Here is a 49,194-nt window from a genome sequence, read left to right as displayed (position 1 = left end):
CGCCAGTTGCTGGCCCAGACCGGCCTCGACGGGGCCCAGGTCGACGAGGTCATCCTCGGCCAGGTGCTCACCGCAGGCTCCGGCCAGAACCCCGCCCGCCAGGCCGCCATCCTCGCCGGGCTGCCCCACGCGGTGCCGGCCCTGACCCTGAACAAGGTCTGCGGCTCCGGCCTCAAGGCCCTGCACCTCGCGGCCCAGGCCATTCGCTGCGGCGATGCCGAGGTGGTGATCGCCGGCGGCCAGGAGAACATGAGCCTCGCCCCCTACGTGATGCCCGGAGCCCGCACCGGCCTGCGCATGGGCCACGCCAAGCTGGTGGACACCATGATCCAGGACGGCCTGTGGGACGCCTTYAACGACTACCACATGGGTATCACCGCCGAGAACCTGGTGGAGAAGTACGGCATCAGCCGCGAAGCCCAGGACGCCTTCGCCGCCGCCTCCCAGCAGAAGGCCTGCGCGGCCATCGAAGGTGGGCGCTTCAAGGACGAGATCACCCCCATCCTGATCCCGCAGAAGAAGGGCGAGCCCATCGCCTTCGCCACCGACGAGCAGCCCCGCGCCGGCACCACCRCCGARTCCCTGGCCAAGCTCAAGCCGGCCTTCARGAAGGACGGCAGCGTCACCGCCGGCAACGCCTCCAGCCTCAACGACGGCGCCGCCGCCGTGCTGCTGATGAGCGCCGACAAGGCCAAGGCCCTCGGCCTGCCAGTGCTGGCGCGCATCGCCAGCTACGCCAGCGCCGGTGTCGACCCGGCGATCATGGGTATCGGCCCGGTCTCCGCAACCCGCCGCTGCCTGGAGAAAGCCGGCTGGAACCTGGCCGAGCTGGACCTCATCGAAGCCAACGAAGCCTTCGCCGCCCAGGCCCTGTCCGTGGGCCAGGAGCTGGGCTGGGACGCCGCCAAGGTCAACGTCAACGGCGGCGCCATTGCCCTCGGCCACCCCATCGGCGCTTCCGGCTGCCGCGTGCTGGTGACCCTGCTGCACGAGATGATCAAGCGCGATGCGAAGAAGGGCCTGGCAACCCTGTGCATCGGCGGCGGGCAGGGCGTGGCCCTGGCTATCGAGCGCTGATCCCCTGTCGGGCCGACGCCCCGGTCGGCCTGGCTACACGCTTGTTCACGCAACGCTCCGCGCACCTGCGCGGGGCGGGACGTACCACGCCCTGGCGTGGTGTCGTCGTTTCAGACCCACAGGGGGCGCAGACCCCCGAGCCGTTCCACCCCTATCCAGTGCCGGTGCCCACCATGCCTGGCCGACAAGAACAACAGTGAGGTAGACCGATGGTCACGCAACTCCAAGAAAGCCGCTCCGCCCGTTTTGCCATGCGGTGCTCCGCCTGGGCCGAGCGCTGGTTCCCCGATTCCTGGGTCTTCGCCGCCGCGGCCGTGATGCTGGTGACCCTGGCCGTGCTGGCCATGGGCGCGCCTGCCAGCCAGGCGGCCAAGGCCTTCGGTGACGGGTTCTGGAGCCTGATTCCCTTCACCATGCAGATGGCCTTCGTGGTCATCGGCGGCTATGTGGTCGCCAGCTCCGGGCCGGCGTCGAAACTCATCGACCGCCTGGCGCGGGTGCCGAAGAACGGCCGCTCGGCAGTGGCCTGGGTGGCGCTGGTGTCCATGCTCGCGTCGCTGCTCAACTGGGGCCTGTCCCTGGTGTTCGGCGGCCTGCTGGTGCGGGCCCTGGCACGCCGGGAGGAGCTGAAGATGGACTACCGCGCCGCCGGTGCGGCGGCCTACCTGGGCCTGGGCGCCGTGTGGGCGCTGGGCCTGTCGTCGTCGGCGGCGCAGTTGCAGGCCAACCCGGCCAGCCTGCCGCCGTCGATCCTGGCGATCACCGGGGTGATTCCGTTCACCGAGACGATCTTCCTCTGGCAATCCGGGGTCATGCTGCTGGCGCTCATCGTGGTGTCCCTGGTGGTGGCCTACATGACCGCGCCGAGTGCCGCCAATGCCCGTGACGCCAAGGCCTGCGGGGTGGACCCGAGCTTCACCGCGCCGCGCCAGGCCAAGCCGACCCGTCCGGGGGAGTGGCTGGAACACAGCCCGCTGCTGATCATCCTGCTGGTGGCCCTGGCCGGCGGCTGGCTGGCCCAGGAGTTCGCCAGCAAGCCGGCGATCACCGCCATCTCCGGCCTCAACACCTACAACCTGCTGTTCATCATGGCCGGCGCGCTGCTGCACTGGCGCCCGCGCAGCTTCCTCGACGCCGTGGCCCGTGCGGTGCCGACCACCACCGGGGTGTTGATCCAGTTCCCGCTGTACGGCTCCATCGCCGCGCTGATGACCACCGTGAACGGCAGCGACGGCCAGACCCTGGCGCACCACATCTCCACCTTCTTCGTGCAGATCGCCAGCCACGACACCTACGCGCTGCTGATGGGCGTGTACTCGGCGGTGCTGGGCTTCTTCATCCCCTCCGGCGGCGGCAAGTGGATCATCGAGGCGCCCTACGTGATGCAGGTGGCCAACGACCTGCAGTACCACCTGGGCTGGGCGGTGCAGATCTACAACGCCGCCGAGGCGCTGCCGAACCTGATCAACCCCTTCTACATGCTGCCGCTGCTGGGCGTGCTGGGGCTGAAGGCGCGGGACCTGATCGGCTTCTCCTTCGTGCAGCTGCTGGTGCATGCGCCCCTGGTGCTGGTGATGCTCTGGGCGCTGGGGCGGACCCTGGCCTACATCCCGCCGGTGATGCCCTGAGGGCGGGCGGCGGCGCGGGCATCACGGCCCGTGCCGTCGCCGTCTGGTGCTGGGGAGGAGGGCGGTCGGCAAGCTGTCATCAGTCGGTCATGAACGTGTCATAGCCTGCCGCCATCCCAACCAAGGAGCGCGACATGAAAGCAACCCGACTGAGTGCACTGATCGCCCTCGGCCTGGCGTCCGGAGCGGCCTGGGCCGATGTCCGGGTGGACGGGCCGGTGGAATACGGCGTGTTCGAGAGCCGCTACCAGGACTTCAAGCCCGGCGAGCGCGTGCTGACCAGCAGCGACCAGAGCATCCAGCAGACCGAGGTGGTGCCCGCCCGGCTCGGCACCAAGTTCGGCCTGCGCTACACCCTGGTCGGCAAGCGCGAGAACGACACGCCGCTGACCCTGCTGTACCTCACCCCGGGCGTGACCACCCCCGACGGCCAGCGCCACGACAAGTTCGAGGTGATCCAGAAGATGGCCCCGGGTGCTCCCCAGGACGTGATGGCCTATGAGTTCACCGAGACCCACGAAGTGGTGCCCGGTGCCTGGCACTTCATGGTGTTCCAGGGTGACCGGCTGCTTGCCGAGAAGCGTTTCGAGGTCCGCTGACCGCCTTTGCCGCCCGGTTCCGCCGGGCGGTCCCTCCCCACGGGCCAGGCCCGTCGCGCCCCAGGCGCCTGTGATTTCCCTCCCCGAATGACGACTGCCCGGCTGTTGGTTGGGCGGATGACTGGCGTATTGGCAGGTTCGGACATACTTTGTTACCGTACTTGCACTTTCGTACCAGATTCGCGCCCCGCTCCAACAACAAGAACAGCGTGACCGTCGCCGGCGTGCACCCCCGCGACGAGGATGGACACCTGCGAGAGCGATGCCGAGGCCTGCCCGTGTGCCCGGACGCCGTTCCGCAGCCGAGAGAAGAACAACAACAGGACCGGACGCAGAGCCGGCCCGAAATCTTGGCCGTCAAGGGAGGTACGTCGCTATGAAGAGGTTCATCCGCAATCCTGTCGCACCCCATCGATCAGGGCCTGCTGGCATCGCCTGGGGGCTGCTGCCCCTGCTGGTGGCGGGCTCGGCCCAGGCGGTGGAGTTCAGCCTGCTGGACAACCAGCTCACCGGCTCCATCGACACCACGCTGTCCTACGGCGCCATGTGGCGGGTGCAGGGACGGGACAAGGACAACATCAGCGACATCAACGCCGACGACGGCAACCGCAATTTCGATACCGGGCTGGTCTCCGAGGTGTACAAGGCCACGTCCGACCTCTCGCTGAAGTACGACAACTACGGCGCCTTCGTGCGCGGCACGGCGTACTACGACAGCCAGATCATGGACAAGCGCAACGACTACTACGGCACCACCGGTGGCGTGGAGCGACCCAGCCAGTCCTTCCCCGATGACGACCGCTTCACCCAAGGCACCCGCCACGTGGCCGGGCGCAAGGCCGAGGTGCTGGACGCCTACGTGTTCGGCAGCTGGGATGTCGGCGACATGCCCCTGGGCGCCAAGGTGGGACGCCAGGTCATCAACTGGGGCGAGGGGGTGTTCTACCGGGGCGGGGTGAACACCGTGAACCCGGTGGATGCGGCGCGCTTCCACCTGCCGGGCTCGGAGCTGAAGGAAGTGCTGGTGCCGATGGAGGCGCTGAGCTTCAACCTGGGGCTGACCGACAACCTGTCCATGGAGGCCTTCTACCAGTGGAAGTGGAAGGAAACCCGGCTGGACCCGGTGGGCACCTACTTCTCCGACACCGACCTGTTCGCCGATGGCGGGCATACGGCGTACACCACCACGGCCAACCCCGATCTGCTGGCGATCATGGGCCTGCACCCCCTGGCGGTAGCGGCGGGTGCCATCGGCAATGGCGCCTACGGGCCCAATGCCTACGTCAACGCGGAGAACGGGACCTTCAAGGTCGCCAATATCGGCAAGGACCTGCAGGCGGACGACAGCGGCCAGTTCGGCGTGGCCTTCCGCTACATGGCGGAGGAGCTGAACTCCACCGAGTTCGGTTTCTATTTCGTCAACTACCACGCCAAGGAGCCGCAGATCGCCATCGACCTGACCGGCTACAACGGTGTGGACATGGCTGGCCTGGCAGGCTTCGGGCCGGCCGGCCCAGGGTTGGCAACGCTGGATATGGCCAGCAATGCCCAGGCCCGGCGGCGCTATGTCGAAGACATCCGCATGTACGGTTTCAGCTTCAACACCACGGTGGGGGATGCCTCGGTGTCCGGCGAGATCGCTTATCGCCCCAACGCGCCGATCGCCATCGCCGCCACTGACGACCTCCTCAGCGACCTGCTGGGGCAGGGTGTCAACGGGTTGACCAACATCTACGACGCCAGCGTTGCAGGCAATGCCGCCTGCGCCCAGGTATCCGGCAAGCAGCTCTGCCGCAGTTCGATCTTCGACAACTACGAGCGTGCCGAGACCTACAACACCTCCCTGTCCACCCTCTACAACTTCGGCCCGGCGCTGAGCTTCGACTCGGTGATCGGCGTGGCCGAGCTGGCCTCCCAGCACATCCGTGGCAGCAGCCTGAAGTACACCGCCTTCGACGGCTCGGTGCGCAGGTTCACCAGCGCCACCGACAAGGCTTACGAGGACGAGCGCACCACCGACAGCGACCAGATCAGTCGCGACAGCTACGGCTACACGCTGCTGCTGTCCGGTAGCTGGAACGACGTCTATGCCGGGGTGAAGCTCTCGCCCTACGTGGTGTTCCAGCACGACTTCAAGGGCAACTCGGACCGCACCGGCAACTTCATCGAAGGGCGCAAGGCACACACCATCGGCGTGGACGCCAGCTACCTGAACAGCTTCGAAGTGGGCCTGCAGTACACCGAGTACTACGGCGCCGGGCGCAACAACAGCACCCGCGACCGCGACAACGTCTCGCTCACCGCCAAGTACTCGTTCTGACCACGCGCCCGGCCGTGGCCGGGCTGTCACCTGACAGGGAGACCCCCATGCTGAGCAAACCTTCGCTGCTGCTGGCCGCCTGCGTGCTGGCAACCATCACCTCCGAGGCCGGCGCCGCCGTGACGGCCGACCAGGCCGCCGCGCTCGACAGCCGGCTGACCCCCTTCGGCGCCGAGAAGGCCGGCAACGCTGCCGGCACCATTCCTGCCTGGACCGGCGGGCTGACCCAGGCCCCAGCCGGCTACAAGGGGCCCGGCCAGCACCATGTTGACCCCTTTGCCGGCGATACCCCGCAGTTCACCATCACCAAGGCCAACCTGGAGCAGTACAGGGCGCACCTGACGCCGGGCCAGGTGGCGCTGTTCAACGCCTACCCGGAGAGCTTCCAGATGCCGGTCTACGCCACCCGGCGTTCCGGCTCGGCGCCGCAGTGGGTCTACGACAACATCCGCCGCAACGCCACCAGCGCCAAGCTGCTCAACGGTGGCAACGGCTTTGCCGACGCCTACGGCGGCGTGCCGTTCCCGATCCCGCAGAACGGCCTGGAGGCGGTGTGGAACCACATCACCCGTTATCGCGGCACCTACATCGTGCGGCGCTCGGCGGAGGCGGGCGTGCAGCGCAATGGCGCCTACTCCCTGGTCACCTCCGAGGACGAGGCGCTGTTCCGCTTCTACGACCCCAAGGGCAGCTACGCGGGCCTGCAGAACACCCTGTTCTACTACCTCAGCTTCACCACCGCCCCGGCGCGCCTGGCCGGCAACGGCGCGCTGGTGCAGGAGATGCTCGACCAGGTCAAGGAGCCACGCCAGGCCTGGGGCTACAACCCCGGACAGCGCCGTGTGCGGCGGGCGCCGACCCTGGCCTACGACACGCCCATCGAGTCCACCGACGGCCTGCGCACCGCCGATGACACTGACATGTACAACGGCGCGCCGGATCGCTACGACTGGACCCTGGTGGGCAAGCAGGAGATTTACATCCCCTACAACAACTACAAGGTCACCAGCCCCGAGGTGAAGTACAAGGACCTGCTGCAGCCCGGCCACATCAACCCCAAGTACACCCGCTACGAGCTGCACCGGGTGTGGGTGGTGGATGGCAAGCTCAAGCCCGGCGCCCGGCACATCTACTCGCGGCGCACGCTGTTCCTCGACGAGGACAGCTGGGGCGCTGCGGTGGTTGACCAGTACGACGGCCGGGGCGACCTCTGGCGGGTGTCGATGGCCTACCTGAAAAACTTCTACGAAGTGCCCACGGTGTGGACCGCGCTGGACACCTTCCACGACCTCCAGGCCCGCCGCTACGGCGTGCAGTGGCTGGACAACGAAGAGCCCGGCACCGTCGACTTCAGCCAGTCGTCCCCCGGTGACGCGGCCTTCACCCCGGCCGCCCTGAGGCGCAAGGCCTCGCGCTGACCAGAGTCCCGCCCCACGGCGGGACTGCTCGTCGACCCGGCGCCGCGTTATAGTCGCGCGATTCCAACCGAAGGGATGAGCGAGGACCATGGTGGCGCCGGTGAGGATTCTGGTGGTGGACGACGATGCCGAGGTGCGCGAGCTGCTGCAGGACTACCTGGGCGGCCACGCCTACCAGGTGGAGACGGCCTGTGACAGCGGCAGCATGCGCGCGGCCCTGGCAGTCGGCTTGCCGGACCTGGTGCTGCTGGACGTCGGCCTGCCCGGCGAGGACGGCCTGAGCCTCGCCCGCTACCTGCGCGAGCACCACGACCTGCCGGTGATCATGGTCTCCGGCGCCGGCAGCGCCGTGGACCGCACCATCGGCCTGGAAGTGGGTGCCGACGACTACGTGGCCAAGCCCTTCGACCCCCGCGAACTGCTGGCCCGGATCAAGACCGTGCTGCGCCGCTACCAGCGCGCCCCGGCGTCCGCTGCCGTGGCGGAGGCCGCTGCCCCCGTCGAATCCGATACCCGCCTGCAACTGGGCGCCTGCCGCCTGGACCTGGAGCGCCGCCAGCTGTTCGACGCCTCGGGCGCGGAAATTCCCCTCACGGCCATGGAGTTCGACCTGCTCCAGGCCTTCGCCCAGCGGCCCAACCGGCCGTTGTCCCGCGACCAGTTGCTCAACCTCACCCAGAACCGCGACTGGAACCCCTTCGACCGCTCCATCGACATCCGCATCGCCCGCCTGCGCCGCAAGCTCGAGACCGACCCCGACAAACCCCAGGTGATCCGCACCCTGCGCGGGGTGGGGTACATGTTCGTGCCGGGCTGACCCCGCGCCTGGTGCTTCTGCTCGGCGCCAGGCCGCCGTTTGTTTCAATTGTTTCAACCGCGTTGTACCCCCTGAAATCCCTCGGGGCGGCTCTCTATACTCCGTTCACCCAAGAGGCTCCTGGAGGCCTTCCGATGAGCCAGACGGCCCACCGCCCGCTGTTCGACGGCGCCGCCGAACACCAGTTGCGCCAGATCGTCGACAACAGCAGCGCGGTCATCTACGTGAAGGACCTGGAAGGGCGCCTGCGCCTGGTGAACCGGGCGTTCGAGCAGGTGTTCAAGGTCACTGCCGAGCAGGTCATCGGTCATGTCGACCATGAGTTCTTCCCGGCCGAGCTGGCCGATGTGCTGCGGGCCAACGACCAGAAGGTGGTGGAGCTGGGGCGCGAGCAGGAGTTCGAGGAGCGCCTGCCGTTCAACGGTGTGGTGCGCACCTACCTGTCGAGCAAGTTCCCTTTGTTCGACGCGGAGGGGCGGGTCACGGCGGTGTGCGGCATCTCCACCGACATCAGTTCGCGCAAGAGCGTCGAGGAGGTGCTGCGCTACGTGGCCCTGGGGATTTCGGCGGCCACCGGCAACGAGGTGTTCGAGGCGATCGCCCGCTACATGGTGCGCTCGCTCCGGGCCGACTTTGCCTTCGTCAGCCGCATCAGCGACGAGGGGCCGCACAAGCTCACCACCCTGGCGATGTATTACAACGGCTCGCTGCAGGCCAACTCGACCTACCCCTTGAGCGGTTCACCCTGCGGCGACGTACAGGGACGGGCCTTTCATTTCGTCGGCACCGGGTTGCAGGCGCTGTATCCGAATGACGCCGTATTCCGTGCCTATGGGGTCGACAGCTACGCCGGCTACCCGCTGTTCGCCACCGATGGCCGGCCGCTGGGACTGATCGCTGCTGGCCGCCTGGGCCCGATGAAAGAGCGCGAGCGCGCCGAGTCGGTGCTGCGCATCTTCTCGGTGCGGGCGGCGGCGGAGATCGAGCGCCTGGAGGCGGAGGCCAGCTACCGGGCGATCTTCGCCGGCTCCGAGGACGCCATCCTGGTGCTGGATGTGGAGACCGGGGCGCTGGTGGATGCCAACCCGCGTGCTTGCGCGACGGTCGGCTACAGCTACGAGGAAATGATCGGGCTGGACATCGATGCCTTCAGCGCCGGCTACGAACCCTACACCGGGCGCCAGGCCGCGGGCTTCCTGGCCCGCGCGGCGGCGGGCGAGCCGCAGCGGTTCGAGTGGCACCGGCGCAACCGCGACGGCAGCCTGCATTGGGACGATGTGACCCTGAAGCGGGTGACCCTCTCGGGGGTGGACCGCATCCTGGTGTTCTGCCGCGAGATCACCCAGCGCAAGGAGGCGGAGCAGGCGCTGCGCGCCAGCGAGCTGCAGCACCGCACCATCACCGACACGGCGCTGGATTGCTTCATCAGCATGGACGGCGCCGGGCGCATCCTGGCCTTCAACCCGGCCGCCGAGCGCTGCTTCGGCATCGCCCGGGACCAGGCGCTGGGGCGAGGGTTGCTGAAGCTGATCATCCCCGAGCGGTTCCACGTGATGTACGAACAGGACCTGGAGCGCTACGCGCAGACCGGCAACGGCAGCTTTCTCGGCAAGCGCCTGGAAGTGGTGGCGCGCCGTGCCTCCGGAGAGGAGTTTCCGGCGGAACTGGCCCTGACCCATGTGAATGGCGACGAAGGCCCCCGTTACATCTGCTACCTGCGCGACATCACCGAGCGGCGCCAGGCCGAGGAGGAGAAGACCCGTCTGGAGCAGCAGTTGCGCCAGGCCCAGCGCATGGAAGCCATCGGGCATCTGACCGGGGGCATTGCCCACGACTTCAACAACCTGCTGACCAGCATGCTGGGCTACACGGTAATGGCGCAGGAGCATGCCGAGTCCCTGCGCGACGAGCGCCTGGGCAAGTACCTGACCCGGGTGCAGCGGTCGGCGGAGAAGGCCCGCGACCTGATCCAGCAGATGCTGACCTTCAGCCGTGGCAGCCGGGGTACGCCCCAAGTGACGGCGCTGGACCGGTTGCTGGGCAGCTTCATCCGCCTGCTGGAATCCACCCTGCCGGCCACCGTCGAGCTGGAGACCCACCTGGCAGCCGATCTGCCGCCGGTGCTGGCGGACCCGGTGCAGCTGGAGCAGGTGCTGATGAACCTGTGTATCAACGCCCGGGACGCCATGGGCGGTGTCGGGCGCTTGCGCATCGAGCTGCAGCGGCAGCACCTGGGCGATGGCGTGTGCGCGTCCTGCCAGCAGCGGGTGGCGGGGCCCTTCGTCAGCCTGACGGTGAGCGATAGCGGCCCGGGCATCGATGCGGGCCTGCGTTCGCAGGTGTTCGAGCCGTTCTTCTCCACCAAGGCCAGCGGCCAGGGCAGTGGCATGGGCTTGTCCATGGTCCACGGCATCGTCCATGAGTACGGCGGGCACATCCTGCTGGAGGGTGGCGCGGGGCAGGGGGCGGTGTTCCGCGTTCTGCTGCCGGCCCACGAGGACGGGCAGCTTCCGGAGGGGATGGCCTGCTGCCCGGCGGAGCATGTTCCGGTTCGCGCGACCTTGCAGGGGCGGGTGGCGGTGGTGGACGACGACCCGCTGGTGGGCGAATTCATGAGTGACCTGCTGGCCACCTGGGGGCTGGAGGTGCAGCTGTTCAGCGACCCGGAGCAGGCCAGCCTGCACCTGGGGGCCGACCCTTACGCGCGGGACCTGGTGATTCTCGACCAGAGCATGCCGAGGTTGACCGGCATGCAGTTGGCGCGGCGCCTGCTGGCGGCCCGTGCGGACCTGCCGATCCTGCTCTACACCGGCTTCAGCGACAGCCTGGTGGAGGAGGACGTGCGCGCCCAGGGCGTGCGGGCGATGCTGACCAAGCCGCTGGACCAGGCCCGCTTGCATGCGCTGCTGGGCGAACTGCTGGAGGCGGCGGGCAGTTACCGTACTGAAACAAACTGAGCGGCGGCAGCCACAGTACGGATACAGGGGCGGTGCAGGCTGTAACCATCAGCCACCGGCCATCAAGGACCGCCATCATGGACACCCTCTCCGGACGCATCGCCGCTGTTTCCCTCGGACTGACCAGCTGGCTGGTCGCCCTGGCCACCTTCCTCGTCGCCATCGGTTTTCTCGCCGGCCTGCCGCTGGCGCCTTTCCACCTGGAGGCGCCGCTGGTGGTGCCGCCTTGGCACGCCCTGGCACTGGACGGGCTGCTGCTGGTGGGGCTGGTGGCGGCCGTGCTGCTGGCCGCTGGCCGCAGCCACCGCGTGCGGCTGCTGATGGTGAGCGCGGTGGCGCTGCTGGTCATGGCGTTCTGGCAGCCCCTGGGGGGTGAGACCTGGCAGTTCGACAACCCGTCCCTGCGGCTGGTGCTCTCCGCGGCCTTCGGCCTGGGGGCGGCGTTGCTGGCCTACGCGCTGGTGCTGGCGGATGTGCTGTCCGGATCGGGGCTGGTGGCGGCCTGGCGCCGGTTGCCGGCCGGCTCGGCCCGGGCGATCCCCGCCCTGGCCCGTGGCCTGCGCGGTGAGGCGCGGCTGGCGTCCGGGCTCGGTGTGCTGCTGTGTGCCTGGGGCAGCCCGGCCATGGGGGTTGCGCACCTGGGGCTGGCGCTGCTGGCGAGCCTGGTGGTGGGGTGGGCGATGGTGCGGGGCCGCGCCCGGTCATCCGGGCGGGTGCTGAGGCTGGAGCGTGCGCCGCGTGACGGGGTGCGCCACGCAGCCTGAGGCCAGGCGGACTAGACGGTGAAGCGCGCCACCATGGCGTTGAGTTCCAGGGCCAGGCGCGAGAGCTGGTAGCTGGCGGTGGAGGTTTCGTTGGCGCCGGTCGCGGTCTGGGTGGACAGGTCGCGGATGTTGACCAGGTTGCGGTCCACCTCGCGGGCGACCTGGGCCTGCTCTTCGGCGGCGCTGGCGATCACCAGGGTGCGCTCGTTGATGTGGCTGACCTGCTCGGCGATCTCCACCAGGGCGGTGCCGGCGGCTTCGGCGATCTCCAGCATCTGGCGGGCACGCTGGTCGTTCTGGCTCATGGCGCTGACCGCCTCGCCGGTGCCGCTCTGGATGTTTCCGATCATCTGTTCGATTTCACGGGTGGATTCCTGGGTGCGGTGGGCGAGGGCGCGTACCTCGTCGGCGACCACGGCGAAGCCGCGCCCCTGCTCGCCGGCGCGGGCTGCCTCGATGGCGGCGTTGAGGGCCAGCAGGTTGGTCTGCTCGGCGATGGCGCGTATCACGTCGAGCACCTTGCTAATGTTCTGCGCCCGTTCGGCCAGGCCTTCCACCAACTCACTGGTCTGGGCGACGTCGTCGCTCATGTGGCGGATCGCCTGGACGGTCTGCTCGACCCGGCTGCGCCCGGCATGGGCCGATTGCTCGGAGGCCCGGGAGGCTTCTGAAGTGCCGGCGGCGTTGCGGGCCACTTCCTCGACGGCGGCAGTCATCTCGTTCACCGCCGTGGCGGCCATCTGGATTTCGTCGTGCTGCTGGCTGAGGGTGCGGTTGCTTTCCTCGGTGATGGCGCTCATTTCCTCTGCGGCCGAGGCGAGCTGGGTGGCGGAATGGCTGATCTGCTCGATGGTGCCGCGCAGTTGCTGCTGCATCTTCTTCAGGGCGGTGAGCAGTTGGGCGGGTTCGTCCCGGCCGGTGGTGTCGATGGGGCCGGTGAGGTCGCCGCTTGCCACCACGTCGGCGGCGCGCACGGCGATGTGCAGCGGCTGGGTGATGCTACGGGTCAGCAGCCAGGCCAGCAGCACGGTGGCCAGTACCGCCAGGGCCAGCACGCTGAGCACGGCAGTCTTGGCGCTGGCGTAGTCCTGGTCGGCTTTTACGTTGGCCTGCTCGGCGCCTTCGGTGTTGTAGTCCAGCAGGGCCTGCAAGGTCTTGATGGTGGTGCGGTAGTTCTCCAGCAGCGAACCCTGGACGAGGCGGTTGGCGCCGGCACTGTCACCACTGCGGGAGAGGCCCAGGAGCTGGGTGGACTCGTCCTGGAAGCGTTTGTACTGCTGCTGGAAGGCGCGGAACAATTCGGTGTCCCGGCCCGTATCCATGTCCTTCTCATAGGCCTGGCTGGTCTTCGCCAGGTTGGCCTCCAGCTCCTGAAGGCGCTGCTCAAGAGCGGGCTTGGCGGCCGCTTCGGCGAGCACGTGGCCCAGTTGCACCTGGCGTATTTCGGTGACCAGCAGTTCCAGCTTGGCCAGGTTCCTGAGGCTCGGGATCCAGCTCTGGCTCATTTCGGTGGAGGCGCCGTTGATCACCGCCATGCGGTTCAGCGAGAACAGGCCGGTGAGTATCAGCAGCAGGGTGATGAGGGCAAAGCTCGAGGCGGCGCGCGGGGCGATGGGGAACTGGCGCAGGAACATGGGCACTTCTCCGTGGGGGCCAGGCGGGGGACGCGGAGGAGTATAGGTTTTCTTGCTGGCCTGCGAAGCCTGGCCTGGGGGCTTTTCAGGGGAAGTGAGGGCCTGCCGCTGGGCAGGCCCTGTGGTGTCAGACGGTGAAGCGGGCGACCACGGCACTGAGGTCGGCGGCCAGGCGGGACAGTTCCTGGCTGGCGCTGGAGGTCTGGTTGGAGCCGGTGGCGGTCTGGGCGGAGAGGTCGCGGATGTTGACCAGGTTGCGATCCACCTCGCGGGCGACCTGGGCCTGCTCTTCCGCCGCGCTGGCGATCACCAGGGTGCGTTCGTTGATGGCGCTGACCTGGGCGGCGATCACATCCAGGGCCTGGCCGGCGGCTTCGGCGATCTTGAGAATCTCCCGGGCGCGTTCGTCGTTCTGGCTCATGGCGCTGACGGCGTTGCCGGTGCCGGTCTGGATGCTGGCGATCATCTGTTCGATTTCGCGGGTGGATTCCTGGGTGCGGTGGGCGAGGGCGCGGACTTCGTCGGCGACCACGGCGAACCCCCGGCCTGCTTCGCCGGCCCGGGCGGCCTCGATGGCGGCGTTGAGGGCCAGTAGGTTGGTCTGCTCGGCGATGGCGCGGATCACGTCGAGCACCTTGCTGATGCCCTGGGCCTGGTCGGCCAGGCCGCCGACGATGCTGCTGGTCTGGCTGACTTCGCTGCTCATGGCGCGGATGGCCTGGACGGTCTGGGCGACCTGGTGGCGGCCACCTTCGGCGGACTCTTCCGAGAGGCGCGAGGCTTCGGAGGTGGAGGCGGCATTGCGTGCGACCTCTTCGACGGCGGCGGTCATCTGGTTGACGGCGGTGGCGGCCATCTCCGTTTCGTCGTGCTGGCGATTCATGGCCTGGTTGGTTTCATCGGTCACCACGCTGAGCTGGTGGGCGGCAGCGGCCAATTGGCTGGAGGAGTCGGTGATGTGGCGGATGGTCTGGTGCAGGCTGCTGCGCATCTCGGCGAGGGCTTGCATCAGCCGCGCGGGCTCGTCCCGGCCCTGGGTGTCGATGGTGCCGGTGAGGTCGCCGTTGGCGACGGTGCGGGCGGCTTCCACGGCATTGCGGATCGGCACGACGATGCTGCGGGTGAGCAGCCAGGCCGTGGCGACGGCGAGCAGCGCGGCGAGTACCAGCACGAGGCTGACGGCGGTGCGGGCACCTTCATAGGTGCTGGCGCTGGCATCGCCGGAGCGGTCGGCTTCGAGGTTGCTCAGCTTGATCAGCTCGGTGAGGGTGGCGTGGACGTCCTCATAGGCCTTGCGCAGGGGGCCGCGCATCAGTTCGTAGGCGTCGTCGGCGCGGTTGCTGCGGGAGAGTTGCAGCAACTGGTCGTGGCTCTGGAGGTAGGTTTCCTTGCGCTGGCGGTATTCGGCGAACAGGCGCTTCTCGTCCGGCAACAGGAACAGGGGCTGGTAGATGCGCTCGATCTCGTCCAGCTCCTCGCGGATCTTGGCCATGCGCGCTTCCTGGCGGCTCATCTGCTCGGCCTCGCGGCTGAGAATGTGGTTCATCTCGCTGAGACGGTATTCGGCCATCAGGTAGCCGAGCTGGCTGGAGTACTCGACGCTGGGGAGCCAGATCTTGGATACCTGGTAGGCGGCTTCGTCCATGGTGGACATCCGCGACAGGCAGAAGAGCCCCAGGCCCACCAGCAACAGGGTGATGACGGCGAAGCCGCAGGCGGCGCGGATGGAAATGCTCAGGTTGCGCAGGGACATGGGAGGCTCCTCCGGGGATGCGCGTGGGCGTACGGGCATTAAGAGCGGAGGCGTTGCGCGGGACTTAAATGCGGCGGCGGGGTTTGGGAAAGGTCTGATGCGGTTTTACGCAGGGCATGAAAAAGGCCCGTATCCGGGGATACGGGCCTTCAGGTGTTGCCGGGGGCCGGTCAGGCCTTGAAGCGCTGCAGCACCAGGGTGGCGTTGGTGCCGCCGAAGCCGAAGCTGTTGGACATGACGGTGTCCAGCTTGGCGTCTTCGCGAACCTGGCGAAGGATCGGCATGTCGGCCACTTCCGGGTCCAGCTCGTCGATGTTGGCCGAGGCAGCGATGAAGTTGCCTTCCATCATCAGCAGGCAGTAGATCGCCTCGTGGACGCCGGCGGCACCCAGGCTGTGGCCGGACAGGCTCTTGGTGGAGCTGATTACCGGGGCCTTGTCGCCGAAGACTTCACGTACGCCGCGGATCTCCGCCACGTCGCCCACCGGGGTGGAGGTGCCGTGGGTGTTGAGGTAGTCGATCGGGGCCTTGACGGTGGACAGGGCCTGCTGCATGCAGCGGACCGCGCCTTCGCCGCTCGGGGCGACCATGTCGTAGCCGTCGGAGGTGGCACCGTAGCCGACGATCTCGGCGTAGATCTTGGCGCCGCGCTTGAGGGCGTGCTCCAGTTCCTCGACCACCACCATGCCGCCGCCACCGGCGATGACGAAGCCGTCACGCTTGGCGTCGTAGGCGCGGGAGGCCTTCTCGGGGGTGTCGTTGTACTGGGTGGAGAGGGCGCCCATGGCGTCGAACAGGCAGCTCTGGCTCCAGTGCTCTTCCTCGCCGCCGCCGGCGAAGACCACGTCCTGCTTGCCGAGCTGGATCTGCTCCATGGCCTGGCCGATACAGTGCGCGCTGGTGGCGCAGGCGGAGGAGATGGAGAAGTTCACGCCCTTGATCTGGAAGGGGGTGGCCAGGCACGCGGAAACGGTGCTGCCCATGGTGCGGGTCACGCGGTATGGGCCGATGCGCTTGACGCCCTTCTCGCGGAGGGTGTCGATGGCTTCCATCTGGTTGACGGTGGAGGCGCCACCGGAACCGGCGATGAGGCCGGTGCGGGGATTGGAGATCTGCTCGGGCGTCAGGCCGGAGTCCTTGATCGCCTGTTCCATCGCCAGGTAGGCGTAGGCGGCGGCGTCACCCATGAAGCGGAAGATCTTGCGATCGATCAGCTCTTCCAGGTTCAGGTCGACGGAACCGGAAACGTGGCTGCGCAGGCCCATCTCGGCGTAGGCCGGGTTGTGGCGGATACCGGCACGGCCGGCACGCAGGTTGGCGGAAACGGTTTCCTTGTCATTGCCCAGGCAGGAAACGATGCCCAGGCCGGTGATCACGACGCGACGCATGCGGATAACCCTTAGAAGCTGTCAGTTGAAGTGAAGAGGCCGACGCGGAGGCCTTCCGCGCTGTAGATCTCGCGCCCGTCGACGCTGACGGTGCCATCGGCGATGCCGAGGATCAGCGAGCGGTTGATGGTGCGCTTGATCTGGATGTTGTAGGTGATCTTCTTGGCGGTCGGCAGGATCTGACCGAAGAATTTCACCTCGCCCGAGCCCAGTGCACGGCCGCGGCCGGGGTTGCCCTGCCAGCCGAGGTAGAAGCCCACCAGCTGCCACATGGCATCGAGGCCCAGGCAGCCCGGCATCACCGGGTCGCCCTCGAAGTGGCAGGCGAAGAACCACAGGTCGGGGTTGATATCGAGCTCGGCGACGATTTCGCCCTTGCCGTACTTCCCGCCGGTTTCGCTGATGTGAACGATCCGGTCGATCATCAGCATGTTGGGGGCGGGCAGTTGCGCATTACCAGGTCCGAACAGCTCACCGCGACTGCAGCGCAGCAGGTCTTCCCGGGAATAGGCGTTTTGTCTTGTCATGCGAGCTCCTAAATGGTCCCCGTACTGCAGGGCTTGGCATTTCGTCCACTGCCGTGCGCATAGCGCCGAATCGGCAGACTAGTCATAGACTGTTGCGTTGCAGTGAAAGTCACAGAGTACACTCGTACACCTGCATTCCGATCGTCCCGGGTCGCGCAAGGTGGGGGTTCGAGGGCACAGCCTGCCGCACTTTATCACCCGCTGCCCACTCACCGAAGGTCGGGGGGGCAATCGGTCGCGCCGCCCAGCCAGCGCTGCAGCACACGCTGCAGGTCTGCCCGTTTGAACGGCTTGGCGAGGTAATCGTTCATACCCGCTTCCAGGCATGCTTCGCGGTCGCCCTGCAGGGCGTTGGCGGTGAGGGCGATGATGGGGACCCGGGTGCCTCCATTCATGCCGCGAATCTGACGGGTGGCTTCATAGCCATCGAGCACCGGCAGCCGGCAGTCCATGAGGATGGCGGCGAACCCCGTGCGAGAAGCCGCCTGCACGGCCTGGGCACCGTCGCTGACCAGGCTGACGCGGTAGCCGAGGCTGCGCAGCATGGCTTCTATCACGGTCTGGTTGACCGGGTTGTCCTCCACCAGCAGCACGTCCTGGCCGTTGCCCGCCGCGGCCTGGTCCAGGTAGGGGCCGTCTGTGCGGTTCACCTGCTGGCGGAAGGGCAGGGGGATTTCCAGGGTGAACACCGAGCCCTGGCCCTGGTGGCTTTCGGCGCGCAGGGTGCCGCCCATGCGCTCGGCCAGGGTGCGGGCGATGGGCAGGCCGAGGCCGGTGCCGCCGTAGCGCCGGGAAATGGAGCTGTCGGCCTGCTGGAAGGCGTCGAACATGTGCTCCAGCCGTTCCGGGGGAATGCCGATGCCGCTGTCGTGCACGGCGCAGGTGAGCCAGAGCACCTGGTCGTCCAGCGCCTGCCACTGGGTGACCACGCGGATGCTGCCCTCTTCGGTGAACTTCAGGGCGTTGCCGACCAGGTTCACCAGGATCTGCCGGATGCGCGTCGGGTCGCCCTGGACCTCCACCTGTTCCAGGCCGGGCTGAGTCTCCACGATCAACGCCAGGCCGCGCTGCTGGGCGCTGTGCTGGAACACCTGCACCGAACCGTTGACCAGCTCCAGCAGGTTGAAGGCGATGCGCTCCAGTTCCAGCGCGCCCCGCTCGATGCGGGAGAAGTCGAGGATGTCGTTGATCACCTTCAGCAGGTGCTCGGTGGACTCGGTGGCCAGGGCGGCGTACTCGGCCTGCTCCTGGGTCATCTCGGTTGTTTCAAGAAGTTGCAGCATGCCCAGCACGCCGTTCATCGGTGTGCGCAGCTCGTGGCTCATCATCGCCAGGAAGTCGGACTTGGCGCGGTTGGCCTGCTCGGCTTCTTCCCGCGCGGCAATCAGCTGGTCGATGGCCTGGCGCTGTTCCCGGCTGGCGCGGTCGAGGCCGCTGGCGAGGTTGTTGATGTGCCGGGCCAGGTCACCCAGCTCGCCTTCCTCCATCACCGGCAGGCTGGCCTGGTAGTTACCGGCCTGGATGGCCTCCACTGCCTGGCCCATGGCGCTGATGGGCTGTGACAGGCGGATGGCCAGGCGGCGCGCCACCAGGAAGGTGAGGATCAGGGCGAACAGCGCCAGCAGTGTGGCCTTGAGCAGGATCTCCTGCTGGCGACTGCTGAACGCATCGTTGGACATGCCGACCACCACGCGCCCGAGGTAGCCGGTGGCCAGCTTGCTGTCGCCACGCCCGGCATGGAACAGCGTCTCGTTGCCCAGCTGCACCTGCTGCAGGCGGATGGGCGCATGGAAGATCTCCACCTGTGCACCGTTGCGTTCGAGGGTGCCCGGCTGCTCGACGTAGGCGAGGATGGCGTCGTCCTGGTCGCGCACTTCCAGGAAGCGCACATGGGGGGTGTCCAGGGTGGCCTTGAGCAGGCCCTCCAGCACCGGACGGTTGCCGGCGATCACGCCGTATTCGGCTGCCGGCGCCAACTGGTTGGCGATCAACTGGCCGGTGTGGTTGAGCTCCTGGCGCAGGTCCTGCAACCGGGCGAAGGTGAAGAAGCCGGTCAGCAGCAAGGTCAGCAGCAGGGCGGGGCCGAGGCTGATGAGTTGGGTGCGGGTGTGGATGTCCCAGCTGCGGGTCATGGGGTGGTGCCTCCTGGGCCCGTCAGCGTGGAGTCAAGGTACGTCAGCCCCCGGGCGTTTCCGCTTTGGTCGCTCGCCCGGGCGCCCGCGTCACCTTGGCGGCATGCAAGCCGTCGGGTAGAAGAGGCGGGCGAGGGGCGTGGAGGCATGCAGGGGTCTCGGCGCAGGGCTTGCCAGGTTGGGTGATGGCCGTTCGGCGGGCGTTCGGCACCGTAAAACCACGAAGCGGTCACATGGGTGCGGGATTTTCGTCGCTCCCCCGCGGCTTGACCAGTGGCAGATGCCCGGTTTGAGACTGGTTGGTCGCTCGGGCCTCCGTATAATGCGCGGATTCGCCACCCGGGTGGCTCTACATGGACTGGTTATGACTCGAGATCAATCGATCGCAGTGCTGGGTGGCGGCAGCTTCGGCACCGCCATTGCCAACCTCCTCGCCGAGAACGGCAACAGCGTGCTGCAGTGGATGCGCGACCCCCAGCAGGCCGAGGCGATTCGCCAGAACCGCGAGAACCCCCGCTACCTCAAGGGGGTGAAGATCCACCCCGGGGTCAGCCCCAGTTCCGACCTGCCGGCCGTGCTGGCGGCCTGCGACCTGGTCTTCGTGGCTATCCCCTCCAGCGCCCTGCGCAAGGCCCTGGAGCCGGTGGCCGAGCAGCTCGAAGGCAAGCTGCTGGTGAGCCTGACCAAGGGCATCGAGGCCCGGAGCTTCAAGCTGATGAGCCAGATCCTCGAAGACGTGGCGCCCAAGGCGCGCATCGGCGTGCTCTCCGGCCCGAACCTGGCCAAGGAAGTGGCCGATCACGCGCTGACCGCCACCGTGGTGGCCAGCGAAGACGCCGAGCTCTGCCAGCGCGTGCAGCAGGCCCTGCACGGCAAGACCTTCCGCGTCTATGCCAGCGCCGACCGCTTCGGCGTGGAGCTGGGCGGCGCGCTGAAGAACGTCTACGCCATCATCGCCGGCATGGCCGCTGCCCTGGGCATGGGCGAGAACACCAAGAGCATGCTGATCACCCGGGCACTGGCCGAGATGACCCGCTTCGCCGTCAAGCTCGGCGCCAACCCCATGACCTTCCTCGGCCTGGCCGGTGTCGGTGACCTGATCGTCACCTGCTCCTCGCCCAAGAGCCGCAACTACCAGGTGGGCTTCGCTCTGGGCGAGGGGCTGTCCCTGGAGGATGCCGTGGCCCGCCTGGGCGAGGTGGCCGAGGGGGTCAACACCCTCAAGGTGCTGAAGGCCCGCGCTGAGGAACTGCAGGTCTACATGCCGCTGGTCTCCGGCCTGCACGCCATCCTCTTCGAAGGGCGCACCCTGGCCCAGGTGATCGAGGTGCTGATGCGTGGCGAGCCGAAGACCGACGTCGACTTCATCCCCACCAGCGGCTTCTGAACCAGCCGCCCCAGGACCAGGAGCTAACCATGAGCAATGAGCAAGAAGACCTGCAGCGCGAGTCCATCCTGCTGCGTGTGTTGTGGATGCTGATCTTCGTCATCGTCTGGCAGTTGGCCGAGATCGTGCTCGGCGTGGTGGTGCTGGCCCAGCTGGGCTACCGCGCCTTCTACGGCGCGCCCAACGGCGGGCTGATGGCCTTCGGTGACAGCCTCAGCCAGTACCTGGCCCAGATCGGCCGCTTCGGCACCTTCAATACCGAGGAAAAGCCCTGGCCGTTCGCCGACTGGCCGACCCCGCGCGCGCCGGAAGGCGAGGCCGCCCACAGCGTGCCCCCGGCGCCCCACCCGGTGCGTGACGAAGAGCCGAAGCTGTGAAGCTCTGGCTGCTGCGCCACGGCGAGGCTGAGCCCAGGGCCGCCACCGATGCCGAGCGACCGCTGACCCGCAACGGCCGCCAGGAGGTGCTGCAGGCTGCAGCCCGCCTGGCGGGAGTGTCATTGGACGCGATCATCGTCAGCCCCTACCTGCGCGCCCGGCAGACGGCCGAACTGGTGGTCGAGGCCCTGGCATTCCAGGGGCCGGTGCTGGTGGAGAGCTGGCTGACGCCGGAAAGCGACCCGCGCGAGGCGCTCGACCGGCTGGCTCGGCGGGAAGAGAGCCAGTTGCTGCTGGTGACCCACAACCCGTTCGTAGGGGAGCTGGCTGGCCTGCTCGTCCACGGCCATCGTCAGCAGCCATTGGCCATGAGCACCGCCAGCCTGGCCGAACTCGACGGCGCAATGCCCCTGGCCGGGGTGATGGACCTGCGTGCGCTTCACCATCCCCATCGCCTGTGACCCCGCAGGGGCTCAAGGAAGACTGCCGTGATCCATGATTTCACCCGCCAGGCACTCGCCTGGCTTCTGGCCGTGGCCTGCATCCCCTTCGCGGGCGCTGCCGATCACCCCGACCCGTCCTACTTCGTCGGCCGCTACTGGGTGGTGGGCCGCCTGCCGGACAGTGGCACGCCCTACAGCGGTGACCTCAAGGTCTACCTGCATGAGGGCGAGATGGCGCTGTACTGGGAGGTGGGCGATGAGGTCTGGACCGGGCGGGCGACCTTCGTCGAGTCGGAGCTCGTCGATACCGCCACCCAGCTGCGCATCACCGTCGAGCGCGATGGCCATCCGTACGAAGGGACGCTGCTCTGGCGCAACGACCTGGACAACTACCCAAGGGTCTCGGGCTACATCTACGACCCGAAGGTCGACACCGACAAACCGGGCCTGGAGGCCTGGTTCCCCAACCCCGAGTCCCCCTGAACTAAACGCCCGGCCAAGGGGCCGGGCGCTGTCGGGTCAGTGGCTGGGGGTCTTGTCACCCCTCGTCTTCCAGAGCGAGACCAGCACGCCGCCGATCAGCAGGCTCAGGGTCACGCCCAGGGAGATAGCCGGGGGGATCTTGCCGATGAAGCCCACCAGGAAGATCTTGCCGCCGATGAACACCAGCACCAGGGCCAGGGCGTACTTCAGGTAGGCGAAGCGGTGGATCAGCGCCGCCAGGGCGAAGTACAGGGCCCGCAGGCCGAGGATGGCGAAGATGTTGGAGGTGTAGACGATGAACGGGTCCTGGGTGATGGCGAAGATCGCCGGGACGCTGTCCACCGCGAACACCAGGTCGGCCAGCTCGATCATCACCAGGGCCAGCAGCAGCGGCGTACCCCAGAGCACCACACGGCCGCTGGCGTCCGGCTGGCGGACGAAGAAGCGCTGGCCGTGGAGTTCGTCGGTGATCCGCATGTGGCTTCGCAGGAAGCGCACGAAGCGGTTCTCCGCCAGGTTCGGCTCGTCGTCCACCTTGGCGAACAGCATCTTCACGCCGGTGATGACCAGGAACACGCCGAACACGTAGAGGATCCAGCTGAACTCATGGATCAGTGCGGCGCCCAGGGCGATCATCACGCCACGCAGCACGATCACGCCCATGATTCCCCAGAACAGCACCTTGTGCTGGTACTGCCGCGGGATGGCCAGGAAGCTGAAGATCATCGCCATCAGGAACACGTTGTCCATCGACAGCGACTTCTCGATCAGGAAGCCGGTGACGTAGTCCATGCTCGCGTCAGCGCCTTTCTGGTGCCAGACCCAGAGGCCGAACAGCAGGCCTGCGGTGATGTAGCCGGCAGAAAGCATCAGGCTTTCCTTCACACCGATCTCGCGCTCCTTGCGATGGAGCACGCCGAGGTCGAAGGCCAGCAGGGAGGCGACTACGGCAATGAAGACCAGCCAGAGCCAGGTTGAGGTGCCGAGGAAGTCGGCGAAGAGAAACGAATCTAGGGCAGTCACGAGCCCCTCCTTTCAGTCGAATTGAACCAACTATGACTCCGACATGGCGGCGCTAACCGTCAGAGGGGCCCGGCGTCATGGCGGCGAGAATACGGACCGCCTCATACCCACTCAAGCTGGCCTTTTTGCAAATTGTGTACGCCGCCGACAGACGTCACGGTCGATACATTTCTTAACTTGCGCCTGGGATGGCGTGCGTGGAATAGTCGACCAAGCAAGTGCTTGGTTGTCCCCGATTCACAAGAATAAGAAGGAGGAGGCCCTGTGGCTGATGCAGTCCGTTTGCCGCTCGACATGTTCTTCGAGCGTGAAGCACGTCATCCCAACAAGCGTTACCTGGTGCAGCCCATGGCGGGCGGCCAGGTGGAAGAGCTGACCTGGGGCGATGTCGGCGACCAGGCGCGACGCGCCGCCAGTTGGCTCAGGGGGCGCGACCTCCCCCCGGGCAGCCGCATCGCGATCATTTCCAAGAACTGTGCCCACTGGATCGTGGCCGACCTGGCGATCTGGATGGCCGGGCACGTTTCGGTGCCCCTGTACCCCAACCTCACTGGCGAGTCCGTCCGGCAGGTGCTGGAGCACTCCGAAAGCGCCCTGGCGTTCATCGGCAAGCTGGACGACTGGCCGGCCATGAGCGGCGGGATTCCCGAGGGTGTGGCCACCATCGCGCTGCCCATCCACCCCGAGGGCACCTTCGACTACGCCTGGTCGGACCTGCTGGATTCGACTCCCATCCGCGACAATCCCCGCACCCGTCCCGAGCAGCTCGCCACCATCATCTACACCTCCGGCACCACCGGTACGCCAAAGGGCGTCATGCAGGGCTTCGGCAACTTCGCCTTCGCCGCCGAGCATGGCGTGCAGCTGTTCAACACCGGCGAGAGCGATCGCCTGCTGTCCTACCTGCCGCTGTGCCACGTGGCCGAGCGGATGTTTGTCGAGATGGCTTCCCTCTATGCCGGGCAGACGGTGTTCTTCGCCGAAAGCCTCGACACCTTCCTCCGCGACCTGCGCCGCGCGCGGCCCACGGCGATCTTCGGTGTGCCGCGCATCTGGACCAAGTTCCAGATGGGCGTTTTCGAGAAGATGCCCGCCCAGAAGCTGGACCGCCTGCTGCGCCTGCCACTGATCGGCCGCTTCATCGGGCGCAAGGTTCTCGCCGGCCTGGGGCTCGATGCCGTGCGCGTCGCCCTGTGCGGCGCGGCCCCGGTGCCCGAGGCGCTGCTGCACTGGTACAAGCGCCTGGGCCTGGACGTGCTGGAGGTCTACGGCATGACCGAGAACTGCGGTTACTCCCACGTCTGCCGCCCCGGCGAGCAGAAGACCGGCTGGATCGGCCGCAACAGCCCCGGCGTCGAAGTGCGCATCAGCGAGGAAGGGGAGGTCCAGGTCCGCAGCGGCGCCACCATGCAGGGTTACTACAAGGACCCTGAGCGCACCGCCGAGACCATCACCCCCGACGGCTTCCTGCGCACCGGCGACAAGGGCGAGCAGGACGCCGACGGCAACCTGCGGCTCACCGGCCGCATCAAGGAGATCTTCAAGACCAGCAAGGGCAAGTACGTCGCCCCCGCACCCATCGAGAACCGCCTGGCCGTGCATACCCGCATCGAGCAGGTGTGCGTGGTGGGCGACGGCCTGCCGCAGCCGATGGCCCTCTGCGTGCTCTCCGAGGTGGGGCGCCAGGAGGCCGGCAACGGCACCCGTGAACAGCTGGAAGGCAGCCTCCGGGCCCTGCTCGACGAGGTCAACCAGGCGCTGGACAAGCACGAGCGCCTGCTCGGCCTGGTGCTGGTGAAGGATGTCTGGGCGGTGGACAACGGCTTCCTCACGCCGACCCTGAAGATCAAGCGCAACGTCGTCGAAGGCACCTACGGGCCGCGTTTCCCCGAGTGGATCGAGCGTCGCGAAACGGTGCTCTGGCACGACTGAAGTCCGCGCCGGTCACCCCGGCGCCCACCCAACAAGGAGTCGACATGAGCCTTTGGCGCGAAACCCCCGATCTGGACCGCCTCAACGCCACCCTGCGCAACACCATCGGCGAGGTGCTGGACATCCGCTTCGAAGCCTTCGACGAGGGCTCGATCACCGCCAGCATGGTGGTGGACGGCCGCACCCACCAACCCTACGGGCTGCTCCACGGCGGCGCGTCCGTGGTGCTGGCCGAAACCCTCGGCTCCACCGCCGCCTACCTGTGCATCGACAGCAGTCGCTTCTATTGCGTAGGGCTGGAAGTGAACGCCAATCACCTGCGCGGGCTGCGCAGCGGCAGGGTCACTGCGGTTGCCCGGCCGGTGCACCTGGGGCGCTCCACCCATGTGTGGGACATCCGCCTCAGCGGCGACGATGGCAAGCCCAGCTGCATCTCGCGGCTGACCATGGCCATCGTGCCCCTGGGGGAGGAGCCGCCGCGCAGCTGATGTGCAAAAGAAAGGGGCCGCTTCAGCGGCCCCTTTTCATTCATGCCAGGTCCAGCCAGATCGGCGCGTGGTCGGAGGGTTTCTCCATGCCGCGCAGGTCGTAGTCGATCCCGGCATCGCGCAGGCGCGCCTGCAGCGGCTGGCTGGCGAGGATCACGTCGATGCGCAGGCCGCGCTTGGGGGTGTCCTCGAAACCGCGACTGCGGTAGTCGAACCAGCTGAAGCGATCGTTCACCTCGGGGTGGAGGTGGCGGAAGCTGTCCACCAGGCCCCAGCCTTTCAGGGTGGCCAGCCACTCGCGCTCTTCCGGCAGGAAGCTGCACTTGCCGGTCTTCAGCCAGCGCTTGCGGTTCTCCTCGCCGATGCCGATGTCGCAATCTTCCGGCGAGATGTTGATGTCACCCATCACCACCAGCGGCTGGGAGGGGGCGAAGCGGCTTTCCAGCAGCGCCTGCAGGTCGGCATAGAAGCGTTGCTTGGCCGGGAACTTCACCGGGTGGTCGCGGCTCTCGCCCTGGGGGAAGTAGCCGTTCATCACCGTCACCGGGTTGCCCTGTTCGTCGGCGAAGGTGCCGTAGATGAAGCGGCGCTGGGCGTCCTCGTCATCCCCGGGGAAGCCCTTGTGCAACTCCAGCGGCGCCTGGCGCGATAGCAGCGCCACGCCGTAGTGGCCTTTCTGCCCGTGGTAGTGGACGTGGTAGCCGAGCTGGCGGATCTCCGCTTCCGGGAACTGCTCGTCGGCCACCTTGGTCTCCTGCAGGCCGATCACGTCGGGCTGGTGCTTGGCGATCAGCGCCTCCAGCTGGTGGGGGCGGGCGCGCAGGCCGTTGATGTTGAACGAAACGATCTTCATGGGGGCAGCCATCCGGAAAAGTATCGAATCCTAGCCCAACGCCCGCCGGGCCTGCCAGCACATGGCGGCGGGGCAGGGGGGCTGCTAGCTTTTCAGCCAGCCGGGGCAACTGCCCGTCGCGGCGACCATAACCAGAACAACGAGGACACCGTGCATGCCCGGATACGTCACCCAAGCGCCGGTCGAAGTGCGCCTGCTCGACCGCGGCTACAGCCGCGAGGCCCGTTCGCTGCTCTACCACGCCTACCGGCACGAGCCCACCTACGCCTACCTGCTGGATGCCGACCGACCCGGCTATGACCAGCGCGTGCGCGCCACGGTGCGGGAGCTGGTCAAGCAGCACTTCATCGAGGAACTGCCGGCCATCGGCCTGCTGATCGAAGAGCGCCTGGTGGGCATCGCCCTCATCGCCCCGCCCCAGCGCCGGCTGGACATCACCGAAAGCTGGGGCTGGCGCCTGCGCATGCTGCTGACCACCGGGCTGGGCTGCACCCGGCGCTTCCTCGAATACCACGAGGCAGTGCTCGCCTGCCTGCCGCCCGGCCCGTACCACGTGCTGCCGTTGCTCGGCATCCACCCGGAGTTCCAGGGGCGCCAGCTGGGCGAGCGACTGCTCCAGGCGCTGCACGAATGGTGCGCCGAAGACGCCGGCTCGCAAGGTGTGGTGCTGGATACCGGCAACCCGCGCTACCTCGACTTCTACCAGCGCCAGGGCTACCAGTTGCTCGGTGAGGTCGCCGTCGGGCCGGTGCTGGAGCGGGTCTTCTTCCACCCCAACCCGGCCCAGGCGCTGGAAGGCGTTGGCGTGAGCGCCTGAGCCGCCATGGTTGTCAGCCCGACACATCGCGCCATGAAATCCTCGGCCGACGAGGCGTCTGTGACTGAAGAAAGGCAGCGGAACGCCGTGCTAGCATCCCGCGCATGAATGTTCGTCAAGGAATGCGCGGCCTCCTGGCACTCGCGCTGTCGGCCCTGTGCCCGCTCGCGCTGGCCAAGGCCTCGCTGGAAGTGAAGGTGTCCCCGGCCAATGCCGAGCTGAAGGCCAATATCGAAGCCTTCATCGGCAGCTTGGGGGATCGAGATGAAACCGCCCTGCGTCGTTTCCGCCGTGCCGCCGAGGAGCAGGCGCGCCAGGCGGCGCAGGCGCTCGGCTACTACCAGGCGGAGATCGACAGCCAGGTACGCCCCGGCAAGGACCCGGTCCTGCAACTGGACGTTCAGCCCGGCGAGCCCGTCCGCCTGCGCCAGGTGACGGTGCGGGTGGAAGGCGAGGCCGCTGGCCTCAAGGCCTTCAAGGTGCCGAAAAGCAAGGCCCTGGCCCCGGGCGAGCCGCTCAACCATGGGCTCTACGAAGACGCCAAGAAACTCATCCAGAGCCAGGCCCTGCGCTATGGCTTCTTCGACGGCCGCTTCCGCTCCCAGCGGCTGGACATCGACCCCCGTGCCGGTGTCGCCGATATCGAACTGATCTACGACAGTGGGCCGCGCTACGCACTCGGCCGGGTCGCCTTCGATGGCGACACCCCCTTCGATCCCGACCTGCTGGCGCGCCTGGTGCCGTTCCCGCCCAACACGCCCTACGACGCCGACCAGGTTGCCAAGCTCAGCCAGAACCTCCAGGCCAGCGGCTATTTCGAGGAAGTACGGGTGGACGCCCAGCCCGAGCCCGGTGCTGGCCGGCTGATCCCGGTGAAGGTGCGTCTCGGTGCCGTCAAACCCCGCACCCTGGGCCTGGGCGTCGGCTTCTCCACCGACGTCGGTCCCCGTGCCCGGGCCAACTGGACCCGCCACTGGATCAACCCCCAAGGCCACCGCCTCGGGGCAGAAAGCGAAATCTCCACAGCACGGCAGAGCGTCGGCACCTGGTACGAAATCCCCCTCGACCCGCCGCTGACCGACAGCCTGCGCTTCACCAGCGGCTTCCAGCGCGAACAACTCACCGACGTCGAAAGCCGCCGTTTCACCCTGGGCAGCCAATGGCAGTCCAAGCTGCCGGACGACTGGCAGCGGGTTGTCTCCCTGCGCTGGGAGCAGGAGATCTACGACTTCGGCGACGGCAGCCCCAACGGGCGCAGCAGCTTCCTCATCCCCGGCATCGGCTACAGCGTCMCCCGCAGCGACAACCGCCTCGACCCCAACCAGGGCTACCACCTGCAACTGGACGTGCGCGCTGCCAAGGAGGGCGTGCTGTCCGACGCCGACATGACCTACGCCAGCGCCATGGCCAAAGGGCTCTACACCCTGCCGGGCGGCCATCGCCTGCTGGGCCGGGTCCAGGCCGGCGGCATCGCCACCACCGATTACGGCGCCATCCCGCCCTCGCTGCGCTTCTTCGCCGGCGGTGACCAGAGCGTGCGGGGCTATGACTACCAGACGCTTTCCCCGGAGGACCGCCAGGGGAACAAGGTCGGCGGCCGCTACATGGTGGTGGGTAGCGCCGAATACCAGTACCCCATTGCCGAGCGCTGGCGCATCGCGGCTTTCGTCGACCGTGGCAACGCCGTCAACAACCTCAAGGACAAGCTCAAGACCGGCGCCGGCATCGGCGTGCGCTGGGTCTCCCCGGTCGGGCCCATCCGCCTCGACCTGGCCAAGGCCCTGGATGATCCCGGCGGCTTCCGCATTCACTTCTCCATGGGGCCGGAACTGTGAGGCGCGTGGTCAAGGGGGCGTTGCTCGCCCTGGGGTTCACCCTGGGTGGCGTGGGAGCGACCGGAGCCTGGCTGCTGGGCAGCGAGAGCGGCGCACGCTGGGCACTGGGCCTGGTGCCGGGGTTGGCGGTGGAGGGTTTCAGCGGCCACCTGGGCGGCCAATGGCAGGCACAGCGTGTGGTGTGGCGCCAGGGCGAAAGCGTGGTCGAGGTCACGGCCCCGCGCCTGGACTGGCAGCCCGGCTGCCTGCTGGGCATGACGCTGTGCATCGACCAACTGGCCGCCGACGAGGTGGCCCTGTCGTTCCCGGGGGAGGGCGGCAGCACTGACGAAGGCCCCGTCCGCCTGCCCGCCCTCGCGCTGCCGGTCGGCATCCGCCTGGGCGAGGCTCGCCTGGGGCGCCTCAGCCTGGATGGCGAGGCGCTGCTGGCCGATCTCCAGCTCCGCGCCACCTGGCTGGCGGACGGGCTCACCCTGGAACGTGTCAGCCTTCGTCGTGATGACCTCGCGTTGGACCTGCAAGGGCACCTCGCCCCCAGTGGGGATTGGCCGCTGGAAGCCACCGGCACCCTCGGTTTGCCGGCCCCAGGCGGCCAGGCCTGGTCACTGGCGTTGCACGCCAAGGGCGACCTGCAAGGGCAACTGACCGTCCAGGCCGACAGCACCGGTTACCTGCAGGGCCGCCTGGAAGGCGAACTGCAGCCCCTGGCCGACCACCTCCCAGCCTCCGCCACGCTGAAGGTGGACGCCTTCAAGGCCTCGGCGGACCTGCCCGACACCCTGCAATTACAGCGGCTCACCCTCCAGGCCCGGGGCGACCTGGCGCAGGGCTACGCGGTCGAAGGGCACGCCAGCCTGCCGGGCGAGGGCGGTGACGTACGCCTCGATCTGGCCGGCCGTGTGGACGCCAAGGGGGCGGACCTCAAGCAACTGGCCCTGGTGGCTGCGCCGGAGCAGACGCTCGACCTGAACGGGCGGATCGACTGGCAACAGGCCCTGGCCCTGGATGCCCGCATCGCCTGGCGTGACTTCCCCTGGCACCGGCTGTATCCCGCGATCGACGAGCCGCCCGTCAGCCTGCAGCGCCTCGACGGCCAGGTGCAGTACCTCGACGGCCACTACCACGGGCAATTCGATGCCGCCCTGAAGGGGCCGGCCGGTGACTTCACCCTCGCCAGCCCGCTCAAGGGGGACCTGGGCCAGGTGGAGCTGGCCGACCTGCGCCTGACCGCTGGCCAGGGCAAGGCCCAGGGGCGCGTCCAGGTGGGCTTCGCCAGCACAGTGGATTGGGACGCCCAGCTCGCCCTCAAGGACCTCGACCCCGCCTACTGGGTCGCCGAACTGCCCGGTCGCCTGGCCGGCAACCTGGCCAGCCAGGGGCGCATGGCCGATCGCCTCGCCCTCACGGCGGACCTTGACCTCAAGGGCCAGTTGCGCGGCCAGCCCGCCGTGCTCCTGGCCAAGGCCCGTGGCGAAGGGCAGCGCTGGACGCTGGAGCAGGTCCAGGCACGCCTGGGCGACAACCGCATCGACGGCCAGGGCCGCCTGGAGGAGCGCCTCGATGGCCGGCTGGACATCGCCCTCAATCGGCTTGGTCAGCTCTGGCCCGGCCTGTTCGGCAGCCTCAAGGGGCGCCTCGACCTCGCCGGCAGCCTTGACGCGCCCCAGGGCCAACTGGCCCTCGATGGCCAGCGGATCGGCCTCGGTCCCCAGCGCCTGCGTCAATTGCGCCTCCAGGCCAGGCTGGATGCCCGGCAGAACGGCACCCTGCAACTTGATGCCGACGACCTCGAATCCGGCGAGCGCGCCCTGGGTGACCTGCGCCTGACCGGCTCGGGCACGCTCCAGCGGCAGCAGGCCGAGCTGAGCCTGAAGGGCCCCGACCTGGGGCTTGGCCTGGCCCTCGACGGGCAACTGAAGGACGGCGACTGGCGCGGCCGCCTCAGCCGTGGCGACGTGCGGCTAGGCACCCAGGACTGGCGCCTGGAGCAGGCCGCCTCGCTGCAGCGCCTGGCCGACGGCCGCCTGGACCTGGGCGCCCATTGCTGGCGTTCCGGCGAAGCCAGCCTCTGCGCCGGCCAGCAGCGCCTCATGCCCGAACCCAACCTGGACTACCGCCTGCGGGACTTCCCCCTGGCCAGCCTGGCGCCCTGGCTGCCGGACGACTTCGCCTGGCAAGGGCAGCTGGACGGCGACCTGCGGCTGCAACTGCCATCCACCGGCCCCAGCGGCCGCATCCTGCTGGATGCCGGCAGCGGTGTGCTGCGGGTGCGGGAGGAGGGGGCCAAGGGCCAATGGCTGGATTTCCCCTACCAGAGCCTGCGCCTGGAGAGCAGCCTGCGCCCGCAGCGGGTGGACAGCCGCCTGCTGTTCGAAGGCGGCAAGCTCGGACGCCTGCGCCTGGACGCCCGCATCGACCCGCGCCCGACCCGCAAGCCGCTGCAGGGTGACTTCCAGCTGGAGGGCCTGGATCTCGCCGTGCTGCGACCCTTCGCCCGGGGCGTGGAGGAACTTGAAGGTCGCCTCGATGGCAGCGGCACCCTCGGCGGCACCCTGCTGGCACCCAACGTGATCGGGCAGGTGCGCCTGGGCGGAGGCCGCCTGGCCGGTGGCGAGCTGCCCACGCGGATCGAAGACCTCAAGCTGGATGCACGCATCGCCGGCGAGCGGGTCGAGCTGTCCGGCACCTGGAGCGGTGGCGAAAAGGGCCAGGGCAGCCTGGGCGGCAGCGTCGCCTGGAGCCAGGGCCTGGATGTGGACCTGGCCCTGCGCGGCAACAGCCTGCCGGTGGTGGTGGAGCCCTACGCCAACCTCGACGTCGACCCCGACCTGCGGGTGCGCATGGCAGAGGGTCGGTTGGCACTGTCCGGCACCGTGCGCGTCCCCCGGGGCACCATCAAGATCCGCGAACTGCCGCCCCAGGCCGTGCGGGTCTCGTCGGATGCCCACCTGGTGGGCGAGCAGGACGAGGAAGCCCCGCTGCAACTGGCCATGGACGTCAACGTCGAAGTGGGCCAGGAACGGCTCAGCTTCAGCGGCTTCGGCCTGACCGCCGACCTCGCCGGGCACCTCAAGGTCGGCGACAACCTGGCCGCGCGCGGCGAACTGAACCTGAAGAACGGCCGCTACCGCGCCTACGGCCAGCGCCTCGACCTGCGCCGCGCGAGATTGCTGTTCGCCGGCCCGCTGGACCAGCCCTATCTGGACGTGGAAGCAGTGCGCAAGATCGGCGACGTCACCGCCGGCATCCGCCTCAACGGGCGTGCCGACGAGCCGACCACCCAGGTGTTCTCCACCCCGGCCATGAGCCAGGAACAGGCGCTGTCCTATCTGGTACTGGGGCGCCCCCTGGAGCGCGGCAGCGACGGCAACGCCCTGGGACAGGCCGCCCTGGCGCTGGGGTTGTCCGGCAGTTCTTCGCTGACCAGCGACCTGGCGCAGAAGCTCGGCCTCAAGGACTTCCAGATCGGCGACGACGGCGCCACCGGCGTGCTCACCGACCGCCTCAGCATCCGCTATGGCCTCGGCGTACTGGAGCCCACCAGCGTGGTGGCGCTGCGCTACGAACTGACCCGGCGCCTCTACCTGGAAGCCGCCAGCGGCCTGGCCAGCTCGCTGGACCTGTTCTACAAGCGGGACTTCTAGCAGGCAGCCGTGATCGAGGTTTCGGCCGGGAGCCCGGGCTTGAGTCCCCTGGCTTCCCGTGCCGCTGCAAGCGCAACGGCGGGCCTTCCAGGCGACTGACGGTGCTTTTCGGGGCGCCGGCATGGCCTCAGAATCCCGTCATCTTCCCCCGTTGACGTGCGAGGTCGCCGTGGACGTTTCCGCCAGCTCCATCTCCGACGCCAGTGCCGCCCAGCTCGCCATGAAGGTGCAGGTCTCGGTGCTGAAGAAGTCCGTCGACCTGCAGTCCCAGAGTGCCCTGGCATTGCTGGAGGCGCTGCCCGCACCGGTGAGCAACAGCAACCCGCCGAACCTGGGCAACGTCATCGACGTCACCGCCTGAACCTCGGCAACTTCCCTCTCTTTATTCCTGTCCGGCGGTCTCGCTGCAGGTGCGGTCGCGCCCGGCCTGCTTGGCGCGGTAGAGCGCCCGGTCGGCGCGGGCGATGAGGCTGTGCAGGGTGTCTCCGGGGCGCAGTTCGGACAGCCCGATGCTCACGGTCACCGCTGTCTCGCCACCGTCGAAGTGATGGTGCGCCTCGGCAACCCGCTCCCGCAGCTTTTCCGCCAACTGCAATGCCGTGGCACTGCCGGTGTCCTTGAGCAGCAGGATGAACTCCTCACCGCCCCAGCGGCAGAGAATGTCCGCCTGGCGCACGCCCGCTCGCAGGTTCTCGGCAAAGCCCTGCAGCACCTGGTCACCGGCCAGGTGACCGTGGGTGTCGTTGAGTTCCTTGAAGTGGTCCAGGTCCAGCAGCAGCGCGGTCAGCGGACGCTGGTCACGCAGTGATTCCTGCAGCGCCTGGCCCGCCAGCAGGTCGAAGCCGCGACGGTTGGGCAACCCGGTGAGGCTGTCGGTGGTGGCCAGCGCGGCGATGCGGTCGCGGTAGCGGCGCACCATCAGGTACAGCAGCACCAGTACCACCAGGGTCACCGCCAGGCTGATGCCCAGGTTGAGATAGAGCACGTTGCGCACCGGCGACAGGGCGCCTTCTTCGGTCTTGTCGACGAACAGGTACCAGTCCAGCTCAGGGATGAAGCGGGCATTGAGGTAATGCTCGCCGTCGGGGGCGTGGTACTGGTGATTGCCACCGCGCTGGTGCAGAACCGCCCGTACCACCGGGGCCAGGCCCGGCAGTTCCCCGAGGCCCTGGCCCACGCGGCTGCCTTCCGGCCCGCCCTGGGCACTGGTGAGCACCACGCGGCCGGTGGTGTCGGTGAAGTAGATGGTCCGCTGGTAGCGCTGCTGGTAGTCGTCGATCAGCTTCACCACCGCGTCCACTGTCAGGCCTACGCCAGTGGCACCGAGGAAGCGGCCGTCGTAGTCCAGCACCTTGTAGTTGATGAATATGGTCAGCCTGTCCTGGTTGGCCATGTCCACGTCGACGTTGATCTCGTAGGGCGTCTCCATGTCCCGCACGCGGTAGTACCAGACGTCCCGGGGCTCGTCCGGCGAAACCTTCTTCAGCACGCCCCGTGACTGGTAGTAGGTACCGGTGCGCTCGGAAATGAAGAAGCTGGTGAAGGCGCCGTAATGCTCCTGAACTTCTCGCAGGTAGCGGGTCATGCGTTCCGGGTCCTGCTCGCCCTGCATGGCCCAGTCCCGCAGGAAGGTGTCGCGGCTCATCATCGAGGAGATCAGGATGGGCCGCACCAGGTCTTTCTGGATCTCGGAATAGACGTTGTCCGAGGTCAGCGGCAGCTCCGTGTTGACGATGCCGTCGCGGATCGACTCGAGGGAGGCGTAGTAGCTGACCAGCGATGTGACGGTGAAGCCACAGGTCAGCAGGAGAACGAGCAGGGCAACGAGGAAGCGCTGGTTACGCAAGCGGGGCAGGTGGGCTGACATCGGAGCGTCCTGGGGCAAGTGGCCACATGCTAGCCACTTGCCCCGCCCGCGTCATCCGCGGCGTTCAGCGCAGCAGGCTGACGTCCTCGATCCAGGGTTCCAGGCGCTTGCCGTAGGCCACTTTCAGGCGCATCGGCTTGATCGGCTCGTCGTAGGCGCCCACCAGTCGCTCCTCCACCTGCTGGCGCCAGCGATAAGGCACCTGCAGTGCATCCACCTCCAGTCGGCTCACCCGGGCCTGCAGGCGCGGCGGTGTCTGGTTGTGGTCGTACCAGGCGTAGAGGCGTGCCTTCACCAGCGCATAGCGCTTGCGGTCCGGGTAGCGCTGGCGCAGGGCGTCCGCATCGTTGCCAGCGGCCACCACGAACAGGCGGCTGGCGCGGTCGCGCTCGTACTCGAACTGGCTGCGGTACGTGGCCTCCAGGGCGGTGTTCTCCTCGTTGCGCTTGCGTGCCAGGGCCTTCGTGGCTTCCTTCAGCCGGGCTTCGGCACGGTCGAGCTCTGCCTTCCAGGCGGGGCCATCCAGTTCGAGCACGGCGTAGGTGCTGCTCTCGTGGGTGTCGTAGTGGCCCTCTTTGCCTTCGAGGGGCAGGCCGATTTCCTCCAGCACGGCACGGTCGAGGAGAATCTCCTGCTCGTCCGCATCCCGAGGCGTGCGCCAGTCCAGGCGCAGGCCGAGCCCGCTGTTCTCGCCGGACCAGCCGAAGTTCGAGTAGTCCCGGCTCAGCTCGCGCTGGGACAGTTCCAGGCGGCTATCCGGCTTGCCGGCGCGGTTGTACCAGACCCCGGCCAGTGCCAGGCCGTTGACCACCAGGACCAGGCCGAGGGCAGCGGAAAGGGCGTAGCGATTCAGGCTGTTCATCAGCGGGCACCTCCCTTCAGCCAGCTGCGGCGCAGACGGTTCAGCACCACCAGGATGAGCAGGGCGATCAGGCCCAGCAGCAGGAAGAACAGGTACTTCGGCAGCAGGTCCCACCACCAGTCGAAGAGCTTGGTGTAGAGGAAGATCACCAGGAAGGTCAGGCTGCCGTTGATCACCTCCGGCCAGTCACGCCGAGCGCCCAGCCAGATGCCGAGGGCCGCGAGGGCGAAGCCGCCGAGCTGGTAGCCACCCTCGATCAGGTCGCTGTCCAGAGGCAGGTAGCTGGAGCGGCCCCAGTTGGCCAGGACCAGCAGGGTCAGGAAGAAGGTGATCAGCCCCACCAGGCGATAGGTCGCGGCGAATCCGCCGAAGCGCACCTGGGACAGCAACTGCGGGACGAGAAACACCGCCACCGCCGCCGGCAGGAAGTTCTCCGGGTGCTCCCCCATGGACAGCCAGTAACCGCCACCCCAGGTGCCCACCCGCGCCGAGATGAATGCCATCAGGCACAGCAGCCCGGCCACCAGCAGCAGGCGTGCATTGCAGGCGTAGGCCAGCAGTAGCCCGTAGGCGCCCCAGGCGATGAAGGCCTTGTCCGAAGGGGTGATGTTGAAGATCTGCCCGAGCATCACCAGGTTCAGCACGAAGGCGACGAAGGCCAGCATGGCCGCCAGCTTGCTGAAGTAGCCGGTGCTGTCGCGCTGCCGAACCAGTGCTGTCAGGCCCAGGGTGCCCAGAGCCGCGCCGACCAGGATGGCCACCTGCACGGTTTCGCTGAACAGCCCCCAGAACTGATAGAAGAAGAACAGCAGGCTCGCGCCCAGGGCCAGCGCCCCCAGCAGCGAGGCGATGCGCATGCCCAGGGACAGGCGACGGGTCTGGGTGTCGTGGTCGATGTCGTAGAGACTGCGCAGGTTGGCCAGCACCTGGCGGTGGTGATCGCCGAGCTGGTCGAGCTGGCCGGGGTCGAGCAGCAGCGCCTGCTCCTCGTGCAGGCGCTCCACCTCCCGGTAGAAAGCCTGGATGTCGTCGGCGCGACGTTGTGCGTCCTCATGGGTGACGGCGGGCATGGCGGGTCCTTGTGCGTGCGGTGCCGCCGAGCACTCTAGGCCCGGCCGGGCAGCTGAGCAATCGGGCCGACGTGAAGTTGAGAAAACCCATGCGAAATTGGGCGCCAGGTAACGGCCTGGCGAAGAGCGTGTGTGTGGAAGCGCCTGAGCAGGTCGCTTGTCCAGCAGGACGCTTCCGCCCAGCCTTGGCGGCAGGTATCTTCCGCACCTTCTGATTTTTCCAGGACCCTTGCCCATGACCCGCCCATTGTCCCGCCTTGCTGCCCTGTGTTTCGGCCTGTTCGTGCTGCAGGCCGAGGCGCGGGTGGAGGTGGAGGCGGTGCAGCACCCGACCATCGGTCGCATGCTGGTGGCCAAGGTGTCGGAGGAGATTGCGCCGGGTGACTACGACGCGCTGATGAAGGGTGTGCTGGGCAACCCCGGCAACTTCGCACGCAAGGTGCTGATGCTGGACAGCATCGGCGGCAGCGTGCCCGAGGCGATTCGCATGGGTCGGCTGGTGCGCGAGACCGGCTTCGACACCCTGGTGCCGTCCACCGGCCTGTGCCAGGGCACTTGCGTCTACCTGCTGGCGGCCGGCCGCAACAAGGCGGTGCGCGGTTCGGTGGGGCTGCACCGGCCGTACTACGCCCACGGTGACGCCTCGCGGGATGCGGCGCTGTACCAGGGCGTGCGCTACAACGCCTCGGCCTACTTCCGCGAGATGGGCATTCCCGACAGCCTGCTGGACGACATGCAGCGCATCGACCCGCGCCAGATGCGGGTCCTCGACCCGAAGGACCTGGCGCGCTACCGGCTGATCAGCGGCAAGTAAGCGCGCCGGGTCGCTCGTTCAGCCCTGGGCGACGTTCACCGGTACGGCCTGCACCACCTGGGTGGGGGCGGCCATCCAGCCACCGGCCACGGCGGCTTCGCGGAAGGCCAGGTAATGCGGGCTGGCGCGGTGGGCGTCGATGGCGGCCTGGTCGCGGTACAGCTCGTGGAGTTGCAGGCTGCCGTCATCCCCGGCGTAGAGGTCGTAGCGCAGGTTGCCGGGCTCGTTGCGGGTGCCTTGGACCAGGGCTTCCAGGGCCTGCAGGACGACCTCGCGGTGCTCCGGCAGGGGGCTCAGGGTGGCGAACAGGGCGATGCTCATGGCGTCTCCTCGAAAGGGGGAGGCGCGGCGCCTCCCCGATGGGTTCACAGCAGTTTCAGCAGGGCGTCTGCCGTGGCATCGGACGAGGCCGGGTTCTGTCCGGTCACCAGCAGGCCGTCCACCACCACATGGCTGTGCCAGTCATCGGCACGGCTGTAGAGGCCGCCATGGCCGCGCAGCATGTCCTCGACCAGGAAGGGCACCACCTCGGTGAGCTGCACGGCGGCTTCTTCGCTGTTGCTGAAGCCGGTCACCTGCTTGCCACGCACCAGCGGCTGGCCGTCGGACGCTTTCACATGGCGCAGCACGCCGGGAGCGTGGCACACCGCAGCCACCGGCTTGCCCTGGGCCAGGAAGGCTTCGATCAGGGCGATGGAGCGTGCGTCCTCGGCCAGGTCCCAGAGCGGACCGTGGCCGCCGGGGTAGAACAGCGCGTCGTAGTCGTCGGCGCGCACGGCTTCCAGGGGCAGGGTACTGGCCAGGGCCTGGCGGGCGGCCGGATCAGCGTCGAAGCGGCGGGTGGCGTCGGTCTGGGCGCTTTCGTCGTGGCTCTTCGGGTCCAGTGGCGGCTGGCCGCCCTTGGGCGAGGCCAGGGTCAGGGCCATGCCGGCATCGAGGAAGTGGTAGTAGGGCGCGGCGAACTCTTCCAGCCAGAAGCCGGTGGCCAGGCCGGTGTCGCCGAGGCGGTCGTGGGAGGTGAGGACCATCAGGATCTTTTTCATGTGCAGTCTCCCGCCCGTGGGGGCGTCGTTTCAGGTTGGCGACCATCCTAGGAGAGGGCGTAGGATTCGATAATTCGAAAGCTCTTATTCCTGGTATCCAAAAAGTGAATATCGCCAACAAGGACCTGAACCTGCTGCTGGTCTTCCATGTGCTCTACCAGGAGCGCAACGCTTCGGTGGCGGCCGAGCGCATGGCCCTCAGCCAGCCGGCACTGAGCCACAAGCTGAACAAGCTGCGCCACCAGTTGGGCGACCCGCTGTTCGTGCGCGCGCCGCGTGGGCTGACGCCGACGCCCCGGGCCCACGAGCTGGCTCCGCGCATCCAGTGCCTGGTGGCGGAGCTGGAGGCCTTCTACGAACACAGCGACGGCCAGGACTTCCTCCAGCGCGCCGAGCGCATCCACCTCTACAGCACCGACTACATGGAGCAGACGCTGCTGCCCGAGCTGCTACCGGTGCTACGCCGCGAGGCACCCAACCTGGTGCTGGTGACCCACAACACCCGTGGCCTGCTTCCCCGCGAGGAGCTGGAGAAGGGCACCTGCGACCTGGCCATCGCCGGGTTCTACGCCGACCTGCCGGACACCTTCCACCAGCAGCGCCTGCTCAGCGAGGACTTCGTGGTGCTGGCCTGGCGCGACAACCCGCACCTGGCCAGGGGGCTGGACCTCGACGCCTTCGTCGCCTGCGAGCACCTGCTCACCACCCTCACCGGCGACCTGGCCGGGCGGGTCGACCAGGCCCTGGCTGCGCTCGGTCGCCAGAGGCGGGTGGCGGCGGGGCTCTCCAGCTTCCTGGCGCCGCCCCGGCTGTTGCCCGGCACCGACCTGCTGCTGACCTGCCTGCGTTCCGTGGCCGAGGACGCGGTGGCCCGCGACCCGTCGTTGTGCCTGCATGCGCTGCCGGAGGCGCTGGCCCTGCCGAAGGTGGAGGTGATGCAGATCTGGCACCAGCGCACGGCCAGCGACCCGTTGCGGCGTTGGGTCCGCCAGCAGATCCAGGAGGCTGCCCGGCGCTTGCAGGGCTGAACTGTTGCTGGGGCAACAGATGTTCAGCAATTTGCCCTGCTGTGCAGATTCCAACAGTTGTTCGTTTTATATAACTAGCTGATTAATAAGGAATATTTTTCAGGCACGGGTTGTGCAAACGATCTCTTCGCAAGCGTACGCGGCTGCTCGCGACGCAACAGGAATGATCGAGAACGGACCCATGACCCACCCTTCCGAACCCAAGGACCCGCGTGACCAGGCGCCCCCGCTACTCCCGGCGGCGCTGATCGAGAACGACGCCCAGGCCCTGCACGCCGCCCACGAAGTGGCCAGGCAGGCCCGGGCTGGCGCCGCCCAGCGTGACCGCGACCGCCAGTTGCCCTGGCCCGAAGTGGAACTCTTCACCCGCCTGGGCCTGGGGGGCATTCGCATCCCCCGCGCCTATGGAGGTGCCGAGGTTTCCCATGTGACCCTCGCCGAGGTGTTCCGCATCCTCTGTGCCGCCGACCCGGCACTGGGGCAGATCCCGCAGAACCAGTTCGGCCTGCTCAGCGTGATCGAAAACGTCGGCAGTGAAGCGCAGAAGCGCCAGGTGTTCGCCGGCATCCTCGCAGGGCGTCGCCTGGCCAATGCCGGCCCCGAGCGCAATACCAAACACACCCTGGAGATCAAGGCGCGCATCACCCGGGGCGATTCCGGCCTGGAGGTGAGCGGCGAGAAGTTCTATTCCACCGGCGCCCTGTTCGCCCATTGGGTAGCGGTCAAGGCCCTGGATGACAGCGGCACCGGCGTGCTGGCCCTGGTGGAGCGGGGCGTGCCGGGGCTCGCCATCGTTGACGACTGGTCCGGCTTCGGCCAGCGCACCACCGCCAGCGGCACCGTCTTGCTGGACCGCGCCCCCGTGGCCGACAACCTGGTGTTCCACAACAGCCGCCTGGCCGAGGTGCCGAGCATCCAGGGCGCGCTGTCGCAGCTGATCCAGGCGGCCATCGACGCCGGCATCGCCGAGGCCGCCATCGACGACGCCATCGCCTTCATCCGCGAGCGCTCGCGGCCCTGGGTGGACGCCGGCGTCGAGCGAGCCAGCGAGGAGCTGTACACCATTGCCGAGATTGGCCGCCTGAAGACCGAGCTGAATGCCGCCAACGCGCTGCTGGAGCGCGCCGGCCAGGTGCTCGACGAAGTGGCCGCCGCGCCCATCGACGCCGCAGCGGCCGCCCGCGCTTCCATCGCCGTGGCCGAGGCCAAGGTGCTCACCACCGAGATCAGCCTGCTGGCCAGCGAGAAGCTGTTCGAGCTGGCCGGCAGCCGCGCCACCCTCGCCGAGTTCGGCCTCGACCGGCACTGGCGCAATGCCCGGGTGCACACCCTCCACGACCCGGTGCGCTGGAAGGTCCACGCCGTCGGCAACTACCACCTGAACGGCGCCTTCCCGGCCCGCCATTCCTGGATCTGAGGAGGCGCCATGACCATTGCCCATCCCCACCCACACGCCCCCGTGGCAATCATCCGTGACGACGCCGAAGCCCTGGAGGTGGCGCGCCAGGTGGCCGACCTGTTCCGGCCCGGCGCTGCCGAGCGCGACCGCGAGCGCCGACTGCCCCTGGACGAACTGGAGCTGTTCAGCCGCACCGGCCTCTGGGGCATCAGCGTGCCTCGCGAGTTCGGCGGGGCCGGGGTGTCCCGTGTCACCCTGGCGCGGGTCATCGCGCTGATCAGCGCCGCCGACAGTTCCCTCGGGCAGATCCCGCAGAACCACTTCTATGCCCTGGAAGTGCTGCGGGTGAACGGCAGTCCCGAACAGCAGCGCCGCCTGTTCGCTGCCGCTCTGGCCGGCGAGCGTTTCGGCAACGCCCTGGCGGAGATCGGCACCCGCACCGCCAACGACCGCACCACCCAACTGGTGCGGGACGGCGAGGGCTACCGCATTCGTGGCCGCAAGTTCTACTGCACCGGTGCCCTCTACGCCCACCGCGTGCCGACCCTGGTGGTGGCCGAGGATGGCCACCAGTACCTGGCCTTTGCCGAGCGCAACGCGCCGGGGCTGACGGTGATCGACGACTGGTCGGGCTTTGGCCAGCGCACCACCGGCAGCGGCTCGGTGGTGTTCGACGACGTGCCGGTGGCGGCCGAGGACCTGGTGTCCTTCCAGGCCGCCTTCGAGCGCCCGACCACGGTCGGGCCTTTCGCCCAGATCCTCCATGCCGCCATCGACGTCGGCATCGCCCGCGCCGCCTACGAGGATGCGCTGGCCTTCGTCCGCACCCGTTCGCGGCCGTGGATCGACGCCGGGGTCGACAAGGCCAGCGACGACCCGTTGCTGATCCACGCCTTCGGCCACCTGGCCATCCGCCTGCACGCCGCCGAGGCCATCCTCGACCGCGCCGGCCGGCTGCTGGATGCCGCCAGCGCCGAGCCCACCGCCGACAGCGTGGCCGCTGCGTCCCTGGGGGTGGCCGAGGCCCGTGCGCTGACTACCGAGGTCTCGCTCAGTGCCGGCAGCAAGCTGTTCGAACTGGCCGGCACCCGCGCCAGCCTCGCCGAGCACAACCTCGACCGCCACTGGCGCAACGCCCGGGTGCACACCCTGCACGACCCGGTGCGCTGGAAGTACCACGCGGTGGGCAACTACTACCTCAATGGCGTGCTGCCGCCGCGCCGGGGGACGATCTGATGGCGCGCAAGCAGATCCTCCTCAACGCCTTCAACATGAACTGCGTGGGGCACATCAACCACGGCCTGTGGACCCACCCGCGCGACCGCTCCACGGACTACCGCAGGCTCTCCTACTGGACGGAGCTGGCGCAGCTGCTGGAGCGCGGGCTGTTCGACGGGCTGTTCCTGGCGGACATCGTCGGCGTCTACGACGTCTACCAGGGCAACGTCGACCTGACCTTGAAGGAGAGCATCCAGCTGCCGGTCAACGACCCGCTGCTGCTGGTCTCCGCCATGGCCGGGGTGACCCGCCACCTGGGCTTCGGCGTTACCGCCAACCTCAGCTACGAGCCGCCGTACCTGTTCGCCCGGCGCATGAGTACCCTGGACCACCTGAGCGAGGGGCGCGTGGGCTGGAACATCGTCACCGGCTACCTGGAGAGCGGGGCCCGTGCCATGGGCCGCAGCCAGCAGGTGGAGCACGACCGCCGCTACGACCAGGCCGACGAGTACCTGGAGGTGCTCTACAAGCTGTGGCAAGGCAGCTGGGAAGCCGGGGCAGTGGTCAACGACCGCCAGCGCCGGGTCTACGCCCAGCCGGACAAGGTGCACAAGGTGGTGCACCACGGCGATTTCTTCGACGTGGAGGGCTACCACCTCTGCGAACCCTCGCCGCAACGCACGCCGCTGCTGTTCCAGGCCGGCTCCTCGGCGCGCGGCCTGCGCTTTGCCGGCGAGCATGCCGAGTGCGTGTTCATCAGCGGCAGCAACAAGGCCGCGACCCGCGCCCAGGTGGACAAGGTGCGCGCCGCCGCCGTGGCCGCCGGCCGTGATCCGCAGGCGGTGAAGGTGTTCATGGGCATCAGCGTGATCGTCGCGCCCACCGAGGCCGAGGCCCGTGCCAAGCACGCCGAGTACCTGGCCCATGCCAGTGCCGAGGCGGGCGTCGCCCACTTCGCCAGCTCCACCGGCATCGACTTCGCCCGCTTCGCGCTGGACGAGCCGATTCCCTACATGAAGACCAACGCCATCGAGTCCGCTGCCAGCAAGCTGCGTGACAACAGCCTCACCCGCCGCGACCTGCTGGAGCAGCACGCCCTGGGTGGCCGCTACGTCCTGCTGGTGGGCTCGCCGACCCAGGTGGCCGACGAGCTGCTGGCGTGGATCGACGAGACCGGGCTGGACGGCTTCAACCTCACCCGCATCGTCACCCCGGAGAGCTACGCCGACTTCATCGACCTGGTAGTGCCGGAGCTGCAGGCCCGAGGTGCCTACAAGACCGCCTATGCCGACGGCACCCTGCGCCACAAGGTGTTTGGCGCAGGGGATCAGTTGCCGGCGAGCCACAAGGGGGCTGCCTTTTCTGTAGGGGCGAATTCATTCGCCCAGCAGGCTGCCGGCCTGCCCCCAGGTACCTCCGGGAGCGCTGCGCGCTCCTTGGCGACTGAAGTCGCCCCTACACAGTGACCCCCCATTACCCACGGATAGAAACCATGCCCAAGCACACCCTCAAGACCCTGGCCCTCGGCCTGCTCCTGGCCAGCGGCATCGCCCAGGCCGCCGACAAGCCCCTCAAGCTCGGCACCACCGCCGCCTTCGCCCCGCCCCTGGAAGTGGCGGTGGAGGAGGCCGCCAAGCAGGGCCTCAAGGTCGAGCTGGTGGAGTTCACCGACTGGAACACGCCGAACATCACCCTGGCCAACGGCGACATCGACGCCAACTACTTCCAGCACACGCCCTTCCTGGAGAACGCCAACAAGGAGGGTGGGTTCACCCTGAAGGCCTTCGCCCCCGGGATCATCAACAACGTTGGCCTCTATTCGAATAAGTACAAGGCAATCGCCGATCTGCCTGAGGGCGCCAAGGTGGCCATCGCCAACGACCCCATCAACGGCGGTCGTGGCCTGCAGCTGCTGCAGAAGGCCGGCCTGCTGAAGCTCAAGGAAGGCGTGGGCTACAAGGCGACCCTGGACGACATCGTCGACAACCCCAGGCACATCGACATCATCGAGCTGGAGGCCGTGCAGCTGGTGCGCGCCCTGGACGACGTCGACCTGGCCCAGGGCTACCCGCACTACATCCGCCTGGCCGGCACGATCGACCCCAACAGCGCGCTGCTCTTCGACGGCATCGAGAACAAGGAGTACGTCATCCAGTTCGTCACCCGTGGCGATTACCAGGACGACGGCCGCCTGGCGAAGTTCGTCGAGGTGTACCAGCACTCGCCGCAGGTGCGCGCGGCCCTGGACAAGGCCCATGGCTCGCTCTACCAGCCCGGCTGGCAGTGACGCCCCAGGGATAGGCGTGGGAGCGAATTCATTCGCGAAAGGAGCGCGCAGCGCTCCCGGGCGGCCCCGGCAGGGCAGTCCTTCGGCCTGCATCGCGGATGAATCCGCTCCCACTGTAGGGGCGACTTCAGTCGCCCAGGGGCAGCAGCGCTGCCCCAATGGAGTCGAGGAGCAGTCCTGCGGGCTGCCTGGCGAATGAATTCGCCCCTACAGAGATTCGCCGTGCGGTTTGGTCGAGGGGCGGGTTCTGGTGGGAGCGAATTCATTCGCGAAAGGAGCGCGTAGCGCTCCCGGGCGGCCCCGGCAGGGCAGTCCTTCGGCCTGCAGCGCGGATGAATCCGCCCCCACTGCAGGGGCGACTTCAGTCGCCCAGGGGCAGCAGCGCTGACCCAATGGATTCGAGGAGCAGCCCTGCGGGCTGCCTGGCGAATGAATTCGCCCCTACGGAGGTTCGTTGTGCGGTTTGGTCGAGGGGTGGTTCTGGTGGACGTGCGTAGCCCGGGCTTCAGCCCGGGAGCTATGCCGGATACCCCGGGCTGAAGCCCGGGCTACTGCCTCCCGCGGTTCCGCTTTTCGGGCTTTAAACAGATTTTCGAGAGGCCCACATGGTCAGTTTCAATCGCAACATCCGCCTGGACCTGCCGCACATCCGGCTGCAGGGGTTGGGCAAGGCCTACCCGGGCAGCCAGGGGCCGGTGCAGGCGCTGCAGGGCATCGATCTGGAAATCCGCCGGGGCGAGGTGTTCGGCATCATCGGCCGCAGCGGCGCCGGCAAGTCGTCGCTGATCCGCACCCTCAACCGCCTGGAGAAGCCCTCGGTGGGCCAGGTGGTGATAGACGAGGAAGACATCGGCACTTTCGACGAGAAGCAGTTGGTGCTGCTGCGTCGCCGCGTCGGCATGATCTTCCAGCACTTCAACCTGATGTCGGCCAAGACCGTCTGGCAGAACGTCGCCCTGCCACTGAAGGTGGCGGGCGTGGCCAAGGCCGATATCGAGCGCAAGGTCGCCGAGCTGCTGGCCCTGGTAGGCCTGGCGGAGAAGCGCGACGCCTACCCGGCGCAGCTCTCCGGCGGGCAGAAGCAGCGGGTCGGCATCGCCCGTGCGCTGGTGCACCAGCCGGAGATCCTGCTCTGCGACGAGGCCACCTCGGCGCTGGACCCGGAAAGCACCCAGTCGATCCTGGCGCTGCTACGCGACATCAATCGGCGCCTGGGCCTGACCATCGTGCTGATCACCCACGAGATGGGCGTGATCCGCGAGATCTGCGACCGCGTGGTGGTGCTGGAGCGCGGCCGGGTGGTGGAGCAGGGCGAGGTCTGGCAGGTGTTCGGTGACCCGCAGCACGCAGTCACCCGCACCCTGCTGGGCACTCTGCGCCATGAGTTGCCGGACGACCTGCAAGGCCGCCTGGCCAACGAACCGGTGCCCGGCGGTGACCTGCTGCTTGACCTGCACTTCACGGGTGCCAGTGGCCGCGAGCCGGACCTGTTGGCCATTGCCCAGGGCCTGGGCGCGCGGGTGAGCCTGTTGCACGGCGGCATCGACCGCATCCAGGGACGCCCGCAGGGGCATCTGCTGGTGCGGGTCGGCCTGGCCGGGCTGGGCAGTACGCAGGTGCTGGAGCACGCCCACCAACTGGCGGACAAGGCGGAGGTGCGCGGCTATGTCGCCCATGCTTGATCGGCTCTGGACCGGGCTGCTGGACACGCTGCTGATGATCGGCGCCTCGTCGCTGATCGTGCTGCTGGTGGGCATTCCGCTGGCGTTGGTGCTGGTGACCACCGGGCCGGGCGGGATCTTCGAGGCGCGTGTGCTGAACCGCACCCTGGGCAGCGTGGTGAACGTGCTGCGTTCGGTGCCCTTCCTGATTCTGATGGTGGCGCTGATTCCCTTCACCCGGCTGATCGTCGGCACCAGCTACGGCGTCTGGGCCGCGGTGGTGCCGCTGACCATCGCTGCCACGCCGTTCTTCGCGCGCATCGCCGAGGTGAGCCTGCGGGAGGTGGATTTCGGTCTGGTGGAGGCGGCCCAGGCCATGGGTTGCCAGCGTCGTCACATCATCTGGAACGTGCTGCTGCCGGAGGCGCGGCCGGGCATCGTCGGTGGCTTCACCATCACCCTGGTGACCATGATCAACTCCTCCGCCATGGCCGGCGCCATCGGCGCGGGCGGGCTCGGAGACTTGGCGTACCGCTACGGCTACCAGCGCTTCGATACGCAGATCATGCTCACGGTGATCATCGTGCTGGTGCTGCTGGTGACCCTCATCCAGTTCGGCGGCGACCGCCTGGCGCGGTTGCTGAACAAGCGGGCCTGAGGGCTGTTGCTGGGGCAACAGTCCGGCAACAGGCTGTTGCCGGGTGTACAGCAGGGCGAGGCAGGGCAGGGCGCCAGGCCGCGCCGGCCGGGGCGCGGAGGGTTGGCATGGTGGCTGCATATTCCCTGATCAAAGCGTGATGACGGCTATGGATAGCTGGATCGAATAAGGAGCGTCGCGCGTCTTCTGTCAGGAGCCTTCCATGAGCCATTTCCCCCTGCGGGCCCGCCGGCCCGGTTTCCTCGGTCGCGTAGTCGGGCTGCTGGCCGCCTGCGCGGCACTCGCCTCGCCGTTGGCTGCCCAGGCCGAGACAGCGCCTGAGCAGGTCCGCCTCGACTACGCCTACTACTCGCCCACCAGCCTGGTGCTGCGCCATTTCGGCTGGCTGGAGCAGGCCCTGGGCCCGGATACGCGGGTGAGCTGGGTACTGAGCCAGGGCAGCAACCGTTCGCTGGAGTACCTCAACGGCGGCAGCATCGACTTCGCCTCCACCGCCGGGTTGGCGGCCGTCCTGAGCCGGGCCAACGGCAGCCCGATCAAGACCGTGTACATCGCCAGCCGCCCCGAGTGGACGGCCCTGGCGGTACGCAAGGACTCGCCGATCAAGACCCTGGCCGACCTCAAGGGCCGCAAGATCGCCGCGACCAAGGGCACCGATCCGTACCTGTTCACCCTGCGCAGCCTGGAACAGGCCGGCCTGGGCAAGGACGACGTGGAGCTGGTGCACCTGCAGCACCCGGATGGCCGCGTGGCCCTGGAGCGCGGTGACGTGGACGCCTGGGCCGGGCTCGACCCGCACCTGGCCGCCAGCCAGCTGCAGTCGGGAGCGCGCATCCTCTACCGCAACCTGGATTTCAACAGCTACGGGGTGGTGAGCGTGACCGAGGGCTTCGCTGCCGAGCACCCGCAGACCATCAAGCAGGTGCTGCAGGCCTATGAAAAGGCCCGGCAGTGGGCGCGGGAGAACCCCGAGCCGCTGGCGGAGCTGCTGGCCAAGGAGTCCGGCCTGCCGCTGGAGGTGGCGCGGCTGCAACTGTCGCGCACCGACTTCTCCAACGCCCAGCCGGGCGCGGAGCACATCGCTGCGCTGAAGGCGGCGGCGCCTATCCTCGCCAGCGAGGGCCTGGTACGCCGTGGCGTGGACGTGGCCCAGGTGGTGGACCAGTTGATCGACCCGAGCTTTGGCACCCAGGCCATCGCCCGCCAGTGATGCAGTACCCCAGGAGAGCCCGATGAGCAGCAAGAGCAAGMCCCTGGCGGTGCCGCCGCGCCCCTGGCGACCCGCCGTGCCACTGGCCGCGCTGGTGGTGCGGGCCAAGGGGCTGGCGATTCCCCTGGCGGCGATCCTGCTGCTGGAGGTGGCCGTGCGTGCGGGCTGGGTGCCGGCGTACCAGATGCCGGCCCCCAGCGACATCCTGCTGACCCTGCAGGAGCTGGCGGCCGGGCCGCTGTGGGGGCATATCGGGGTCAGCCTGGGGCGCGTGGCCGCCGGGTTCGCCGTGGGCACGTCCCTGGCGCTGGCCGCTGCTGCCTGGGTGGGCCTGAGCCGCGAAGCGGAGGCCTACCTGGAGCCGACCCTGGCCGCGTTGCGGGCGATTCCCAGCCTGGCCTGGGTGCCGCTCCTGCTGTTGTGGCTGGGCATCGACGAGCGTTCGAAGGTGGTGTTGATCGCCATCGGTGCGTTCTTCCCGGTTTACCTGAACGGGGTGGCGGCGATCCGCAACATCGACCGTAAGCTGGTGGAGGTGGGGTGCATGTACGGCTTCGGGCGGCTTCGGCTGGCCCGCCGCATCCTGTTGCCGGCGGCCCTGCCGGGGCTGTTCACGGGGTTGCGGGGTGGGCTCAGCCTGGCCTGGATGTTCCTCGTGGCGGCCGAGCTGATCGCGGCCACCCGGGGCCTGGGCTACCTGCTGACCGATGGCCGGGAAACCTCGCGGCCGGACCTGGTGCTGGCGGCGATCATCGTCCTGGCGCTGCTGGGCAAGCTCAGCGATGGGCTGCTGGCGACGCTGGAGCGGCGCCTGCTGGTGTGGCGCGATGCCTTCGCCGGCGAAGGCGGGGAGGCGCAACCATGAGCCTGCCCCTGCTGGATTTCCGCGTGCAGCGCAAGGCGTTCGCCGGGCACACGGTGCTGCAGGACGTGCACCTGCAACTGGCCGAGGGCGAGGTGGTGAGCCTGCTGGGTCCCAGTGGCTGCGGCAAGAGTACCCTGCTGCGCATCGTCGCCGGCCTGGAGCGTGACTACAGCGGCCAGGCGCTGCGCGGTGAGGGCGAGGTGGCCTTCGTGTTCCAGGAGCCGCGCCTGATGCCCTGGCTGACGGTGGCGGAGAACATCGGCTTCACCGATGACCGGGCCTACGACCGGCCCCGGGTGGCGCAACTGATCCGCGAGGTGGGGCTGGAGGGGTTCGAGCAGGCCCTGCCCAAGCAACTGTCGGGCGGGATGGCCCAGCGCGTGGCTATTGCCCGGGGGCTGTATTCGCGGCCCCGGGTGTTGCTGCTGGACGAGCCCTTCAGCGCGGTGGATGCCTTCACCCGGATGAAGCTGCAGGATTTGCTGCTGGCCCTGGCTGCGCACCACGGCATTGCGCTGCTGCTGGTCACCCACGATGTGGACGAGGCCCTCTACCTGGGTGACCGCGTGCTGGTGATGGGCAGTCGCCCGGGGCGGGTGCTGGAGACGCTGGAGGTGCCGCTGGCACGCCCCCGCGACCGACGCGACCCGCTGCTGGCGCAGTTGCGTGCCGAGGCGTTGACGGCATTGCACCGGGCCCATGCCTTCTAGTGACCCTCAGCCGGTGGTCTTGCGCCGGGGATCGGGGATGCCGGACCAGAGCTCGTCGAGGTTGCGGAAGTTCCAGTCCGCCGGGGATTCGCGGCCGACGATGCGGTCGCGGCCGGCGAGCTTGGCCAGGTCCACCACTTCCTGGGGGATCGCGGTCTTCAGCCGGGCGGAATAGAACACCTAGACCTTGGGCGTGGTGATGGTGA

42 protein-coding genes are annotated in these 49,194 nt (G+C 68.2%); 29 read left to right on the top strand and 13 right to left on the bottom strand.

What is annotated here, in order from left to right; translation table 11 throughout:
* The 8 genes from SZ55_RS26165 to SZ55_RS27205 all read left to right on the top strand — a co-directional run.
* Positions 1-1,077: acetyl-CoA C-acetyltransferase (locus tag SZ55_RS26165; RefSeq protein WP_052807678.1), on the top strand; the 1,077-nt coding region annotated here is incomplete at its 5' end.
* A 209-nt stretch (positions 1,078-1,286) separates the two neighbouring features.
* On the top strand, positions 1,287-2,705 hold the full coding sequence (locus SZ55_RS26160; RefSeq protein ID WP_044414025.1) for a short-chain fatty acid transporter: 1,419 nt from the start codon (positions 1,287-1,289) through the stop codon (positions 2,703-2,705).
* 134 nt (positions 2,706-2,839) lie between these two features.
* Positions 2,840-3,304, top strand: coding sequence for a DUF3859 domain-containing protein (locus SZ55_RS26155; RefSeq protein ID WP_044414022.1), 465 nt, complete (start codon positions 2,840-2,842; stop codon positions 3,302-3,304).
* A 376-nt stretch (positions 3,305-3,680) separates the two neighbouring features.
* A complete protein-coding gene (locus SZ55_RS26150; protein ID WP_044414019.1) occupies positions 3,681-5,624 on the top strand; it encodes a DUF1302 domain-containing protein in 1,944 nt (647 codons plus the stop codon).
* Positions 5,625-5,671: 47 nt separating this feature from the next.
* Positions 5,672-7,042, top strand: a complete 1,371-nt coding sequence (locus SZ55_RS26145; protein WP_044414016.1) for a DUF1329 domain-containing protein — start codon at positions 5,672-5,674, stop codon at positions 7,040-7,042.
* A gap of 88 nt (positions 7,043-7,130) precedes the next feature.
* Positions 7,131-7,859: a response regulator gene (locus tag SZ55_RS26140; protein ID WP_044414013.1), complete on the top strand. Its 729-nt coding sequence runs from the start codon at positions 7,131-7,133 to the stop codon at positions 7,857-7,859.
* A gap of 134 nt (positions 7,860-7,993) precedes the next feature.
* Entirely contained in the window at positions 7,994-10,816 is a 2,823-nt protein-coding gene (locus SZ55_RS26135) for a PAS domain S-box protein (protein WP_044414010.1), read from the top strand.
* A gap of 77 nt (positions 10,817-10,893) precedes the next feature.
* Complete coding sequence (locus tag SZ55_RS27205; protein WP_052807677.1) at positions 10,894-11,580, top strand: hypothetical protein; 687 nt, start codon at positions 10,894-10,896, stop codon at positions 11,578-11,580.
* Between the two features lie 11 nt (positions 11,581-11,591).
* Here the strand turns inward: SZ55_RS27205 and SZ55_RS26125 are convergent, their stop codons facing one another.
* From SZ55_RS26125 to SZ55_RS26105, 5 genes are all read right to left on the bottom strand, one after another.
* On the bottom strand, positions 11,592-13,214 hold the full coding sequence (locus SZ55_RS26125; RefSeq protein ID WP_044414007.1) for a methyl-accepting chemotaxis protein: 1,623 nt from the start codon (positions 13,212-13,214) through the stop codon (positions 11,592-11,594).
* Positions 13,215-13,341: 127 nt separating this feature from the next.
* A complete protein-coding gene (locus SZ55_RS26120; protein ID WP_044414003.1) occupies positions 13,342-14,967 on the bottom strand; it encodes a methyl-accepting chemotaxis protein in 1,626 nt (541 codons plus the stop codon).
* 170 nt (positions 14,968-15,137) lie between these two features.
* On the bottom strand, positions 15,138-16,355 hold the full coding sequence (gene fabB, locus SZ55_RS26115; protein WP_044413999.1) for a beta-ketoacyl-ACP synthase I: 1,218 nt from the start codon (positions 16,353-16,355) through the stop codon (positions 15,138-15,140).
* Between the two features lie 11 nt (positions 16,356-16,366).
* Positions 16,367-16,882 carry a 3-hydroxyacyl-[acyl-carrier-protein] dehydratase FabA gene (gene fabA / locus SZ55_RS26110; protein ID WP_044413996.1) on the bottom strand — a complete coding sequence of 172 codons (516 nt, stop codon included), beginning with the start codon at positions 16,880-16,882 and terminating at the stop codon, positions 16,367-16,369.
* A 209-nt stretch (positions 16,883-17,091) separates the two neighbouring features.
* On the bottom strand, positions 17,092-19,014 hold the full coding sequence (locus SZ55_RS26105; RefSeq protein ID WP_044413993.1) for an ATP-binding protein: 1,923 nt from the start codon (positions 19,012-19,014) through the stop codon (positions 17,092-17,094).
* Positions 19,015-19,378: 364 nt separating this feature from the next.
* Between SZ55_RS26105 and SZ55_RS26100 the strand changes: the two genes are divergently transcribed.
* From SZ55_RS26100 to SZ55_RS26085, 4 genes are read left to right on the top strand one after another with little or no spacing between them, the layout of a single operon-like run.
* Entirely contained in the window at positions 19,379-20,401 is a 1,023-nt protein-coding gene (locus SZ55_RS26100) for an NAD(P)H-dependent glycerol-3-phosphate dehydrogenase (RefSeq protein WP_044413990.1), read from the top strand.
* 29 nt (positions 20,402-20,430) lie between these two features.
* Positions 20,431-20,778 carry a DUF4389 domain-containing protein gene (locus SZ55_RS26095; protein WP_044413989.1) on the top strand — a complete coding sequence of 116 codons (348 nt, stop codon included), beginning with the start codon at positions 20,431-20,433 and terminating at the stop codon, positions 20,776-20,778.
* The gene (sixA, locus tag SZ55_RS26090) at positions 20,775-21,239 is read left to right on the top strand and encodes a phosphohistidine phosphatase SixA (RefSeq protein WP_044413987.1); all 465 of its coding nucleotides are present in this window, start codon (positions 20,775-20,777) and stop codon (positions 21,237-21,239) included. The genes SZ55_RS26095 and sixA overlap by 4 nt, the downstream gene beginning before the upstream one ends.
* Positions 21,240-21,266: 27 nt before the next feature.
* Complete coding sequence (locus tag SZ55_RS26085; RefSeq protein WP_044413985.1) at positions 21,267-21,704, top strand: hypothetical protein; 438 nt, start codon at positions 21,267-21,269, stop codon at positions 21,702-21,704.
* Between the two features lie 36 nt (positions 21,705-21,740).
* Here the strand turns inward: SZ55_RS26085 and SZ55_RS26080 are convergent, their stop codons facing one another.
* Complete coding sequence (locus SZ55_RS26080; protein WP_044413983.1) at positions 21,741-22,727, bottom strand: TerC family protein; 987 nt, start codon at positions 22,725-22,727, stop codon at positions 21,741-21,743.
* A gap of 264 nt (positions 22,728-22,991) precedes the next feature.
* Between SZ55_RS26080 and SZ55_RS26075 the strand changes: the two genes are divergently transcribed.
* Positions 22,992-24,659 (top strand): AMP-binding protein, encoded by a 1,668-nt coding sequence (locus tag SZ55_RS26075; RefSeq protein WP_044413980.1) that lies wholly within the window; start codon positions 22,992-22,994, stop codon positions 24,657-24,659.
* Between the two features lie 44 nt (positions 24,660-24,703).
* On the top strand, positions 24,704-25,147 hold the full coding sequence (locus tag SZ55_RS26070; protein WP_044413977.1) for a hotdog fold thioesterase: 444 nt from the start codon (positions 24,704-24,706) through the stop codon (positions 25,145-25,147).
* 40 nt (positions 25,148-25,187) lie between these two features.
* Here the strand turns inward: SZ55_RS26070 and xthA are convergent, their stop codons facing one another.
* Positions 25,188-26,000 (bottom strand): exodeoxyribonuclease III, encoded by an 813-nt coding sequence (gene xthA, locus SZ55_RS26065; protein WP_044413974.1) that lies wholly within the window; start codon positions 25,998-26,000, stop codon positions 25,188-25,190.
* Positions 26,001-26,154: 154 nt separating this feature from the next.
* On the opposite strand from xthA, the gene SZ55_RS26060 reads away from it, so the two are divergent.
* The 4 genes from SZ55_RS26060 to SZ55_RS26045 all read left to right on the top strand — a co-directional run bounded on the left by SZ55_RS26060 (position 26,155) and on the right by SZ55_RS26045 (position 32,657).
* A complete protein-coding gene (locus tag SZ55_RS26060) occupies positions 26,155-26,817 on the top strand; it encodes a GNAT family N-acetyltransferase (protein WP_044413972.1) in 663 nt (220 codons plus the stop codon).
* A gap of 104 nt (positions 26,818-26,921) precedes the next feature.
* Positions 26,922-28,652 (top strand): autotransporter assembly complex protein TamA, encoded by a 1,731-nt coding sequence (locus SZ55_RS26055; RefSeq protein ID WP_044413970.1) that lies wholly within the window; start codon positions 26,922-26,924, stop codon positions 28,650-28,652.
* A complete protein-coding gene (locus tag SZ55_RS26050) occupies positions 28,649-32,296 on the top strand; it encodes a translocation/assembly module TamB domain-containing protein (protein WP_044413968.1) in 3,648 nt (1,215 codons plus the stop codon). The genes SZ55_RS26055 and SZ55_RS26050 overlap by 4 nt, the downstream gene beginning before the upstream one ends.
* Positions 32,297-32,465: 169 nt before the next feature.
* Positions 32,466-32,657 (top strand): putative motility protein, encoded by a 192-nt coding sequence (locus SZ55_RS26045; RefSeq protein ID WP_052807676.1) that lies wholly within the window; start codon positions 32,466-32,468, stop codon positions 32,655-32,657.
* Between the two features lie 21 nt (positions 32,658-32,678).
* On the opposite strand, the gene SZ55_RS26040 is transcribed toward SZ55_RS26045, so the two are convergent.
* The 3 genes from SZ55_RS26040 to SZ55_RS26030 all read right to left on the bottom strand — a co-directional run bounded on the left by SZ55_RS26040 (position 32,679) and on the right by SZ55_RS26030 (position 36,095).
* Positions 32,679-34,163, bottom strand: coding sequence for a sensor domain-containing diguanylate cyclase (locus SZ55_RS26040; RefSeq protein ID WP_044413962.1), 1,485 nt, complete (start codon positions 34,161-34,163; stop codon positions 32,679-32,681).
* A gap of 64 nt (positions 34,164-34,227) precedes the next feature.
* Positions 34,228-35,025 (bottom strand): DUF4824 family protein, encoded by a 798-nt coding sequence (locus tag SZ55_RS26035; protein ID WP_052807675.1) that lies wholly within the window; start codon positions 35,023-35,025, stop codon positions 34,228-34,230.
* Complete coding sequence (locus tag SZ55_RS26030) at positions 35,025-36,095, bottom strand: DUF2157 domain-containing protein (protein WP_044413959.1); 1,071 nt, start codon at positions 36,093-36,095, stop codon at positions 35,025-35,027. The genes SZ55_RS26035 and SZ55_RS26030 overlap by 1 nt, the downstream gene beginning before the upstream one ends.
* A gap of 235 nt (positions 36,096-36,330) precedes the next feature.
* On the opposite strand from SZ55_RS26030, the gene SZ55_RS26025 reads away from it, so the two are divergent.
* Entirely contained in the window at positions 36,331-36,909 is a 579-nt protein-coding gene (locus tag SZ55_RS26025; protein ID WP_044413956.1) for a periplasmic-like protein, read from the top strand.
* Positions 36,910-36,927: 18 nt separating this feature from the next.
* Here the strand turns inward: SZ55_RS26025 and SZ55_RS26020 are convergent, their stop codons facing one another.
* Complete coding sequence (locus SZ55_RS26020; protein ID WP_044413953.1) at positions 36,928-37,230, bottom strand: putative quinol monooxygenase; 303 nt, start codon at positions 37,228-37,230, stop codon at positions 36,928-36,930.
* A 44-nt stretch (positions 37,231-37,274) separates the two neighbouring features.
* Positions 37,275-37,952, bottom strand: a complete 678-nt coding sequence (locus SZ55_RS26015) for a type 1 glutamine amidotransferase domain-containing protein (RefSeq protein WP_044413951.1) — start codon at positions 37,950-37,952, stop codon at positions 37,275-37,277.
* A gap of 104 nt (positions 37,953-38,056) precedes the next feature.
* Here SZ55_RS26015 and SZ55_RS26010 point away from each other — a divergent pair, with 104 nt between their 5' ends.
* The 10 genes from SZ55_RS26010 (at position 38,057) to SZ55_RS25965 (ending at position 48,988) form a co-directional block, all read left to right on the top strand.
* Positions 38,057-38,980, top strand: coding sequence for a LysR family transcriptional regulator (locus SZ55_RS26010; RefSeq protein WP_044413948.1), 924 nt, complete (start codon positions 38,057-38,059; stop codon positions 38,978-38,980).
* 181 nt (positions 38,981-39,161) lie between these two features.
* Positions 39,162-40,397 (top strand): SfnB family sulfur acquisition oxidoreductase, encoded by a 1,236-nt coding sequence (locus SZ55_RS26005; RefSeq protein WP_044413946.1) that lies wholly within the window; start codon positions 39,162-39,164, stop codon positions 40,395-40,397.
* A gap of 9 nt (positions 40,398-40,406) precedes the next feature.
* Complete coding sequence (locus SZ55_RS26000) at positions 40,407-41,615, top strand: SfnB family sulfur acquisition oxidoreductase (RefSeq protein ID WP_044413944.1); 1,209 nt, start codon at positions 40,407-40,409, stop codon at positions 41,613-41,615.
* The gene (locus SZ55_RS25995; protein WP_044413941.1) at positions 41,615-43,063 is read left to right on the top strand and encodes an LLM class flavin-dependent oxidoreductase; all 1,449 of its coding nucleotides are present in this window, start codon (positions 41,615-41,617) and stop codon (positions 43,061-43,063) included. The genes SZ55_RS26000 and SZ55_RS25995 overlap by 1 nt, the downstream gene beginning before the upstream one ends.
* Before the next feature lie 26 nt (positions 43,064-43,089).
* Positions 43,090-43,884 carry a MetQ/NlpA family ABC transporter substrate-binding protein gene (locus tag SZ55_RS25990; protein ID WP_044413938.1) on the top strand — a complete coding sequence of 265 codons (795 nt, stop codon included), beginning with the start codon at positions 43,090-43,092 and terminating at the stop codon, positions 43,882-43,884.
* Between the two features lie 605 nt (positions 43,885-44,489).
* A complete protein-coding gene (locus tag SZ55_RS25985) occupies positions 44,490-45,566 on the top strand; it encodes a methionine ABC transporter ATP-binding protein (RefSeq protein WP_044413935.1) in 1,077 nt (358 codons plus the stop codon).
* Positions 45,550-46,203, top strand: coding sequence for a methionine ABC transporter permease (locus SZ55_RS25980; protein ID WP_044413932.1), 654 nt, complete (start codon positions 45,550-45,552; stop codon positions 46,201-46,203). Before SZ55_RS25985 ends, SZ55_RS25980 begins: the two co-directional genes overlap by 17 nt.
* A gap of 202 nt (positions 46,204-46,405) precedes the next feature.
* On the top strand, positions 46,406-47,413 hold the full coding sequence (locus tag SZ55_RS25975) for an aliphatic sulfonate ABC transporter substrate-binding protein (RefSeq protein WP_082078343.1): 1,008 nt from the start codon (positions 46,406-46,408) through the stop codon (positions 47,411-47,413).
* Between the two features lie 22 nt (positions 47,414-47,435).
* Positions 47,436-48,278, top strand: a complete 843-nt coding sequence (locus SZ55_RS25970; protein WP_044413929.1) for an ABC transporter permease — start codon at positions 47,436-47,438, stop codon at positions 48,276-48,278.
* Positions 48,275-48,988 carry an ABC transporter ATP-binding protein gene (locus SZ55_RS25965; RefSeq protein WP_044413927.1) on the top strand — a complete coding sequence of 238 codons (714 nt, stop codon included), beginning with the start codon at positions 48,275-48,277 and terminating at the stop codon, positions 48,986-48,988. The genes SZ55_RS25970 and SZ55_RS25965 overlap by 4 nt, the downstream gene beginning before the upstream one ends.
* A gap of 6 nt (positions 48,989-48,994) precedes the next feature.
* Here SZ55_RS25965 and SZ55_RS28395 read toward each other — a convergent pair whose 3' ends face one another.
* Positions 48,995-49,168, bottom strand: coding sequence for a hypothetical protein (locus SZ55_RS28395; protein WP_160298860.1), 174 nt, complete (start codon positions 49,166-49,168; stop codon positions 48,995-48,997).
* Between the last annotated feature and the right edge of the window lie 26 nt (positions 49,169-49,194).

This window comes from Pseudomonas sp. FeS53a, assembly GCF_000931385.1.
Lineage (GTDB): Bacteria > Pseudomonadota > Gammaproteobacteria > Pseudomonadales > Pseudomonadaceae > Metapseudomonas > Metapseudomonas otitidis.
Note: the sequence above shows the minus strand (reverse complement) of the source record. Positions and strands in the feature narration are given on the sequence as shown.

What these genes read in the sequence shown, in the direction of transcription:
- SZ55_RS26000 (WP_044413944.1), top strand. Translation starts at nt 40,407, where the DNA reads ATGACCATTGCCCATCCCCACCCACACGCCCCCGTGGCAATCATCCGT.
- SZ55_RS26160 (WP_044414025.1), top strand. Translation starts at nt 1,287, where the DNA reads ATGGTCACGCAACTCCAAGAAAGCCGCTCCGCCCGTTTTGCCATGCGG.
- SZ55_RS26035 (WP_052807675.1), bottom strand. Translation starts at nt 35,025, where the DNA reads ATGAACAGCCTGAATCGCTACGCCCTTTCCGCTGCCCTCGGCCTGGTC.
- fabB (WP_044413999.1), bottom strand. Translation starts at nt 16,355, where the DNA reads ATGCGTCGCGTCGTGATCACCGGCCTGGGCATCGTTTCCTGCCTGGGC.
- SZ55_RS26070 (WP_044413977.1), top strand. Translation starts at nt 24,704, where the DNA reads ATGAGCCTTTGGCGCGAAACCCCCGATCTGGACCGCCTCAACGCCACC.
- SZ55_RS25985 (WP_044413935.1), top strand. Translation starts at nt 44,490, where the DNA reads ATGGTCAGTTTCAATCGCAACATCCGCCTGGACCTGCCGCACATCCGG.
- SZ55_RS26120 (WP_044414003.1), bottom strand. Translation starts at nt 14,967, where the DNA reads ATGTCCCTGCGCAACCTGAGCATTTCCATCCGCGCCGCCTGCGGCTTC.
- SZ55_RS26015 (WP_044413951.1), bottom strand. Translation starts at nt 37,952, where the DNA reads ATGAAAAAGATCCTGATGGTCCTCACCTCCCACGACCGCCTCGGCGAC.
- SZ55_RS26095 (WP_044413989.1), top strand. Translation starts at nt 20,431, where the DNA reads ATGAGCAATGAGCAAGAAGACCTGCAGCGCGAGTCCATCCTGCTGCGT.
- SZ55_RS26040 (WP_044413962.1), bottom strand. Translation starts at nt 34,163, where the DNA reads ATGTCAGCCCACCTGCCCCGCTTGCGTAACCAGCGCTTCCTCGTTGCC.
- SZ55_RS26105 (WP_044413993.1), bottom strand. Translation starts at nt 19,014, where the DNA reads ATGACCCGCAGCTGGGACATCCACACCCGCACCCAACTCATCAGCCTC.
- SZ55_RS26025 (WP_044413956.1), top strand. Translation starts at nt 36,331, where the DNA reads ATGACCCGCCCATTGTCCCGCCTTGCTGCCCTGTGTTTCGGCCTGTTC.
- SZ55_RS25995 (WP_044413941.1), top strand. Translation starts at nt 41,615, where the DNA reads ATGGCGCGCAAGCAGATCCTCCTCAACGCCTTCAACATGAACTGCGTG.
- SZ55_RS26155 (WP_044414022.1), top strand. Translation starts at nt 2,840, where the DNA reads ATGAAAGCAACCCGACTGAGTGCACTGATCGCCCTCGGCCTGGCGTCC.
- fabA (WP_044413996.1), bottom strand. Translation starts at nt 16,882, where the DNA reads ATGACAAGACAAAACGCCTATTCCCGGGAAGACCTGCTGCGCTGCAGT.
- SZ55_RS26100 (WP_044413990.1), top strand. Translation starts at nt 19,379, where the DNA reads ATGACTCGAGATCAATCGATCGCAGTGCTGGGTGGCGGCAGCTTCGGC.
- SZ55_RS26030 (WP_044413959.1), bottom strand. Translation starts at nt 36,095, where the DNA reads ATGCCCGCCGTCACCCATGAGGACGCACAACGTCGCGCCGACGACATC.
- SZ55_RS26020 (WP_044413953.1), bottom strand. Translation starts at nt 37,230, where the DNA reads ATGAGCATCGCCCTGTTCGCCACCCTGAGCCCCCTGCCGGAGCACCGC.
- SZ55_RS25980 (WP_044413932.1), top strand. Translation starts at nt 45,550, where the DNA reads ATGTCGCCCATGCTTGATCGGCTCTGGACCGGGCTGCTGGACACGCTG.
- SZ55_RS26140 (WP_044414013.1), top strand. Translation starts at nt 7,131, where the DNA reads ATGGTGGCGCCGGTGAGGATTCTGGTGGTGGACGACGATGCCGAGGTG.
- SZ55_RS26145 (WP_044414016.1), top strand. Translation starts at nt 5,672, where the DNA reads ATGCTGAGCAAACCTTCGCTGCTGCTGGCCGCCTGCGTGCTGGCAACC.
- SZ55_RS26060 (WP_044413972.1), top strand. Translation starts at nt 26,155, where the DNA reads ATGCCCGGATACGTCACCCAAGCGCCGGTCGAAGTGCGCCTGCTCGAC.
- SZ55_RS25965 (WP_044413927.1), top strand. Translation starts at nt 48,275, where the DNA reads ATGAGCCTGCCCCTGCTGGATTTCCGCGTGCAGCGCAAGGCGTTCGCC.
- SZ55_RS26005 (WP_044413946.1), top strand. Translation starts at nt 39,162, where the DNA reads ATGACCCACCCTTCCGAACCCAAGGACCCGCGTGACCAGGCGCCCCCG.
- xthA (WP_044413974.1), bottom strand. Translation starts at nt 26,000, where the DNA reads ATGAAGATCGTTTCGTTCAACATCAACGGCCTGCGCGCCCGCCCCCAC.
- SZ55_RS25990 (WP_044413938.1), top strand. Translation starts at nt 43,090, where the DNA reads ATGCCCAAGCACACCCTCAAGACCCTGGCCCTCGGCCTGCTCCTGGCC.
- SZ55_RS25975 (WP_082078343.1), top strand. Translation starts at nt 46,406, where the DNA reads ATGAGCCATTTCCCCCTGCGGGCCCGCCGGCCCGGTTTCCTCGGTCGC.
- SZ55_RS26125 (WP_044414007.1), bottom strand. Translation starts at nt 13,214, where the DNA reads ATGTTCCTGCGCCAGTTCCCCATCGCCCCGCGCGCCGCCTCGAGCTTT.
- SZ55_RS26150 (WP_044414019.1), top strand. Translation starts at nt 3,681, where the DNA reads ATGAAGAGGTTCATCCGCAATCCTGTCGCACCCCATCGATCAGGGCCT.
- SZ55_RS26135 (WP_044414010.1), top strand. Translation starts at nt 7,994, where the DNA reads ATGAGCCAGACGGCCCACCGCCCGCTGTTCGACGGCGCCGCCGAACAC.
- SZ55_RS27205 (WP_052807677.1), top strand. Translation starts at nt 10,894, where the DNA reads ATGGACACCCTCTCCGGACGCATCGCCGCTGTTTCCCTCGGACTGACC.